This window comes from Xanthobacter pseudotagetidis, from assembly GCF_043194795.2.
In the GTDB taxonomy this organism is placed as follows: Bacteria; Pseudomonadota; Alphaproteobacteria; order Rhizobiales; family Xanthobacteraceae; genus Xanthobacter; species Xanthobacter tagetidis_A.
The window spans coordinates 3242159-3299829 of sequence record NZ_CM195534.1 but is presented as its reverse complement, the minus strand read 5'-3'; the positions used below and the strand labels follow the sequence as shown (position 1 = coordinate 3299829).

Annotated in this window: 44 protein-coding genes (2 of these 44 running past the window's edge); 20 read left to right on the top strand and 24 right to left on the bottom strand. The window is 70.4% G+C overall.

What is annotated here, in order from left to right:
- Both V5F67_RS15095 and V5F67_RS15090 read left to right on the top strand, forming a co-directional pair.
- A protein-coding gene (locus V5F67_RS15095; protein WP_394016984.1) for a M48 family metalloprotease crosses the window boundary here: on the top strand, nt 1-1307 show its 3' portion. 121 nt of this gene lie to the left of the window's left edge; only the last 1307 of its 1428 coding nucleotides appear in the window; its start codon lies off the left edge, out of view; the stop codon is at nt 1305-1307.
- 29 nt (nt 1308-1336) lie between these two features.
- Complete coding sequence (locus V5F67_RS15090) at nt 1337-2104, top strand: DsbA family protein (protein WP_394016985.1); 768 nt, start codon at nt 1337-1339, stop codon at nt 2102-2104.
- A 37-nt stretch (nt 2105-2141) separates the two neighbouring features.
- Here the strand turns inward: V5F67_RS15090 and V5F67_RS15085 are convergent, their stop codons facing one another.
- Complete coding sequence (locus V5F67_RS15085; RefSeq protein WP_394016986.1) at nt 2142-2420, bottom strand: hypothetical protein; 279 nt, start codon at nt 2418-2420, stop codon at nt 2142-2144.
- A 172-nt stretch (nt 2421-2592) separates the two neighbouring features.
- On the opposite strand from V5F67_RS15085, the gene V5F67_RS15080 reads away from it, so the two are divergent.
- A complete protein-coding gene (locus V5F67_RS15080) occupies nt 2593-3105 on the top strand; it encodes a hypothetical protein (protein WP_394016987.1) in 513 nt (170 codons plus the stop codon).
- 312 nt (nt 3106-3417) lie between these two features.
- On the opposite strand, the gene V5F67_RS15075 is transcribed toward V5F67_RS15080, so the two are convergent.
- From V5F67_RS15075 to V5F67_RS15040, 8 genes are all read right to left on the bottom strand, one after another.
- Nucleotides 3418-4248, bottom strand: coding sequence for an MBL fold metallo-hydrolase (locus tag V5F67_RS15075; protein WP_394016988.1), 831 nt, complete (start codon nt 4246-4248; stop codon nt 3418-3420).
- A gap of 60 nt (nt 4249-4308) precedes the next feature.
- On the bottom strand, nt 4309-4557 hold the full coding sequence (locus V5F67_RS15070; RefSeq protein WP_394016989.1) for a hypothetical protein: 249 nt from the start codon (nt 4555-4557) through the stop codon (nt 4309-4311).
- Between the two features lie 361 nt (nt 4558-4918).
- On the bottom strand, nt 4919-7075 hold the full coding sequence (gene scpA / locus V5F67_RS15065; protein ID WP_394016990.1) for a methylmalonyl-CoA mutase: 2157 nt from the start codon (nt 7073-7075) through the stop codon (nt 4919-4921).
- A gap of 125 nt (nt 7076-7200) precedes the next feature.
- Complete coding sequence (locus V5F67_RS15060) at nt 7201-7611, bottom strand: hypothetical protein (protein WP_394016991.1); 411 nt, start codon at nt 7609-7611, stop codon at nt 7201-7203.
- 1 nt (nt 7612) lies between these two features.
- On the bottom strand, nt 7613-9442 hold the full coding sequence (locus tag V5F67_RS15055) for a methylmalonyl-CoA mutase subunit beta (RefSeq protein WP_394016992.1): 1830 nt from the start codon (nt 9440-9442) through the stop codon (nt 7613-7615).
- 169 nt (nt 9443-9611) lie between these two features.
- Complete coding sequence (locus V5F67_RS15050) at nt 9612-10838, bottom strand: class I SAM-dependent methyltransferase (RefSeq protein WP_394016993.1); 1227 nt, start codon at nt 10836-10838, stop codon at nt 9612-9614.
- Between the two features lie 435 nt (nt 10839-11273).
- Entirely contained in the window at nt 11274-13304 is a 2031-nt protein-coding gene (locus V5F67_RS15045; RefSeq protein ID WP_394016994.1) for an acetyl-CoA carboxylase biotin carboxylase subunit, read from the bottom strand.
- Between the two features lie 199 nt (nt 13305-13503).
- The gene (locus V5F67_RS15040) at nt 13504-15036 is read right to left on the bottom strand and encodes an acyl-CoA carboxylase subunit beta (RefSeq protein WP_394016995.1); all 1533 of its coding nucleotides are present in this window, start codon (nt 15034-15036) and stop codon (nt 13504-13506) included.
- Nucleotides 15037-15327: 291 nt separating this feature from the next.
- On the opposite strand from V5F67_RS15040, the gene V5F67_RS15035 reads away from it, so the two are divergent.
- From V5F67_RS15035 to prfB, 5 genes are all read left to right on the top strand, one after another.
- Nucleotides 15328-16749, top strand: coding sequence for a helix-turn-helix domain-containing protein (locus tag V5F67_RS15035; protein WP_394016996.1), 1422 nt, complete (start codon nt 15328-15330; stop codon nt 16747-16749).
- Nucleotides 16750-16863: 114 nt separating this feature from the next.
- Nucleotides 16864-18465: an SH3 domain-containing protein gene (locus V5F67_RS15030; RefSeq protein ID WP_394016997.1), complete on the top strand. Its 1602-nt coding sequence runs from the start codon at nt 16864-16866 to the stop codon at nt 18463-18465.
- A gap of 114 nt (nt 18466-18579) precedes the next feature.
- A complete protein-coding gene (locus V5F67_RS15025) occupies nt 18580-19947 on the top strand; it encodes a glutamate--tRNA ligase (RefSeq protein ID WP_394016998.1) in 1368 nt (455 codons plus the stop codon).
- A 372-nt stretch (nt 19948-20319) separates the two neighbouring features.
- A complete protein-coding gene (locus tag V5F67_RS15020) occupies nt 20320-22869 on the top strand; it encodes an EAL domain-containing protein (RefSeq protein WP_394016999.1) in 2550 nt (849 codons plus the stop codon).
- 77 nt (nt 22870-22946) lie between these two features.
- Nucleotides 22947-24077, top strand: coding sequence for a peptide chain release factor 2 (prfB, locus tag V5F67_RS15015; RefSeq protein ID WP_394017000.1), 1131 nt, complete (start codon nt 22947-22949; stop codon nt 24075-24077).
- Nucleotides 24078-24119: 42 nt separating this feature from the next.
- Here the strand turns inward: prfB and V5F67_RS15010 are convergent, their stop codons facing one another.
- The gene (locus V5F67_RS15010; RefSeq protein WP_394017001.1) at nt 24120-24896 is read right to left on the bottom strand and encodes a MarR family winged helix-turn-helix transcriptional regulator; all 777 of its coding nucleotides are present in this window, start codon (nt 24894-24896) and stop codon (nt 24120-24122) included.
- A gap of 402 nt (nt 24897-25298) precedes the next feature.
- Between V5F67_RS15010 and V5F67_RS15005 the strand changes: the two genes are divergently transcribed.
- From V5F67_RS15005 to V5F67_RS14990, 4 genes are all read left to right on the top strand, one after another.
- Nucleotides 25299-25844, top strand: a complete 546-nt coding sequence (locus V5F67_RS15005) for a flavin reductase family protein (RefSeq protein WP_394017002.1) — start codon at nt 25299-25301, stop codon at nt 25842-25844.
- 11 nt (nt 25845-25855) lie between these two features.
- Nucleotides 25856-27343 (top strand): 4-hydroxyphenylacetate 3-hydroxylase family protein, encoded by a 1488-nt coding sequence (locus V5F67_RS15000; protein WP_394017003.1) that lies wholly within the window; start codon nt 25856-25858, stop codon nt 27341-27343.
- A gap of 206 nt (nt 27344-27549) precedes the next feature.
- On the top strand, nt 27550-27930 hold the full coding sequence (locus tag V5F67_RS14995) for a cupin (protein ID WP_394017004.1): 381 nt from the start codon (nt 27550-27552) through the stop codon (nt 27928-27930).
- Nucleotides 27931-28002: 72 nt separating this feature from the next.
- Complete coding sequence (locus V5F67_RS14990; protein WP_394017005.1) at nt 28003-29388, top strand: amidase; 1386 nt, start codon at nt 28003-28005, stop codon at nt 29386-29388.
- Between the two features lie 3 nt (nt 29389-29391).
- On the opposite strand, the gene V5F67_RS14985 is transcribed toward V5F67_RS14990, so the two are convergent.
- On the bottom strand, nt 29392-30081 hold the full coding sequence (locus V5F67_RS14985) for a FadR/GntR family transcriptional regulator (protein WP_394017006.1): 690 nt from the start codon (nt 30079-30081) through the stop codon (nt 29392-29394).
- 142 nt (nt 30082-30223) lie between these two features.
- Here V5F67_RS14985 and V5F67_RS14980 point away from each other — a divergent pair, with 142 nt between their 5' ends.
- From V5F67_RS14980 to V5F67_RS14955, 6 genes are all read left to right on the top strand, one after another.
- Nucleotides 30224-31165, top strand: a complete 942-nt coding sequence (locus tag V5F67_RS14980; RefSeq protein WP_394017007.1) for a fumarylacetoacetate hydrolase family protein — start codon at nt 30224-30226, stop codon at nt 31163-31165.
- Between the two features lie 45 nt (nt 31166-31210).
- Entirely contained in the window at nt 31211-31612 is a 402-nt protein-coding gene (locus tag V5F67_RS14975) for a RidA family protein (protein ID WP_394017008.1), read from the top strand.
- Between the two features lie 29 nt (nt 31613-31641).
- Nucleotides 31642-32622 carry a Bug family tripartite tricarboxylate transporter substrate binding protein gene (locus V5F67_RS14970; RefSeq protein WP_394017009.1) on the top strand — a complete coding sequence of 327 codons (981 nt, stop codon included), beginning with the start codon at nt 31642-31644 and terminating at the stop codon, nt 32620-32622.
- Between the two features lie 460 nt (nt 32623-33082).
- Nucleotides 33083-33922 carry an ImuA family protein gene (locus tag V5F67_RS14965; RefSeq protein WP_394017010.1) on the top strand — a complete coding sequence of 280 codons (840 nt, stop codon included), beginning with the start codon at nt 33083-33085 and terminating at the stop codon, nt 33920-33922.
- Nucleotides 33804-35465, top strand: a complete 1662-nt coding sequence (locus V5F67_RS14960; RefSeq protein WP_394017011.1) for a DinB/UmuC family translesion DNA polymerase — start codon at nt 33804-33806, stop codon at nt 35463-35465. The genes V5F67_RS14965 and V5F67_RS14960 overlap by 119 nt, the downstream gene beginning before the upstream one ends.
- 10 nt (nt 35466-35475) lie before the next feature.
- A complete protein-coding gene (locus V5F67_RS14955; protein ID WP_394017012.1) occupies nt 35476-39135 on the top strand; it encodes an error-prone DNA polymerase in 3660 nt (1219 codons plus the stop codon).
- Nucleotides 39136-39269: 134 nt separating this feature from the next.
- On the opposite strand, the gene V5F67_RS14950 is transcribed toward V5F67_RS14955, so the two are convergent.
- From V5F67_RS14950 to V5F67_RS14935, 4 genes are all read right to left on the bottom strand, one after another.
- Nucleotides 39270-40838 (bottom strand): class I adenylate-forming enzyme family protein, encoded by a 1569-nt coding sequence (locus V5F67_RS14950; RefSeq protein WP_394017013.1) that lies wholly within the window; start codon nt 40836-40838, stop codon nt 39270-39272.
- A 357-nt stretch (nt 40839-41195) separates the two neighbouring features.
- Nucleotides 41196-43664, bottom strand: coding sequence for an ATP-dependent Clp protease ATP-binding subunit ClpA (gene clpA, locus V5F67_RS14945; RefSeq protein WP_394017014.1), 2469 nt, complete (start codon nt 43662-43664; stop codon nt 41196-41198).
- A gap of 219 nt (nt 43665-43883) precedes the next feature.
- Nucleotides 43884-44240, bottom strand: a complete 357-nt coding sequence (gene clpS / locus V5F67_RS14940; protein ID WP_394017797.1) for an ATP-dependent Clp protease adapter ClpS — start codon at nt 44238-44240, stop codon at nt 43884-43886.
- A gap of 372 nt (nt 44241-44612) precedes the next feature.
- Nucleotides 44613-44945 (bottom strand): phasin family protein, encoded by a 333-nt coding sequence (locus V5F67_RS14935; RefSeq protein WP_394017015.1) that lies wholly within the window; start codon nt 44943-44945, stop codon nt 44613-44615.
- Between the two features lie 345 nt (nt 44946-45290).
- On the opposite strand from V5F67_RS14935, the gene V5F67_RS14930 reads away from it, so the two are divergent.
- Entirely contained in the window at nt 45291-47294 is a 2004-nt protein-coding gene (locus V5F67_RS14930) for a D-alanyl-D-alanine carboxypeptidase family protein (protein WP_394017798.1), read from the top strand.
- 15 nt (nt 47295-47309) lie between these two features.
- Here V5F67_RS14930 and V5F67_RS14925 read toward each other — a convergent pair whose 3' ends face one another.
- From V5F67_RS14925 to V5F67_RS14905, 5 genes are all read right to left on the bottom strand, one after another.
- On the bottom strand, nt 47310-48053 hold the full coding sequence (locus tag V5F67_RS14925) for a DnaJ domain-containing protein (RefSeq protein ID WP_394017016.1): 744 nt from the start codon (nt 48051-48053) through the stop codon (nt 47310-47312).
- Between the two features lie 10 nt (nt 48054-48063).
- On the bottom strand, nt 48064-48777 hold the full coding sequence (locus tag V5F67_RS14920) for a VWA domain-containing protein (RefSeq protein WP_394017017.1): 714 nt from the start codon (nt 48775-48777) through the stop codon (nt 48064-48066).
- 74 nt (nt 48778-48851) lie between these two features.
- A complete protein-coding gene (locus V5F67_RS14915) occupies nt 48852-50081 on the bottom strand; it encodes a cytochrome-c peroxidase (protein WP_394017018.1) in 1230 nt (409 codons plus the stop codon).
- Nucleotides 50082-50195: 114 nt separating this feature from the next.
- Complete coding sequence (locus tag V5F67_RS14910; RefSeq protein WP_394017019.1) at nt 50196-50837, bottom strand: TMEM175 family protein; 642 nt, start codon at nt 50835-50837, stop codon at nt 50196-50198.
- Between the two features lie 74 nt (nt 50838-50911).
- Nucleotides 50912-52258: an aminotransferase-like domain-containing protein gene (locus V5F67_RS14905; protein ID WP_394017799.1), complete on the bottom strand. Its 1347-nt coding sequence runs from the start codon at nt 52256-52258 to the stop codon at nt 50912-50914.
- 160 nt (nt 52259-52418) lie between these two features.
- On the opposite strand from V5F67_RS14905, the gene V5F67_RS14900 reads away from it, so the two are divergent.
- The gene (locus V5F67_RS14900) at nt 52419-53279 is read left to right on the top strand and encodes a DMT family transporter (RefSeq protein WP_394017020.1); all 861 of its coding nucleotides are present in this window, start codon (nt 52419-52421) and stop codon (nt 53277-53279) included.
- Nucleotides 53280-53333: 54 nt separating this feature from the next.
- Here the strand turns inward: V5F67_RS14900 and V5F67_RS14895 are convergent, their stop codons facing one another.
- The 4 genes from V5F67_RS14895 to V5F67_RS14880 all read right to left on the bottom strand — a co-directional run.
- Complete coding sequence (locus tag V5F67_RS14895) at nt 53334-54134, bottom strand: FAD binding domain-containing protein (protein WP_394017021.1); 801 nt, start codon at nt 54132-54134, stop codon at nt 53334-53336.
- A gap of 11 nt (nt 54135-54145) precedes the next feature.
- Nucleotides 54146-56515, bottom strand: a complete 2370-nt coding sequence (locus V5F67_RS14890) for a xanthine dehydrogenase family protein molybdopterin-binding subunit (protein ID WP_394017022.1) — start codon at nt 56513-56515, stop codon at nt 54146-54148.
- Nucleotides 56516-56620: 105 nt separating this feature from the next.
- The gene (locus V5F67_RS14885) at nt 56621-57142 is read right to left on the bottom strand and encodes a (2Fe-2S)-binding protein (RefSeq protein ID WP_394017023.1); all 522 of its coding nucleotides are present in this window, start codon (nt 57140-57142) and stop codon (nt 56621-56623) included.
- A gap of 204 nt (nt 57143-57346) precedes the next feature.
- Nucleotides 57347-57671: the 3' end of a TolC family protein gene (locus V5F67_RS14880; RefSeq protein WP_394017024.1), read on the bottom strand. It continues 1232 nt past the right edge of the window; 325 of the gene's 1557 nt are visible here — the last part of the coding sequence; its start codon lies beyond the right edge, outside the window — the gene reads right to left on this strand; it ends in the stop codon at nt 57347-57349.

Below are 57671 nucleotides of genomic sequence, written 5' to 3'. Positions count from 1 at the left end.
CGCAGAAAAATCCGTCGACGATCCAGGACACCGAGATCGAGGCGCTGATGCGCGACTACACCCGCCCGATCCTCAAGGCGGCGGGCCTCGCGCAGCAGAACGTGGAGGTGGTGCTGATCGCCGACCGCTCGTTCAACGCCTTCGTCGCCGACGGCAAGCGCATCTTCGTCAATACCGGCGCGCTGATGGATTCCAAGACCCCGAACCAGATCATCGGGGTGCTGGCGCACGAGACCGGCCACATCGCCGGCGGCCATCTGGCCCGCATGCGCCAGCAGGTTGAAGGCATGCAGACCATGGCCATCGTCGCCATGCTGCTGGCGGGCGCCGGCGTCGCCGCGGGCGCGGCCGCGGGCGCGGGCCGTGACATGGGCAGCATCGCCGCCGCGGGCGTGACCGCGCCGCAGGAGATGCTCCGCCGCTCGCTGCTCACCTACCAGCGCGGCGAGGAGCAGGCGGCCGACCGCTCCGCAGTGTCCTATCTCAACGCCACGCAGCAATCGGCGCGCGGCATGATCGAGACGTTCCAGCGCTTCCAGGACGACCAACTGTTCATCAGCCAGCGCGTCGATCCCTATCTCCTGAGCCATCCCATGGCGCGCGAGCGCATCGCGGCGCTGGAGACCCTCGCCAAGGCGAGCCCCTATTTCAACGCCAAGGACTCGCCGGCGCTCCAGGAGCGGCACGACATGATGCGCGCCAAGCTGGTGGGCTTCATGGAGCGGCCCGACGCGGTGGCGCGCAAGTATCCGCTCTCGGACACCTCGCTCCCCGCCCAGTATGCCCGCGCCATTTCGGCCTACCGCTACGGCAGTGTGAACGGGGCCATCAGCCAGATCGACGCGCTCATCGCGCGGCAGCCCAACAACCCCTATTTCTATGAGCTGAAGGGCCAGGCTCTGCTGGAGAGCGCCCGCCCGGTGGAATCGGTGGCGCCGCTGCGCAAGGCGGTGGCCATGACGAACGGGGCGCCGCTGATCCGCGCCATGCTCGGGCAGGCGCTGGTGCAGTCGGGCAACCCCTCCTACAACGAGGAGGCGCTGCGCGAGCTGATCCTCGCCACCCAGCGCGATCCCAACTCCCCCGGCGCCTGGCGCTCGCTCGCCATGGCCTACGGGCGCAAGGGCGACGTGGCCAATGCGGATCTCGCCGCGGCGCAAGGCTATTTCGCCTCGGGCGAGTTCCAGATCGGGCGCGAGATCGCCGCCCGCGCGCGCCAGCGCTTCGCCCCCGGCACCCCGGGCTGGCTCAAGGCCGACGACCTCGTGAACTTCAAGCCGCCCAAATCGGCGCGCAACAACCGCTAATCACCCTTCTCAAGCCGATGGAGAGTTTCATGCTAGCCCGCCTGGGCCGTCTGTCCCGCAACGCCGTCCTGGTCGCGGCCACCGCGTGCGTCCTCGTTTCGCCCGCGAGCGCCTTCACCGACGTGGAGAAGGACCAGATCGGCACCATCGTGCGCGAATACCTGCTCAAGCACCCCGAGGTGCTGGAGGAGGTGGTCGGGGTGCTGGAGGCCCGCAACCAGGCGGCCCAGGCCGAGCAGGCCTCCAAGGCCCTCAAGGAGCTGAAGCCGGTGCTGGTGGACGGCCAGCGTGGCGTCGTGGTGGCGAACCCCAAGGGCGACGTCACGCTGGTGGAGTTCTTCGACTACAATTGCGGCTACTGCAAGCGCGCGCTCGCCGACCTCCAGGAACTGGTGAAGGCGGACCCGAACCTGCGCGTTGTGCTGCGCGAGCTGCCGATGCTCGGCCAGGGCTCGGTCGAGGCTGCCCAGGTGGGTGTTGCGGTGCGCATGGTGGCGCCGGAGAAGTACATGGCGTTCCACCAGGCGCTGATGGGCATGCGCGGCCAGGCCGACCGCGCCAAGGCCTTCGCCGCCGCCAAGCAGGCGGGCATCGACGTGGCGGCGCTGGAGAAGCAGGCGACCTCGCCCGAGCTCAACGCAACCCTGGACGAGAGCATGCAGCTTGCCCGCGCCCTCGGCCAGGGCGGCACGCCCTTCTACGTGATCGGCGACCAGGTGGTGATGGGCGCCCAGGGCCTCGACGTGCTGAAGGCGGCGGTCGCCGACGCGCGCAAGCAGGCCAAGGCCGGGAAGTAGGACGCGCGCCCGGCCGACGCGGGCGCGCCGGCCGGGCTCAGATCAGGCCGTGGTCCATCAGGAAGCGGGCTTTGCCGCGCAGATGGGTGGGGCGGCCACGGTTGATGAGCTCGCGCAGCACCGTGGCGCGCTCCTCCTTCGGCAGGCCCGCGAGGATCGCCACCATCTGGTGCTCGGTGAAGATGTCGCGCTGGAGCAGGTCCTTCTTCACCAGCGGGCAATCGAACAGCCGGTGGAGCAGCCCGAACCCCTCGTGGATCTGGCTGTGTGTGCTGACGGCGCGCATGATGGCGTCGATCAGCGTCGCCTTCACCAAGGCGGCCTCGGGTCGATCGTCTGCGCCGAGCGGAAGACGGAGCGGCGGGGCCGGCCGGCCGTTGTCGGCCCCGCGCTTCTTCCTCATCCGCGAACAGGCCGGCGAGCGAGGCGGCCGACCCGAATGCGGGCACCATGCCCGCGATCTGGAAGTGGCGCGGCAGATAGCGCATGTGATCGACGGTCTCGACGAGGCGCATGGCGGCCAGCCGGTCGGCCAGCTTCCCCGCGCCGTAGACGGTGTCGAACCGGTAGCTGCAGCGCTGCAGCGTATTGCTGAGCCGAAGCTCGCCCTTCTTGATGACGTAGGGTCGCAGGTCGTACAGCCGGTAGCGCTGCCAGAAGCGCACGATCTCAGGTTCGGCGAACGCCGCGCCCGAGAGCGACAGGGCGTAGGAGCCGAGATGGTGGCTGTGGGCGTGGTTCTCCAGCGCGCCCACCACGTCGTAGCTGCTCGCGGCGAGCCGGCGCGTCAGGTCGTCCAGGGCGGGACCAGCCAGGTAATAGACGCTGTCATTGAGGTAGATGACGCGCGCCGGCTCGCCGCGAGCAGCGCCTTCATCTGCGGGTCGGGCTCGCCGTTGCACACCACGATGGCATTCACAGAGGCCGCGGCGAGGCTGTCGAGGAGCGCGAGGAAGTCGGGGCTGAGTCCGAACTTCACATACTTGACGGCGATCGCGTAGACGCCCCCATCGGCCGGGCGGCAGATCTCGTCGGAGATGATCCGGGGGGCGCTCTTTCAGGATCTTCGGAAGTTGAGACAGCTTCTTCGTCGCCACGTATCAGGCAAGGCGCGGACGATCCAGTTTGATCTTCACGTATTCGTGCCGCTGGCTACAGGAACTGACCGGGAAATCTCCCTCCCTGGAGTGCCGGTCATGTCTATCGGGCCGATCCTTATGTTTTCAAGTAAGGAAAAGCAAGAGATCGCGCGCCGCGCCCCTCGCGTCCGGCGGGCGATGGAGCCGCCGCGGTGACGTCTGCGCCGCCGCCTCTCAATCCTGCCGCAGCACCGCCGCGACGTTGCGCCGGTGCACCGCCTCATACGGCGCGAACGGGCGGACCGCGCCGGTGGCGAACGCCGCCGCGGCGAAGGCGGAAAGGTTGAGCAGAGCCAGCTCCGGCGCGCGCCGCAGCCGCAGCAGCCGCTCCACATAGAGCACGGTGGCGTCGATGAGCGCCGGCGGATAGCCGCCGGCCGCGATGACGTCCGGCGCGCCGTGGTTCGGCAGGATGCGCGTGGGCCTGAGCGCGGCGAGGCGCTTCAGTCCCTCGAGGTGCGCCTCCAGCCGGTCCGGCTCGTCCACATAGGTGATGGGGTCCTCCAGCGTGTCGCCGGCGAGCAGCAGCCCGCCCGGCAGCAGCGCCACCGTGCCGTCGCGGCTGTGGATGTCCATCTGGATCAGCTCCACCGGGATGGCTCCCACCTTCAGCGCGAGGCGATCCTCGAACAGGCGGTTGGGCAGCACGAGGGGAGTGATGGGCGGATCGCCGCCTTCGAGCCGCGCGCGGTTGGCGCGCAGCAAAGCGTCGGTCTCGCGGTTGGCGATGATCTCGCAGTCGGCGAACACTTCGTTGCCGGCCACATGGTCGTCGTGCCAGTGGCTCAGCGCCACGCGGATGCGCCGGACGCCCGTCTCCTCCAGCGTGCGGCGGATGAGGCGGGCGTGGGCGAGGGTGATGTGGGTGTCGTAGACGAGAGCGTCTTCGCCATCGACCACCGCATAGGAGGCGATGCCGAGGGAGAAGGCGCCGTCGTCGAGCCAGTTCTCGGCCGGCGAATGCAGCCGCACGCCGGCGACGCGCCCGTCATAGAAGGCCAGCACGCCCGGCGCCGGCTCCAGCACCCGGAGGGTGGTGGGTCTAGAGGTCAGGGATATCTCCCGTCATCGTATCCGAGGCGGTTGCGGGACCAGCCCGAGAAAATGTGCGCAGTCTTCAATTTCGCCGATGCCGCAGAGGTCCATGATGTCGGCCTCGACAAAGCTGATATGGGCCCGAATGCGATCGACCCCCGCCCAACTAAGAGCCTCTTCGATTGCCTTCCGTAATTTCATTGGTTTGCCATGAGGAATCAGATCGTTGACCCTCTCGGCATGATAAAGGCAAACCAGTTCGTTGCCGGTAACCAGCATATTGCACCTCTAAATTTTGAGAGTGCGCCGGCAATCCAGCCCGTCCGCTTCAATCGAAGATTGGCGCTCTTTGAAAGTGCTCCTAAAAAGGAGCTATTGCAAGGGCAGTCACTTCGGTAGCGGGTCAGTTCAAAATCCCGGTTCGGAGCCGGGCGTAGCGTGGAACCCTCTCCCGCTTGCGGGGGAGGGCAGGGAGGGGGAAGGCCACTCCGGCTGCCGATCTCGTTGGCCCAAAGGGGAGTGCAGGCCCCCTCCCCAACCCTCCCCCGCAAGCGGGAGAGGGAGTTGCGATGCCGAGGTATCGTCAATCTGACCCATTACCGGCAGACCAAGCGCATGTCGTGTGTTTGGTCTTAGTCCCTCACTCCGCCGCTTCGAGGTTATGCCCGAGCCGGTGGGAGAGGGTGTGCAGCAACTCCTTCGCGGCGTCGGCGATCACCGTGCCGGGCGGGAAGATGGCCTCGGCGCCGAACGCCTTCAGCGCGTCGTAGTCCTGCGGCGGCACCACGCCGCCCACCACCACCATGATGTCGGGCCGGCCCTCCGCCTCCAGCGCCTTCTTCAGCGCCGGCACGAGCGTGAGGTGGCCGGCGGCGAGCGAGGAGATGCCCACCACGTGCACGTCGTTCTCCACCGCCTGCCGGGCGGCCTCCTCGGGGGTGGCGAAGAGCGGGCCGATGTCCACGTCGAAGCCGAGGTCGGCGAAGGCGGAGGCGATCACCTTCTGGCCGCGGTCGTGGCCGTCCTGGCCCACCTTGGCGACCAGGATGCGCGGGCGCCGGCCCTCGGCATGCTCGAACGCCTCGACGAGCTTCTGCACCTTGCCCACCTTGTCGGTCATGGCGGAAGCCTCCCGCTTGTAGACGCCGGAGATGGCGCGGATCTCGGCGCGGTGGCGGCCGAACACCGTCTCCAGCGCATCGGAGATCTCGCCCACGGTGGCCTTGGCGCGCGCGGCGTCGATGGCGAGCGCCAGGAGATTGCCGTTGCCGGCGGCGCCGTTGGTGAGCGCCTCCAGCTTCGCCGCCACCTCGGCCGGGTTGCGCTCGGCCTTGAGGCGGTTCAGCTTGTCGATCTGGGCGGCGCGCACGGCGGAATTGTCCACCCGGAGCACGTCGATCAGCTTGTCCTTCACCGGCTTGAACTTGTTGACGCCGACCACGGTCTGCGCGCCGCCGTCGATGCGGGCCTGGGTGGTGGCGGCGGCCTCCTCGATGCGCAGCTTGGGGATGCCGGCCTCGATGGCCTTGGCCATGCCGCCCAGCGCCTCGACTTCCTGGATATGCGCCCACGCCTTGGCGGCGAGGTCGGCGGTGAGCTTCTCCACGAAATAGGAGCCGCCCCACAGGTCGATCTGGCGCGTGGTGCCGCTCTCCTGCTGGAGCATGATCTGGGTGTTGCGGGCGATGCGGGCCGAGAAGTCCGTGGGCAGCGCCAGCGCCTCGTCGAGGGCGTTGGTGTGGAGCGACTGGGTCTGGCCTTGCGTCGCCGCCATGGCCTCGATGGCGGTGCGCATGACGTTGTTGAACACGTCCTGGGCGGTCAGCGACCAGCCCGACGTCTGGCAATGGGTGCGCAGGGGAAGAGACTTGGGGTTCTTGGCGCCCAGGTCGGTCATCAGCCGCGTCCACAGGAGGCGGGCGGCGCGCAGCTTCGCCACCTCCATGAAGAAGTTCATGCCGATGGCCCAGAAGAAGGAGAGGCGCGGCGCGAACACGTCGATGGGCAGGCCGGCGGCGGCGCCGGCGCGGCCGTATTCCACGCCGTCGGCGAGCGTGTAGGCCAGCTCCAGGTCCTGCGTCGCCCCGGCCTCCTGCATGTGGTAGCCGGAGATGGAGATCGAGTTGAAGCGCGGCATCTCCTTGGACGTGAAGGCGAAGATGTCGGAGATGATGCGCATGGAGGGGGCGGGCGGATAGATGTAGGTGTTCCGCACCATGAATTCTTTGAGGATGTCGTTCTGGATCGTGCCGGAGAGCTTGGAGGCGGGCACGCCCTGCTCCTCGGCCGCCACCACGAACAGCGCCAGGATCGGCAGCACCGCGCCGTTCATGGTCATGGACACGCTCATCTGGTCCAGCGGGATGCCGGAGAACAGGGTGCGCATGTCGTAGATGCTGTCGATGGCGACGCCCGCCATGCCCACGTCGCCGGAAACGCGGGGGTGGTCCGAGTCATAGCCGCGGTGGGTGGCGAGGTCGAAGGCGACCGAGAGGCCCTTCTGCCCGGCGGCGAGGTTGCGCCGGTAGAAGGCGTTGCTGTCCTCCGCCGTGGAGAAGCCGGCATATTGGCGGATGGTCCAGGGCTGGGTGGCGTACATGGCCGCATAGGGCCCGCGCAGGAACGGCGCGATGCCGGGCCAGGTGTCAATGAAGGAGAGGCCCTCGATGTCAGCCGGGCCGTAGAGCGGCTTCACCGGAATGCCCTCGGGCGTCATCCAGGCCGGCGCGGCCGCGGCCGGCGCGGCGGTCTCCGGCGCGCGCCAGTCGATCTCGGCGAAGTTGGGGATCCGGCTCATCTTCTGTTCCCTCGACATCGCGCCTGCGCGCGGCCCGCGCCCCGGGGGCGCCTCGCCCTCAAGCGCCCTTGGCGCCTCGATCTTCGGAAGCGGTCCTTGGACCGCCTCATTGCATCAAAGCGGGCTCACGCCCGTTTCGCGAACCAGGACCCCGAGCAGTTCGGATCGGGCGAGGACCAGTCGCCCGAAGCCTGGTCTCCTTCGGCGAGGCCGGTGGCCACCACCTTCCCGCCGTTGTGCGAGAGCGTCATCTTGACGATGCCGACCTTGTTGATGCCGCCTGCGGCATTCACCGGCCAGTATCCCGCATAGGTTACTTTGCCACCCTTCACGTTCAGCTTGAAGTCGTAATTCTTGCCGCAGGTGCCGGTCTCGGCCGATGTGCGAACGGCCCAGGTGCCGTCGAAGCGCATGGCGTTGTCCGCCAGCGCCGTGGCGGGGGCCGCCAGAAGCGCCGCCAGCGCAAGGGCCGCCGTCGCCAGCCCGAGGATGCGCATCCGTTGCGTCCCGCCTTCCATGGCCCGTTCCCCTGTCATCTCAAACTCCCGCCGCCGCCTGCGCCCGCTCCAGCGTCTCCAGCGCGTCGCAGCCGGCGAAGATGAAGCCCGCCACGCCCGCCGCCTCCAGCTCCGCCACGAGGTCCGCTGGCTTGCCGGCGAGCCAGACCGCCGAAGCGCCCGCGGCCTTGAGCGCCTCCGCCGCCGCGGCGGCCTCGGCGCCGTAGACGTCGTCCGACGAGACCAGGCACGCAAAAGCCGTGCCGGATGCCTTGAAGGCGGCGACCAGCGCGTCCTGGTCCGCGAAGCCGTCGGGCACGTCCGCCCTGAGGCCGCCGGCCTCGAAGAAGTTCTTGGCGAAGGTCGCCCGCGCGGTGAAGGCGGAGACCGGGCCGAGCGTGGCGAGGAACACCGCCGGCGGCGTCGGCGCGGCTTCCGCCTTGTCGCGCAGCGCCTCGAAGGCTTCGGAGATGCGCGCGGGGGCGAGCGCGCCGTCCGCCACCGGGGCCGGTTCGGGCGCCAGCGGCGCCAGCACTTCAGGCATCTCCTGGGCGAGGATGGGGAATTCCGAGGTGCCGGTGACGGGCACCCTGCGGGTCGCCACGTCCTTGTCGCGGCGCGCCTTCACCTCGGCGATCTCGGCCTTGAGCCAGCGGTCCTCCAGCACGTCGGCCATGCCGCCGCGCTTCTCGATGGTGCGGAACAGGTCCCACGCGGCGGCGGCGAGGCCGTCCGTGTGCGCCTCCACCGCGCCGGCGCCGGCGCCGGGGTCGGCGACGCGGTGGACGTTGCTCTCCTCCAGCAGCATCACCTGGGTGTTGCGGGCGAGGCGCCGGGCGAAGGCGTCCGGCAGCCCCAGCGCCTGGGTGAAGGGCAGCACGGTGACGCTGTCCGCTCCGCCGACGCCGGCCGCGAACGCCGCGACCGTTCCGCGCAGCAGGTTCACGTAAGGATCGCGCCGGGTCATGGAGCGCCAGGCGGTGGTGGCGTGCAGCTTGAGCGGGGCGGCCTTGAGGCCGCATTCGCGCAGCGCGGCGGCCCACAGCAGGCGGATGGCGCGGAACTTGGCGATGGTGGCGGTCTGGTTCACGTCCGCCACCAGCGCCGCCTCGATGCGCGCGGCGGCCTCGCTGAGCGGCACGTCCGCCTCGGCGTAGGCCTTCAGGTACGCCACCATGGTGGCGAGCACGGCGGCGAGCTCCTGCGCGTCCGAGGCGCCGGCGGCGTGGTAGATCGCCCCGTCCGCCCGCGCGAGGGGACCGGCGAAGCCGCGCGCCGCGAGGACGGCCGAGGTCTCGGCGAAGCGCTTGGCAAGCAGCGGCCAGGCCATGGGCAGGGAGCCCTTGGCCGCGAAGTCGCCCAGCGGGTCGAGGCCGAACGACAGGGCGAGCCCCTTGGGGTCGAAGCCTCGGCTCTCCGTGAAGTCGGCGAAGGCGAGGGCATCCTCGCGCCCGGTGAAGGCGCCGCTCTCGATGCGGGTCTCGATCAGGTCGACGAGCACGTCCTTCAGCACCACGGCGAGGTCGGCGCCGTCCGGCAGGCCGAAGCCGTGGGCGTGGGGCGAGGACTGGTAGACGAGGGTCAGGCCCGAGGCGCCGCCGTCGAGGTCCTCCAGCGCCTGGGCGTTGGCATCGGCGAGGTCGCCCTGGTCCACCCGCATGGAGACGACCCACGGCGCGCCGGCCGGCCGGCCGGCCACCACCGGCGCGTGGGGCTTGCGGGCGGGCAGCGCGTCGAGCGACAGGCCCTCATAGGTGCGGGTGACGAGACGCTTGTCGTAGGGCGCGCCCTTCAGCACGCCTTCCACCAGCTTCAGCCAGTCCGCGCGGGTGGCGGCAGGCAGGTCGGTCGAGAAGGGGAGGGCGGTCATGATCGGACCTCTGGGTGGAAGGGGCTGCGCGCCAACGCGGTCGACGCGATGGGTGCTCCGGTCAAGCCGGAGCACGACGACGTCTCGGGTTCCCGCCGTCGCCCTCCGGCTTGACCGGAGGGCCCACGGCTCCCCGTGTCCGAGGCGAGCATGGCGGCGGGCGTGCCCATCACAGATGCTCCCGCGCGAGCAAGGCGCGCTCCTCGTCGACGATGAAGTCGCGGATCACCGGCACGTCGTCGCGCTGCTGCGAGAGCAGGAGCTGGAACACCATGTTGGAGCCGTGCAGGAAGCCGAGCTCCACCGCCGCGAGGTAGAATTCCCACATGCGGCCGAAGCGCTCGCCCATCATGGCGTCCACCTCGGCGCGCTTCGCCATGAAGTTCCGCCGCCAGGCGCGGATGGTCCAGTAATAATGCAGCCGCAGGACCTCGCAGTCGTCCACCCACAGGCCGACGCGCTCGGTGGAGGCGAACACCTCGGACAGCGCCGGCACGTAGCCGCCGGGGAAGATGTACTTGCGGATGAAGGGCCCCGTGGTTCCGGGCGGCGACATGCGGCCGATGGCGTGGATCATGGCATAGCCGCCGGGCGCCAGCAGGTTGCGCACGGTGGTGAAATAGTCGTCGAAGTGCGAGACGCCCACATGCTCCATCATGCCGATGGAGACCACCCGGTCGAACTTGCCCTGAAGGTGGCGGTAGTCGATCTCCTTGAAGTCGATCCGGTCCGCGACCCCCGCGGCTTGCGCGATGCGCCGGCTCTCCGCCAGCTGCTCCGGCGAGACGTTGATGGCGGTGACATGGGCGCCGCACTTCGCCAGATAGATGGCAAGCCCGCCCCACCCGGAGCCGATCTCGGCCACGGTCATGCCGGGCGTGATCTTCAGCTTGGCGGCGATATGGCGGAACTTGTTGCGCTGCGCGTCCGCGAGCGGCTCGTCGGGCTCGCGGAAATAGGCGCAGGAATAGGCCATGGTCTCGTCCAGCCACAGCCGGTAGAAGGCGGCCGGGTGGTCGTAGTGGGAGGAGACGTTCTCCTTCGCCTTGCCCACCGGGTTCGCCTGCTGGAACCGGCGCACCGAGCGCCACGCCCGGCGCAGCGCCTGCTGCACCGGATGGGCGGCGAGCCCCTTGCGGTTGACCGAGAACAGGTGGAGCAGCTCGAACGCGCCGGCGCCGTCCTCGAAGGTGAGGCGCCCGTCCATATAGGCTTCGGCCGCCACCAGCTCCGGATTGAAGAACAGCTCCTTCTCCAGCTTCTTGTCGTGCATGCGCACGGTGACGGACGGCCCGTCCACCCCCGAGCCGAACACGTGGCGCTGGCCCGACGCGTCGATGACGGTGAGCTGGCCCTTCTCCACGAAGCGCTTCAGGAGGTTGGAGAGAAGACGCATCAACAGGCTCCGGTGATCGCCGCCGGACAGGCGGCACGGGAAGGAGCCCCTCTCTTAGCCGAAATGACGCCAAGGCTCACCCCGGACCGGGCGGGATGCGCGCCGCCGTCACGCGCCCCCGTCCCAGGGCCCTCCATCCCACCATTGTTGCCGTCCGGCTTGACCAGAGGGCCCGGGCGGCGCGGGGCACCATGGCCGGCGCCGTGGATGCTCCGGTCAAGCCGGAGCATGACGGAGGGAGGGCTGATGCGCGCGAGGTCGACCCCGTGGGGTGCGCCCGGCCGTGCCCCCTCCCCAGCCCTCCCCCGCAAGCGGGGGAGAGGGCGGGCCTGGTGCCGGCGATCAAAGCCCTCTCCCGCTTGCGGGGGAGGGTTGGGAGGGGGAAAGCCCGGCAGAGGGGTGGCGGGAGGGGGCAAAGCCGGCATCGCGAAGGCCTTACGCGAACTCCATGATCACCGCATCGACGGCGAGGCTGTCGCCGGGCTTGGCGTGCAGCGCCTTCACCACGCCGTCGCGCTCGGCGCGCAGCACGTTCTCCATCTTCATGGCCTCGACGATGGCGAGCACGTCGCCGCTCTTCACCGCCTGGCCGGCGGTGACCGCGATGGAGACCACGAGGCCCGGCATGGGGCAGAGCAGCTCCTTGCCGCCGCCCGCATTCTCCTTCTTGGGCATGAGGGCGGCGAGCGCCGCCGAGCGCTCGGTGTAGGTGCGCGCCAGGGTGGCGACGCCGCGATGGGCGAGCGCCACGCCGTTGGTGATGGGGCGCACCTGCATCGCCACCTGGTCGGCGTCGATGGTGCCGGTCCACACCGGCTCGCCCGGCTTCCAGGTGGAGCGCACCAGGTGCGCGTGCCCCGGCGTGCCGTCCTTCTCGAACATCTGCACCCGGAAGCCGCCGTCCACCGGCTCCACCTCGCACGGGGTGGAGATGATGTCGTGCTCGCCCGCCGTGAGGTTGACGATGCGGCGCTTGGCGATGTTCCAGGTGATGCCGGAGGTCTGGCCGGTGATCTTGCGCTTGCGCACGTTCTGGATGTGGTCGATCACCGCCGCCACGGCGGAGAGGAAGTGCACCAGCTCGCCCTCGGGCGCGCGGGCCTGGAAGCCCTCCGGATATTCCTCGGCGATGAAGCCGGTGGACAGCCGCCCCTCCTGCCAGCGCGGATGGGACATGAGCGCCGAGAGGAACGGGATGTTGTGGCCGATGCCGTCGATGCCGAAGGCGTCGAGCGCGTCCGCTTGCGCCTCGATGGCCATGGCGCGGGTGGGCGCATGGGTCACGAGCTTGGCGATCATGGGGTCGTAGAAGATGGAGATTTCCCCGCCCTCATAGACGCCAGTGTCGTTGCGCACCGTGATCGGGCCGATCTTGCCCTCCTTGGGCGGGCGGTAGCGCACGAGGCGGCCGGTGGAGGGCAGGAAGTTGCGGTAGGGGTCCTCCGCATAGATGCGGCTCTCCACCGCCCAGCCGGTGAGCTTCACGTCGTCCTGGGTGATCTTCAGCTTTTCGCCGGCGGCGACGCGGATCATCTGCTCCACGAGGTCGATGCCGGTGATGAGCTCCGTCACTGGATGCTCCACCTGGAGGCGGGTGTTCATCTCCAGGAAGTAGAAGCTCTTGTCCTGCCCGGCGACGAACTCCACCGTGCCGGCGCTGTCGTAGCCGACCGCCTTGGCGAGCGCGACCGCCTGCTCGCCCATCTTCCTGCGGGTGGCCTCGTCGAGCAGCGGGGAGGGGGCCTCCTCGACCACCTTCTGGTTGCGGCGCTGGATCGAGCATTCGCGCTCGCCCAGATAGATGACGTTGCCGTGCTTGTCGCCCAGCACCTGGATCTCGATGTGGCGCGGGTCGACGATGAACTTCTCCACGAACACGCGGTCGTCGCCGAAGGAGGACTTCGCCTCGGAGCGGGCACGGTCGAAGCCGTCCTGCACCTCGTCGCGGGAATAGGCGATGCGCATGCCCTTGCCGCCGCCGCCGGCGGAGGCCTTGATCATCACCGGATAGCCGATCTCGTCGGCGATCTTCGCCGCCTCTTCCCCGCTTGCGATCTCGCCGAGATAGCCCGGCACCGTGGAGACGTTGGCCGCCGCCGCCGCCTTCTTGGACTCGATCTTGTCGCCCATGGCCTCGATCGCGTGCGGGTTCGGGCCGATGAAGACGATGCCGTGCTCGGCGAGGAGCTTCGGGAACGAGGCGCGCTCGGACAGGAAGCCGTAGCCGGGGTGCACCGCCTCGGCGCCGGTCTTCAAGCAGGCGTCCACGATCTTCTCGGCGATGAGGTAGGACTGGGCGGCCTGGGGCGGGCCGATATAGACCGCCTCGTCCGCCATCTCCACATGGAGCGCGTCCTTGTCGGCCTCGGAATAGACGGCGACCGTCTTGATGCCCATCTTGCGCGCCGTCTTGATGACGCGGCAGGCGATCTCACCCCGGTTCGCGATCAGGATCTTGGTGAACATGGCGTTCGTTCCTTTGCGCCCGCGGCGCTGAAATCTGCTGAAGTCGCTGTTCCCCCTCCCCAGCCCTCCCCCGCAAGCGGGAGAGGGAGCCGTGTGGCGCCGGGAGGAGAAGCCCTCTCCCGCTTGCGGGGGAGGGGTGGGAGGGGGCGCCGCCCGGCAGGGCAGCGGGGGCTGCGGGTTGAGCCCGAACGGCCCCGCCTCACACCGGCATGTTGTCGTGCTTCCTGTGCGGCTGCTCGAGCTTCTTGGTGCGCAGCATGGCGAGCGCGCGGGCGAGGCGCCGGCGCGTCGAGTGGGGCATGATGACCTCGTCGATGAAGCCGCGCTCGGCGGCGACGAAGGGCGAGAGGAAGCGCTCCTCGTAATTCTTGGTGTGGGCGGCGATCTTCTCGGGATCGTTCATGTCCTGGCGGAAGATGATCTCCACCGCGCCCTTGGCGCCCATCACCGCGATCTGGGCGGTGGGCCAGGCATAGTTCACGTCCGCGCCCACATGCTTGGAGGCCATGACGTCATAGGCGCCGCCGAACGCCTTGCGGGTGATGACCGTGACCAGCGGCACGGTCGCCTGCGAGTAGGCGAACAGGAGCTTGGCGCCGTGCTTGATGAGGCCGCCATATTCCTGCGCGGTGCCGGGCAGGAAGCCGGGCACGTCGACGAAGGTGACGATCGGGATCTCGAAGGCGTCGCAGAAGCGCACGAAGCGCGCCGCCTTGCGGGAGGCGTCGCTGTCGAGCACGCCCGCCATCACCATGGGCTGGTTGGCGACGAAGCCCACCGTGCGCCCCTCGATGCGGCCGAAGCCGGTGACGATGTTCTTGGCGTAGGCCGCCTGGATCTCGAAGAAGTCGCTTTCGTCCACGACCTTCAGGATCAGCTCCTTGATGTCGTAGGGCTTGTTCGGGTTGTCGGGGATCAGCGTGTCGAGGCTCTCGTCCACCCGGCCCGGATCGTCGAAGGAGGGCCACTCGGGCACGCCCTCGAAATTGTTCGACGGCAGGAAGTCGATGAGGCGGCGGGCCTCCAGCAGCATCTCCACGTCGTTGTCATAGGCGCCGTCGGCGACCGACGACTTCGAGGTGTGGACCTTGGCGCCGCCCAGCTCCTCGGAGGTGACGGTCTCGTTGGTCACCGTCTTCACCACCTCGGGGCCGGTGACGAACATGTAGGAGGTGTCGCGCACCATGAAGATGAAGTCGGTCATGGCGGGCGAATAGACGTCGCCGCCGGCGCAGGGGCCCATGATGAGCGAGATCTGCGGGATCACGCCCGAGGAGGCGACGTTGCGCTTGAACACCTCGCCATAGCCGCCGAGCGCCGCGACGCCCTCCTGGATGCGGGCGCCGCCGGCATCGAACAGGCCGATGATCGGGGCGCGGGTCTTCAGCGCCATGTCCTGGATCTTGGTGATCTTGCGCGCGTGCTCCTCCGAGAGCGAGCCGCCGAACACCGTGAAGTCCTTTGCGAACACGAACACCTTGCGGCCGTTCACGGTGCCCCAGCCGGTGACCACGCCGTCGCCGGGGATCTTCTGGTCCTCCATGCCGAAATCGACGCAGCGGTGCTGCACGAAGGTGTCGTATTCCTCGAAGGTGCCGCGGTCGAGCAGGAGGTCGATGCGCTCGCGGGCCGTGAGCTTGCCGCGCTGGTGCTGCGCCGCGATGCGCTTCTCGCCGCCGCCGAGCCGGGCGACGCCGCGCCGGCTGTCGAGCTCCTCGAGCACTTCCTTCATGACGCCCACTCCCTTGGTGCGCGCGACCGGGATCGCGAATGTAGCCTGTTGCGCCGCCAGGGAAGGATGCTGCGTCGCAGCATGATCGAAACGCTGGCGGAAGCTGGCTCTCTGTGTCGCTAACAAGAAGCGGGGGCTGCTTGAATATGTAAAAGTTCTGTGTTGTTGATTGTGAAGTTTTTACAAATCGTGGTCCCAGGCCGGATCGGGCTACTGACCTTGCGGCATGTTTCGTCCGGCGTGCCGGGATCAGGAGCGAGAGGCCGGAAGCGAAAGTGAAGGAGGCCGGCCATGCGTCAGAAGGTCTATGCCGGCCACGCGGTGCGGCGGCTGCGGGAAAAGCTCGGGCTCAAGCAGAGCGAGCTGGCGCAGCGGCTCGCCGTCTCGGCCTCCTACATCAACCAGATCGAGAGCAACCAGCGCCCGCTCACCGCCTCGGTGCTGATCGCCATCTCCCGCACCTTCGACGTCGACATCACCTCCTTCGGCGCCGAGGACCTCGACCGCCTGGTCGCCGACCTGCGGGAGGCGGCGGCCGATCCCCTGTTCCGCGACCTCGATCTCGGCCTCCAGGACGTGAAGGCGGTGGCGAACCTCTCGCCCGCCTTCGCCCATGCCTTCCTGCGCATGCACGTGGCGCTCCGGCGCACCGCCGAATGGCGCGCCTCGCTCGACGACATGCTGAGCGCCGGCATCGCCCCCGGCGACGAGGCCAAGCTCGTGCCCTACGAGGAGGTGCGGGACTATTTCCACTACGTGGACAATTACGTCGACAGCCTCGACCGCGCCGCCGAGGCGGCGGCGCTCACCCTCGGCATCCTGGAAGGGGTGCCGCCCGAGGCGGCATTCACCGCCCACCTCGCGGCGCGCCACAAGGTGAGCGTGGAGACCGGCCACGCCGATCCCGCCGAACCCATGTCGAGCTTCGATCCCAGGACCCGGCGCCTGGTGCTGTCCGGCACGCTGACGCCGCCCTCGCGCGCGTTCCGCCTCGCCGCCACCATCGCCCAGCTGGAGCATGCCGAGCTGGTGGCCTCCACCGTCGCCTCGGCGCGCTTCCGCGGCCAGACCGCGGCGGAGATCTGCAAGCTCGCGCTCTACAATTATTTCGCCGGGGCGCTGATGCTGCCCTATCGCCGCTTCCTGGACCTTGCCCGCGCGCGCCGGCACGATCTCGACCGGCTGGTGCTGGAGAGCGGGGCGAGCCTGGAGCAGGTGTTCCACCGCCTCTCCACATTGCAGCGGCCGGGGGCGAAGGGGGTGCCCTTCTATTTCGCCAAGGTGGACCGGGCCGGCAACATCACCAAGCGCCACTCGGCGACGCGCTTCCAGTTCGCGCGCCACGGCGGCGCCTGCGCCGCCTGGAACGTGCACGAGGCCTTCGAGATGGCGGGCCGCACCCTGGTGCAAGTGGGCGAGATGCCGGACGGGGTGCGCTACATCTGCCTCGCCCGCTCGGTGTCGGCGCCGGCGGCGCGGCACGGCCAGCCGGCGCGCGCCTATGCGCTGGGGCTCGGCTGCGAGGCCTCCTTCGCCCACGACATCGTCTATGCGGACGGGCTCGACCTGAAGGCGGCGCCGGTGGCCAAGCTCGGCGTCTCCTGCCGCATCTGCCCGCGCCGCGACTGCGACCTGCGCGCCTTCCCGCCGCTCGACCGGGACATCCGCATCGACGAAAATGTGCGGGACGTGGTCCCGTTCACGTTCTCATGACGCAATTAGGTCAATCTCCCGCTCGGTAAAAGCCGCGCTTGCGCATAGGAAACGCCACGAGGTGCTTGCTACACTTCGTTTTATCGGCTCGGGCGGAGTCGAAGGGAGCAGTCCATGAGGATATGGAGCACGGTCGGCCTCGTTGCCGGCCTGTTGGCGGCGGCCTCCAGCATCGCCGTAGCGGCGCCGGGGTTCACGACGGCCAACGTCAACATGAGGACCGGGCCTGACACCGAGTTCCAGAGCATCGGCGTGATCCCGGAAGGGACGCCCGTCGACATCGAGGGCTGCCTCGACGACCAGTCCTGGTGCGACGTGCTCTGGGGCGATTACCGCGGCTGGGTGTTCGCGGAATATCTCGGCTTCCAGCAGCAGGTGCAGAACGAGGTGGTGACCTCGCTCCTGCCCGACGTGGCGCTGGCGGCGGTGGGCATTCCGGTGGTGGCGTTCGCGGTGAACGACTACTGGAACCGCTATTATGTCGGCCTGCCCTGGTATGCCGACCGCTATCGCTGGAACAACTATGTCTGGCGGCCGCGTCCCGGCTGGCCGGTGCCGCCTCCCGGCGTGCGCCCGCCCGGCTGGTGGCGTCCCGGCTATGCGCCCCCGCCCGGCATGCGCCCGCCGCCGGCTCCCGGCTGGCGTCCCGGTCCCGGCTGGGGATATCCCGGCGGTCCGGGCCGGCCCGGCGGTCCTGGTGGTCCCGGCTGGGGCCCTGGCGGTCCTGGCGGTCCCGGGGGTCCGGGAATGCCCGGCGGACCGGGTCGTCCCGGTGGTCCCGGTGGTCCTGGTGGTCCCGGCTGGGGACCCGGTGGCCCTGGCGGTCCCGGCGGACCGGGTGGTCCTGGCGGACCGGGTGGTCCCGGCATGCCTGGTGGTCCTGGCGGTCCCGGCCGTCCCGGTGGACCTGGCGCGCCCGGGGTGACGCCTGGTGGTCCTGGCGGACCCGGTGGTCCCGGCATGCCTGGTGGTCCTGGTGGTCCCGGCCGTCCCGGTGGCCCTGGCGCGCCCGGCGTGACGCCCGGTGGTCCTGGCGGACCGGGTGGTCCCGGCATGCCTGGTGGTCCTGGGGGTCCCGGCCGTCCCGGTGGCCCTGGCGCGCCCGGCGTGACGCCCGGTGGTCCTGGCGGACCGGGTGGTCCCGGCATGCCTGGTGGTCCTGGCGGTCCCGGTCGTCCCGGCGGCCCTGGCGCGCCCGGCGTGACGCCCGGTGGCCCTGGCGGTCCCGGCGGACCGGGCACGCCCGGTGGTCCTGGCGGCGCCGGTCGTCCCGGTGGTCCCGGCGCGCCGGGCGCGATACCCGGTGGTCCTGGTGGTGGCGGTCTCACCCCGCAGCAGCAGTACCAGCGCCAGATCCAGCAGCAGCGCCAGCAACTGCAGCAGCAGCAATTCCAGCAGCGGCAGCAGCTCCAGCAACAGCAGCAACAGCGGTTGCCGCAGCAACGGTTGCCGCAGCAGCAGAACCCGCAGGTTCAGCAGAACCATCAGCGTCTGCAGCAGCAACAGAACCAGCAGCGTCAGCAACTGCAGCAACAACAGCGCCAGCAGCTGCAGCAACAGCAACAGCAGCAGCGGCAGAACCAGCAGAACCAGCAGTTGCGTCAGCAGCAGATGCAGCAGCAGCGCCAGCAGCCGCAGCGCCAGCAGCAGCCGCAGAACCAGCAGCGCCAGCGCCAGAACTGCCAGGGGCCGAACTGCCCGCCGCAGCGGCCCTGACGCCGGCTTCACCCCCTCCGGCGGACGGGCTTGCCCGCCCGCCGGGGCTTCCGAAGGCCGGCCCTGCGCCGGCGGCCATCGACGAACGGCGCGCGCCGGTTTATGGCGGACGCCATGTCTGACGCCTCCCCGCCGGTCCTGCGCTTCGCGCCGTCCCCCACCGGCCTGCTCCATGTGGGCAATGCCCGCACCGCGCTCCTGAACGCGCTCATCGCCCGGCGCCGCGGCGGCACCTTCATCCTGCGCCTCGACGACACCGACGCCGCGCGCTCGCGCGCCGAATTCGCCGACGCCATCGCCGCGGATCTGGCGTGGCTCGGCATCCCGCCCGACCTCCGCGTGCGCCAGTCCGACCGTCTCGCGCTTTATGCCGACGCCGCCGGCCGCCTGACGGCGGCGGGGCGCCTCTATGCCTGCTACGAGAGCGAGGAGGAGCTGGACCTCAAGCGCAAGCTCCAGCGCGCGCGCGGCCTACCGCCGGTCTATGACCGCGCCGCTTTGCGCCTCACCGAGGCCGAGCGCGCGCGCTATGCCGCCGAGGGACGGGCGCCGCACTGGCGCTTCCTGCTGAGCCAGCGCGAGGTGGCCTGGAACGACGGCGTGCGCGGGCCGCAACAGGTGGACACAGCGAGCCTGTCCGATCCGGTTCTCGTGCGCGCCGACGGCTCCTTCCTCTACACGCTGCCCTCGGTGGTGGACGACATGGCGCTCGGCGTCACCCAGGTGGTGCGCGGCGAGGACCACGTCACCAACACCGCGGTGCAGATCGAGATCATCGAAGCGCTGGGCGGCACGCCGCCTCTGTTCGCGCACCACAATCTGCTGACGCTGCCGAGCGGGGAGGGGCTCTCAAAGCGCCTCGGTCACCTGTCGCTTTCGGCGCTGCGCGCGGAGGGGATCGAGGCGCTCGCGGTCGCGGCGGCGGCGGTGCTGGTGGGCACCGCCCGCCCGGTGCAGCCCGTGGCGAGCCTCGACGACCTCGCTGCCTTGGTGGACCTGTCCGATATCTCGCGTGCGCCGGCCCGCTTCGATCCGCAGGATCTGGCGAGCCTCAGCGCCCGCACGCTCCATCTGATGCCGTTTGCGGTAGCGCGGCGGCGCCTCCTCGCGCAGGGCATCGACGCCGGCGAGGCCTTCTGGCTGGCGGTTCGCGGCAACCTGTTGCGGTTCGAGGATGCGGCGCACTGGTGGCGCGTGTGCTGCGCGCCGCTCGCGGCCACGGCCGCCGCCGCGCCAGAGGACGTGGCCTTTCTCGCCGCCGCCGCCGCCGCGCTGCCGGCAGAGCCATGGGATGGCTCAACCTATGGTTCATGGATCGCCGCCATCAAGGCCACGAGCGGGCGCAGCGGCAAGGCTCTGTTCCACCCGTTGCGGCGGGCGCTCACCGGCGAGGACAGGGGGCCGGAACTGGCGGGATTGCTGCCGCTGATGGGGCGGGCCCGGGTGGATGCGCGGTTGCGAGGTATGCAAGAACCGCTATAGAAAGCCGGAGTGGAGGGGGTTGTCCTCAGCAGGTTACCGCGCCAGGATGTCGCGCGTCTCTTGGTAGATCATGTTGCGTTGATAAAACTAGAAGTTGCTCGATCTGGCCGTGCCGTTTGCGGTGCTGGGCGCGCGCGGACCCCATAAAGGGTGCGCAGGCACTCCGGTAGCTTGAGTATCCGGACTTTGCCGGCTGCCAATGCTTGACCCGACCAAGCGTGAGCGCAACCATTCCTTGACTTTCACCGGCGATAAGGAAGGATCAACGGTAATATCCAATGCTGGAGCGCGGGAGGATTTCGTGCTTCCTGGGGCTCCGGAACTCTGGGCTCTGGCGCAGTGAGAGGCCTGGGGACATTGGAGTGGGTGGGCATGGTTGAGCAGACCGGCGATCTCTCCTGGGCGGCGCTCAACCAGGCCATCGATGCCGTGATCTTTATCGACCAGGCGAACTGTATCACTTATTTCAACCCGGCCGCGGAACGCTTGTTCGGCTACGCGCGCGCCGAGGTTCTCGGCCGCAACGTGCGTTGCCTCGTGCCGCTCGAGCTGCGCGAGCCCCACGACGACTTCATCGATGCGCACCGCGTGACCGGGCAGGACAAGATCGTCGGCACGAGCCGCGAAGTGGCGATCGAGCACAAGGATGGCTCGCGCCTGTGGGGCATGCTCTCGCTCAGCCGCGCCCAGGTGGGCGATGCCGTGAACTATGCCGCCTTCATCCGCAACGTGACCGACGAGGTGGCGCGCCGCGCCGAGCTCTATATCCTGTCGCTGGTGGCCAACGAGACCGACCGGGTGGTGCTGGTCACCGATGGCCAGTTGCGCATCATCTACGTCAACCGCGCCTTCACCCAGCTGTTCGGCTACAGCCGAGACGAGATCGCCGGGCAGAGCCCGCTGGCGTTCCTCGTCGGCAAGTATGGCGACGCAGCGATCGAGAACCGCCTGCGCCAGAAAGTGCGCGAGCGGGTCCCGTTCTCGGAGGAACTGCTCTGCCGCAGCAAGGCGGACCGGCAGGTCTGGGTATCCGCCGCCATCAGCCCGGTCTACGATCGCGAGCGCAACGAACTCGGGAATATCGTCGCCGTGCTCACGGACATCACCGAGAGCAAGCAAATCGATACGCTGCAGCGGGAGGTGCTCGCGGCGGTGACGGCCGACGTGCCCCTGACCCATGTGGCCGAGCTGATCTGCCGGAAGGTGGAGGCGATCCTGCCGGGCGTCATCTGCTCGATCATCGCGGTGAGCAAGGACGGCCGCCTGCATCCGCTCGCCGCGCCCAGCCTGCCCGAGGACTATGCGGAGGCCCTTGAAGGCCTGCCCATCGGCCCGGGCGTGGGCTCGTGCGGCACCGCCGCCTTCCGTGGCGAGCCGGTGGTGGTCACCGACATCGCCACCAGCCCGCTCTGGGCGCCCTTCCGTCATCTTCCGCTACCGCCCGATCTGGTGGCGTGCTGGTCGATCCCGGTGAAGAATCGCACCGGGCAGGTGGCGGGCACCTTCGCCCTCTATTTCCGCGAGCGCCGCGCCCCCGGCCCCTGGCACGAGCACATCATGGAGCGCTGCGTGCCCCTGTGCGCGCTGGCGCTGGAGCGCAGCGAGGCCGAGGACCAGATCGCCCGCCTGTCCTCGCTCGACGCGCTGACCGGCCTGCCGAACCGCAGCCGCCTGCTGGAGACCCTCGCCTCCACCATGGCCGAGGTCGGCGAGACCGGCGAGACGGTGGTGTGCCTGATCCTCGACGTGGACCACTTCAAGGACGTCAACGACACGCTCGGCCACTCCACCGGCGACCAGATCCTGCTGGAGTTCGCGCGCCGCCTCACGGTGCAGCTGCGCGGGGCGGACATGGTGGCGCGCATCGGCGGCGACGAGTTCGCGGTGCTGCTGCGCGGCTGCGCGGCGGAGGAGGCGGCCCTTATCGCCGAGCGGCTCCTGGAGGTGCTGTCGATGGCGCCGGTGGCGGTGCAGGGCCTGCACCTCACCATGAGCGCCAGCATCGGCATCGCCATCTACCCGCTCCACGCCACCGACGCCGAGACCGTGCTCAAGCATGCGGATGCCGCGCTCTACGAGGCCAAGCGCGACGGGCGGGGCAAGTTCCACTTCTTCACCGAGGACCTCAACCTCAAGGCGCAGAGCCGGCTCGTGCTCGGCGTGGCGCTGCGCGAGGCGATCATCCACCGCCAGCTGCGCCTCGTGTTCCAGCCCCAGGTGTCGATCAAGAGCGGCGCGCTCCACGGCGTCGAGGCGCTGACGCGGTGGAGCGATCCGGTGCACGGGGAGGTGCCGGCGCCGCGCTTCATCGCGCTGGCGGAGGAGTACGGACTGATCGAGAGCATCGACCACTGGGCCATCGAGGAGGCGTGCCGCCTGATCCCCCGGTGGCGCGCTCTCGGCCTGGACGTGCCCCACGTGTCGGTGAACGTGTCGCCGGTGAGCTTCCGTTCCAACGCGGTGCTGGAGGTGATCGCCAAGGCGCTGGAGGTCAACGGCCTTCAGCCCGCCGATCTGCGGGTGGAGATCACCGAGCGGGTGATGATGGACCAGCATCCCAACTCGCTGAACACCGCACGCGCCATCGAGGCCATGGGCGTGCACCTCGCCATGGACGATTTCGGCACCGGCTATTCGAGCCTCTCCTCGCTGGCCCAGCTGCCCATCGCCGAACTGAAGATCGACCGCTCCTTCATGCTGTCGCTGGAGGAGGACGCCAACGCCCAGGCGCTCGCCACGGCGGTGATCCGCATCGGCCACAGCCTCGGCATGACGGTGGTGGCCGAGGGCGTGGAGACGAAGGCCCAGCTCGATCTTCTGGGACAGCTGAACTGCCACGCCGCCCAGGGCTTCCTGTTCGCGCGCCCGCTGGAGGTGCCCGAATTCGAGGCGTGGCTGCGCCAGTGGCCTGCCCCCCACTGAGCCGACCCGCGCCCGGCGTTTACACCCGCGCCCCCCGCCGCTATTTTCCGCGGCCCTCAGCCGGAGAATGATTTGCCATGCGCGCGGAACTCGCCGCGAAGGTCGACGAGATCAAAGCCTCTTTGGACCTGCTGCGGTCCCACCTGGACGTGGACCGCGCGCGCCGGCGCCTGGCCGAGCTCAACGCCATGGTCGAGGACCCCACCCTGTGGGACGATCCCGAGCGCGCCCAGAAGATCATGCAGGAGCGCACCACGCTGGAGGACGGGCTCGGCGCGGTGGACCGCATCGCCCGCGAGCTCGGCGACCATGTGGAGCTGATCGAGCTTGGCGAGGCGGAAGGCGACGAGGGCGTCATCGCCGAGGCGGCTTCGGCGCTCGATGCCATGAAGGCCGAGCTGGCGCGGCGCGAGCTCGAATCGCTGCTCTCCGGCGAGGCCGACTCGAACGACACCTACCTGGAGGTGCATGCGGGCGCCGGCGGCACCGACAGCCAGGACTGGGCCGAGATGCTGCTGCGCATGTACACGCGCTGGGCCGAGCGCCACGGCTTCAAGGTGGAACTGGTGGATGAGAGCCAGGGCGAGCAGGCGGGCCTGAAGTCCGCCACCGTGCTGGTGAAGGGCCACAACGCCTATGGCTGGCTGAAGACGGAAGCCGGCGTGCACCGCCTGGTGCGCATCTCGCCGTTCGATTCCAACGCCCGGCGCCAGACCTCGTTCGCCTCGGTGGACGTCTATCCGGTGATCGACGACCGCATCGTGGTGGAGATCAACGAAAGCGACGTGCGGGTGGACACCATGCGCTCCGGCGGCGCCGGCGGCCAGCACGTGAACAAGACGGAATCGGCGGTGCGCCTCACCCACATCCCCACCGGCATCGCCGTGGTGAGCCAGGGCGACCGCTCCCAGCACAAGAACCGCGCCACCGCCTGGAACATGCTGCGCGCCAAGCTCTACGAGATGGAGCTGAAGAAGCGCGAGGCGGAGGCCGCTGCCGAGCAGGCGGCGCGCACCGACATCGGCTGGGGCCATCAGATCCGCTCCTACGTGCTCCAGCCCTACCAGCTGGTGAAGGACCTGCGCACCGGCGTCACCTCGGGCACCCCGCAGGAGGTGCTGGACGGCGATCTCGATCCCTTCATGCAGGCGGCGCTGGCCCAGCGTGCCTATGGCGGCGGGCCGGAGAGCGTCGACGACGTGGACTGAGGACGGCGCCAGGAGACGCGCCGCGCCCTCTCCCCGCTGGCCTCAGTCGCCGGAGCGCAGGCGCCCCTCGGGCGGGCGGGGCGCGGCGGCGAGGCGCTTGGCGCTGTCCAGCGTGCCGTCGGGCGCCAACGCCTCGATGATGCGCAAGGTGGGATCGCCGGTCCGCGAGAGCTTGGCGATGATCGCGCGCAGGCTCTTGAATTCCTTGGCGGAGAGCGGCTCGAACAGGGCGTCGTTGGCCGGGCACTGAACCAGCACCAGCTCGGCGAGCAGCCGCTCCGCCTGCGGCGTCGCCACCAGCACCACCCGCCGGCGGTCGTCCGGATTGGTGGTCTTCGCCACCAGGCCCGCTGCCACCAGCTTGTTCACCTCGATGGTCACGAACGCGCCCGACAGGTGCAGGTGCTCGGCCAGCTGGTTGACGCCCAGCTCCGGAGTCTCCCGGCTGAGCCGGGTGATGGAGGTGAGGATGGTGTACTGGGTGCCGGAGAGGCCGATCAGCCCGCCGAGCCGGTTGCGCACCTCGACGATGGCCGAGGCGAAGGCCAGCATGTCGTGCACCAGGCCGCGGAACTCGGTGTCGGACCCGTCCACCAGCAGCGAGGGCCGCGAGGCCGTCAGCGGCAAGATCGGCTGCGCGGGCGCCGGCGGCACGGGCGCGCGCGGCGGCCGGGCATCGGTGGGCAGCGGCATGGGCGGCAGCGAGGCCGATGCCATCGGGCGCCGCGGAGCGGCGGCATCCGGCCCCTCGGGCGGCTGGTGCGACCGCCTTTCCGTCGGCGCGGGGGTGGGCGGCTTGGGCGGCAGGTTGGGCGGCATGAACTCGGCTCCGTCGGCGGCGCGATGATGCGAACGCCCGCCGGGTTCGCGCTTTCTTCAACAAGGGGCAGGGGGGAGTCGGCCTGATTCCCCCTCCTGTCCCAAGATCAAATTTTGAGCCGCGAGCGGGCGTCGGCCCGATCGGTCCGCGTGCGCGAGCCGATCGGTGCTTGCCCCGGCGGGCCGGAATCAGGTCCCGGCGCCCTGAGGGCGCGACCCCGGCAAACTGGATCGATCCGAGCCGTCGATCGCCCTCCGGCACCAGCAGAGAGAACGCGTTGCCCGCCCGTTTTGCGGCGCGGGCAGAGCGGCGCGAGCCCTGAAGTCATAAGGAAAGGTCCGGCTTGACGTCCATCGATTTCCGAAATATCTTTGTCACAAAGCTAATTTTGGTTCACGACCATGAAACGCCAAACCGCAGCGGAAATCGATCCTCCCTTCGACCCATTGGCGCTACGCCGGGTGCTCGGCCACTTCGCCACCGGCGTCGCCGTGGTCACCGCCGACGGCGGGGCGGCCGGCATGGTCGGCATGACCATGAGCTCCTTCAACTCGGTCTCCCTCGACCCGCCGCTGGTCCTGTTCTCGGTGGCGCGATCGGCCCTGTCGCTCCCCGCGCTGCGCGGAGCCGAGGGCTACGGCATCTCCATCCTCGGCCGCCACCAGGAGCACCTGTCCAACCGCTTCGCCCGTCCGCTTCAGGACAAGTGGGGCGGGGTGGAGGTGCGCCGGGGCGAGGGCCGGGTGCCGCTCATCGCGGGGGCGCTCGCCCACCTCGAATGCGTCCCCTACGCCTGCCACGAGGGCGGCGACCACGAGGTGTTCATCGCCCGCGTTCTGCGTTTCTCCGCCGCCGAAGGCGGCGACCCCCTGATCTTCTTCGGCGGCCGCTACCATGCCCTCGCTTCCGGCGAGGCCGAGCGCGGCCAGGCCTCCCCCACCTCCTAGGGACTGCTCCCATGATCAAGACCGGTGCCGAGCACATCGCCAGCCTCAAGGACGGGCGCGAGATCTTCCTCGACGGGGAGATCGTCAAGGATGCCACAACCCACCCCGCCTACCGCCGCGCGGTGGCCTCGGTGGGGCAGATGTTCGACTTCCACAGCGCCCCGGAGAACCGGGAGCTGATGACCTTCGAGACCGACACCGGCACGCGGGCGAACCGCATCTGGCAGCTGCCGGCCTCCTATGAGGAGCTGGTGACGCGCCGCAAGGGCCTGGAGGCCTGGACCGAGCTGCATGCCGGCTTCCTCGGCCGCGCCCCGGACCACGTCGCCTCCTGCATCGCCGGCATGTATATGGGCCTGCCGGCGTTCGAGGCCTACGATCCGGCCCGCGCCAAGGCGCTCGCGGACTATTACCGCTACGCCCGCGACAACGACCTCTATCTCACCTACGTCATCATCAACCCGCAGGCGGACCGCTCCAAGAGCGCGGCGCAGCAGCAGGACCCGTTCCTCTCCGCCGCCATCGTCGACCGCGACGCCGAGGGCATCACGGTGCGGGGCGCCAAGATGCTGGCCACCGGCGGCATCATGGCCAACGAGGTGTTCGTCACCTGCATCCAGCCGCTGCAGCCCGGTGACGAGGCGCACGCGCTCTCCTTCGCCATCCCCATGAACGCGAAGGGGCTGAAGATCCTCTCGCGCAAGTCCTACGAGGCGGGCGCGCCGTCCGTGTTCGACAACCCGCTGTCGAGCCGCTACGACGAGAACGACGCGGTGCTCTATTTCGACGACGTGAAGGTGCCGTGGGACCGGGTATTCATCGTCGACAGCATCGCGATGACGGCCGGGCAGTTCCACGCCACGCCGGCGCACGTCTACCAGAACTACCAGGCGCAGATCCGCCTCAAGGTGAAGATCAAGTTCCTGCTCGCCATCGCCAAGCGCACCTGCGAGATCAACGGCACCACCAACTTCCCCCAGGTGCGCGAGACGCTCGGCCAGCTCGCCGCCGAGGCGGCCATGGTGGACGCCTTCGTCGCCGCCATGGAGGCGAAGGGCTCCATGGTCGGCCCCTATTTCATCCCCGACCGCCACACCCTCTATGCGGCGCAGACCCTGGCCCAGCAGCTTTATCCGCGCTTCATCACCGCGCTGCGGGACCTGGCCGGCGGCGGCATGATCATGCTGCCCTCCTCGGTGCACGACTACGAGAATGCCGAGCTCGCCGGCCTGATCGGCAAGACCCAGCAGTCGCCCGCGGCCAACGCCGAGGAGAAGGTGAAGTTCTACAAGCTCGCCTGGGACGCGGTGGGCTCCGAGTTCGCCTCGCGCCACACCCAGTACGAGATGTTCTATGCCGGGGCGGGCTTCGTGGTGAAGGGCCACTCCTTCCGCACCTATGACTGGGACGGGGCGGGCGCGCTGCTCGACCGCATGCTCGGCTCCTATTCGCTCGCCGACGAGGTCAAGGCGCCGAGCCCCGCCCGCGCCGCCGAGTGAGAGAATGGCGCGCCGGCGATGGGATGATGCCGGTCGCCAAATGTGAAACCACCGTCATCCCCCAGCTTGTCCGGGGGATCCGCGTCAGGCCGGGATGGCGCCCGCTTTTCCGGGCGCAGGGCGAACATCGGAGTGGATGCCCCGGACAAGCCGGGGCATGACGGCCTTGAAACAATTCGACAGCCTTCAGAGAGGACGACCACCAGATGGCCATCAACAAGCTTCACGACGAGTTCCGCGCGGTCGACTTCTCCACCGGCTGGGAGGTGCCTCCCGGCTATCCCGAGGGCATCAAGCAGAAGATCCTCTCCGGCGCCCTCGACGAGGTGAACAAGAAGGGCTCGCGCACGCGCATTCTCAAGTTCGATCCCGGCGTGTGGACCACCAAGCCGTTCGTGCACGAATACTGGGAAGAGGTGTTCCTGTTCTCCGGCGACCTCACGGTCGGCAATGACGAGAACGGCAATGGCGGCGAGGCCTTCAAGCCCTACACCTACGCCGTGCGCCCGCCGGGCGTCTATCACGGGCCGTTCAAGTCCGAGACCGGCGCCATGATGCTCGAGATCCATTACTTCGATCCGGCCTGACGGGGCTCGCCCCGCCCATCGTCCTCCTTCAGCCCGCCCGGACCTCCGGGCGGGCGCAGCCGTTCCGGTCCCATGCCCGCTTCCGCCTCCTCATCCTCCTCCCTTCCTGCCCGTCCTACCCTCGCCGAGATCGCCGCCGCCCTGGAAACGGGCCGTGTGACATCGCGCCAGCTGGTCGAGGACTGCCTCGCGCGCATCGACGACCCGCAGGGGGAAGGCCCGCGCGCCTTCAGCCTCGTGGATCGCGAAGGGGCGCTTCAGGCGGCGGATGCCCAGGACGCCCTGCGCCGGGCCGGGGCCGCGCTTTCGCCCTTCGCCGGCATCCCCATCGGCGTGAAGGACCTGTTCGACATCAAGGGCCAGGTGACCACCGCCGGCTCGAAGGTGCTGGCCGGCAACGCGCCGGCGAGGGCGGACGCGATCACGGTGGCGCGCCTGCGCCGGGCCGGCTTCGTGGTCATCGGCCGCAACACCATGACCGAGTTCGCCTATTCCGGCCTCGGCATGAACCCGCACACGGGCGATCCCAAGGCGCCGTTCGAGCGCGCCGTCGGGCGCGTCTCCGGCGGCTCCACCTCGGGCGGCGCGGTGGCGGTGGCGGACGGCATGGTCCACGCCGCGCTCGGCACCGACACCGGCGGCTCGTGCCGCATCCCGGCCGCCTTCTGCGGCCTCACCGGCTACAAGCCCACCGCCGACCGCATCTCCAAGGACGGGGCGTTCCCGCTCTCCGGCACGCTCGATTCCATCGGCTCCATCGCCCGCTCGGTGGCCTGCTGCGCGGCGCTCGACGCCATCCTCGCCGGCGCGGAGCCGGAAGCCCTCGCGCCGCGGCCGGTGGCGGGGCTGCGGCTGCTCGTGCCGCAGACCGTGGCCTTCGACGAGATCGAGGACGCGGTCGCCGCGGCTTTCGAGGCGGCCCTGGCGCGGCTTGAAGCGGCGGGCGCGCGCATCACGCGGGCGCCGTTCCCGGAGTTCGGCGAGATCGCCGGCCTGAACGCCAAGGGCGGCTTCACGGCGGCGGAGAGCTTCGCCGTCCACCGCGCGCTCCTGGCGGAAAAGGAAGCCGAATACGATCCGCGTGTCTCGGTGCGCATCAAGCGCGGCGCCGGCCAGAGCGCGGCCGACTATCTCGACCTTGTCGCTGCCCGCCGCGATCTCGTGGACCGCGCCCGCGCGCGCCTTGCGCCCTACGACGCGCTGGCGCTGCCCACGACGCCGATCCTGCCGCCGCGCATCGCCGACCTCGCCAGCGACGACGACGCCTATGGCCGCGTGAACCTGCTGGCGCTGCGCAACCCGACCCTCATCAACATGATCGACGGCTGCGCCATCTCGCTGCCGCTGAACGGCCCGGGCGGCGCCCCGGCGGGCCTGATGCTGGCCGGCGTTCCCGGCGGGGACGCGGCGCTGCTTGCGCTTGCCGCCGGTGTCGAGGCGCGTGCTCTAGCGGATTGAGCCTCACACCGGGAACAGGTTTCGCCGCACGCCCGTCATGTGGCGTAGCATGGCCTCGCGGGCTGCCGCCTGGTCGTGGTCGCGGATCGCCTCGAACACGTCGCGGTGCTCCACCAGCACGTCCGCCTTGCGGCCCGGCGCGTCGAGATTGCGGCGCAGCTTCAGCGCGCGCCATTCGCCGCTGGCCCTTAGCCCGCAGATGAGGTCGTAAGCGGCGATCAGCAGGCCGTTATGGGTGGCGGAGGCGATGGCCGCATGGAAGCCGTGGTCCGCCTCCTCGAAGGCGTCCACGTCGCTCGCCGCCGCGCACTTTGCCAACCAGCCCTCGATCTGCTGGAGATCGGCCGGCGTCGCATTGGCCACCGCCACCGCCGCGAGCTGCGGCTCCATGACGATCCGTGCCTCCAACAGCTGGTGCAGGCTTACGCCGGTGAGGAGCGCCGAGGCGCCTGCGCGTTCCGCCACATAGGTGCCGGAACCCACCTTGCGCGTCACGTGGCCCTCCACCTCCAGAGCGGCCAGCTCCTTGCGCACCGCCGCGCGGGACAGGCCGAGCTGGGCCGCGAGCGTGCGCTCGGTGGGCAGCTTCGCGCCCTTGGGCAGCGTGCCATCGGAGATCGCGGCGAGGATGAGATCACGGATCGGCCTCGATCCGCGGGGAGGGTGGATGGCGTCGAGCATTTGGGCGACCATTTTCCGCCGGGTGCCGCAACTTATCCAGGGGACTGATTTGACGCAAGCGACTTGACAAGTGGTCCAGGCGGAGGGTTCGATTGGGCGATCAAATATGGCTATTTTTGTCAAAATGGTCGCCCAATAATCCGAGGAGATGTTCATGAGGCTCGCCACCTTCCGCCCGCCCGGCGCAGACGGCTCTCCGGGGGAGACCGCCTGGGGCCTCGTTCTGGGCGAGGAGGTGGTGGACGTGTCGCGCGCCACCGCCGGAACTGCGGACGCGGACCGGTTCGCGCCCACGCTGAAGGCGCAGATCGCCCGCTTCGGCACCGATACCGGCGCGCTCGCCGATCTCGCCGCCGCGCTCGTGCGCGATTCCGGCCTCGCGCCGGAGGCGCGGCACAGGCTCGATGCCGTCGCCTTGCTGCCGCCGCTGCTCGATCCCGGGAAGGTCATCTGCGTCGGCAAGAACAATCGCACGCACCTGGAAGAGCTGAAGCGCAACCAGCTCATCACCGAGATGCCCGACGAGCCCACCGGCTTCGTGAAGCTCAATGCCTGCCTTGTGGGCCAGGACGCCAATGTGGAGCGCCCCGAGGGCATCGTCGAGTTCGACTACGAGCCGGAGCTCGCCTTCGTCATCGCCCGCCGCGCCCACAAGGTGCGCAAGGAGAAGGCGATGGACTACGTGTTCGCCATCAGCCTCCTCAACGATCTCACCGCGCGCGAGGTCCAGCGCCGCGAGGTGCGCTCCGGCACCCGCTTCTGGACCGCCAAGAACATGCCCGGCTTCGGGCCGTTCGGGCCGTTCCTGGTGACGCTCGACGAGAGCGGCGACCCGGAAGACATGTGGATCAGCTGCGCGGTGAACGGTCGCGCGCGGCTGCGCTTCCACACCGGCGACCAGATCTTCCAGATCCCCGACATCATCGCCCACTTCTCGCGCCATGTGGTGCTGGAGCCGGGCGACGTGTTCACCACCGGCTCGCCCCACGGCGTCGCGGTCGGCCAGCCCAATGCCAGCGAGCTGTTCCTGCGCCCCGGCGACCGCGTCGAGGTCGTTGCCGAAGGGCTCATGACGTTGCGCACGTCCATCGTGTGAGCTCACGCCCCGGATTCAAGACTTAAAGGCATGCAGGAGAAGAAGATGGCCAGCAAGATCACCCGCGGAAACCCAAAAAACCTCGCCAATGTGAGGTCGACCATCTACCACCATTATATCCGCATCGATAATCCGCAGTCCCTCATCTTCCTGTCGGGCCAGCTCTCGCGTGACGCGGAGGGCAGGCTGGTGGGGCCGGGCGACATGGCGGAGCAGACTCGCCAGGCGATCCGCAACATGGACCTCATCATGCGCGAGGCCGGCGGCACGCTGGAGGATATCGTCTCCATTGTCGTCTACACGACCGATATCCGCCAGTTCAAGGAAATCGTCGCCGCGCGGATGGAGTTCTTCAAGGACAAGCTGCCGACGAGCACCATTGTCGAGGTCAATCATCTGGCAGATCCGGGCCTCTTGATCGAGTTCCAGGCCACCGCCGTGCTGTGAATGCTTCCATGAAGAAGGGGAACGATAAGATGATTCTAAGCCGACAATCCATATTGACCCTGGCGTGCGCCGGGGCTCTTCTCGCGCCGCTGGCGGCGCCCGCCGCCGCGGCGGACTACCCGACCCAGACCGTGACCGTGGTGGTGCCGTTCTCGCCCGGCGGCGGCACCGACCTGCTCGGCCGGCTGATCGCCCAGGACCTGCAGAAGCGCCTCGGTCAGACCTTCGTGGTGGAGAACAGGCCCGGCGCCGCCGGCACCACCGGAGCCGCCGCCGTCAGCCGCTCGGCGCCGGACGGCTACCGCCTGCTGATGGCGGCCACCGGAGCGCTGGCGCCGTCCCCCACCGCCGCCTCCGCCTCCTATGACGTGAAGGCGCAGTTCTCGCCCGTCGCGCTGGCTGCGGCGCCGCCTTACCTGCTGGTGGTGAATGCCGACTTCCCGGCCAATTCCGTGGAGGAGCTGATCGTGCGCGCCAAGGACAAGCCGGAGAGCGTCGCCTTCGCCTCGTCCGGCACCGGGGCGGCGTCCCATCTCGCGGCTTTGCTGTTCGAGGCGAAGACCGGCACCAAGCTGCTGCACGTGCCCTACAAGGGCGTGGGGCCGGCCATCACCGACGTGGTGAGCGGGCAGGTGACGGCCATGTTCGCGCCACCGCCGGCGGCGCTGCCGCACGTGAAGGCGGGCAGGCTCAAGGTGCTGGGCGTCACCTCCGCCGCGCGCTCGGAGCTGTTCCCGGACTATCCCACCGTGGCCGAGGCGGGGGTGCCGGGCTACGAGGCGGTCGGCTGGTTCGGCCTGTTCGGCCCCGCCGGAATGGACCCGGCCATCGTCGACCGGCTCAACAAGGAGGTGATCGCGCTTTTGGGAACGCCGGAGATGAAGACCCAGCTCGCCAATATGGGGGCGGTGCCCAACACCATGTCGCCCGCGGCCTTCGCCACCTTCATCGACGAGGACACCACCAAGTGGGCGCAGCTGATGCGCGCCGCCGGCATCGAGCTGAAGTAGCTCGGCGGCCGGGCCCCGCCGGCTGCTGTCGGCGGGGTCTCGCGCGCGCCCGCCTGCGCAGCGGCAATCTCCCCAAGGGAGAGCGGGCCGCCGTATTCTTTGGCCTGCAAACGCACCCCGCCCCCACCGCGCGCTGCCCCCGTTGACTCCGGTCCGGAAAGCGCTTTTCATAAGAACAAAATAGGAACATAAAATGTCTGCGCAGCCCGAGAGGGCGTTCGCGCCGCGGCGGAGCCTTGCTGCGGCGCCGGGCGCGCTCGCTTTTCCATCGGCCGGCAACCCGCCGGACGGAGCGCTTCGGCGGACGCCTCCGGCGGCCAGCGCGGCGCCCGTGCGGGAGGGTTTGGCCCGTGCCATCGGGACGCCGAGCTCGCCAGTCGGCGCCCCGCCGCTCGCGGCCGGCGCGCCCGACGCCGCCCTGGCCCCGCCTGGAGACCTGCCGCCGGCCGTTTCGGAGGCCGTGCCGTCTTCTTCCCTCCGGGAGCGGACCGGGAGCGGGGCGAGCGTCCGGCCCGCGCGCGACCCTGCGACCCTCGATGCCCTGCGCGCCTTGGTGCGCGGTCCTGCCCGCATGCGGGCGCCGGCCGGCCGCCTTCCCCTCGGCGCGCCTCTGGATGCGGCGCTGGGCGGCGGGCTGGCGCGCGGCGCGCTGCATGAGATGCATTGTGGCGCGCCGGGCGCCCACGGGGTCCTGCTCGGCCTTGCCGCCGCCATCGCCGCCGGCGCGCGCGGGCCGGTGCTGTGGGTGCGCCAGGACCTGAGCGTGCGCGAAGGCGGGCGGCTCCATGCCCTGGGCTGCGCCGAGCTCGGGCTCGATCCCGGCCGCCTGGTGCTGGTGGAGGCGGCGGACGCGGCCGGCGTGCTGCGCGCCGCCGAGGACGGGCTGCGCCATGGGGGGGCGGGCGTGGTGATCGCCGAGCCCTGGGGCGCGGCGCGGGTGCTCGATCTCACCGCCACCCGCCGCCTGGCGCTGCGCGCCGCCGAGCGCGGGGCGCTGGCGCTGCTGCTGCGGCCGGGGGCGGAGCCCGAGCCCTCGGCGGCGGCGACGCGCTGGCTGGCGGCGGCGGCGGCGGGCTCGGCCGCGCCGCTGACTTTCGGCCTCGGCGCGCCCGCCTTCGCCCTGGAGCTGGCGCGCAACCGTTTCGGTCCCACCGGGCGGTGGATTGTGGAGTTCGATGCCCATGCCCGACGTTTCGATACCCTCGCGCCCGGCGCGGCGCCTGCTCGCCGTGTTCCTGCCGCGCCTTGCCACCGACCGGCTGGCGATCACGGCGCGCCGGCGCGGCGCGCGGCCTCCTGATGCGCCGCTGGTGGTGGTGCGTCCCATCGCCAACGCGCCGCGCCTCGTGGCCATGGACGAGACCGCCGAGCGGCTCGGCCTGACGGCCGGCCTGCCGCTCGCCGACGCGCGCGCCCGCGTGCCCCATCTCGCGGTGGCCGAGGACGATCCGGCGGCGGACGCGGCGCTGCTCGCCGCGCTCGCCTCCTGGTGCGAGCGCTGGACGCCCTTCGTCGCCCTCTGCGGACCAAGCGAGGCGGAGCCGGGCGGTCCGGGATCGCGTGATCTGGTGTTGGACATCACCGGCTGCGCCCATCTGTTCGGCGGCGAGGCGGCGATGCTTCAGGAGGTCCTGGAGCGCATCCATGGCCTGGGCCTCGCCGCCGCCGGGGCGGTGGCGGCGACCGCGCGCGCGGCCCGCACGCTCGCCCGCTGGCGGCCCGGCGCGCGGCCGGCGGCGGGGGAGGCGCAGGCGCTCACCGACCCGCTCTCCGTCGCCGCCCTGGAACTGCCGGAGGCGACGGCGCGTGCCCTGGTGGGCCTCGGGCTGACGACGCTCAAGGCGGTGCGGGCACAGCCCCGCGCGGCGCTCGCGGCCCGCTTCGGGGAGGCGCTGACGGGGCGGCTCGACGAACTGGCGGAGCTTGCCGACCCACCCGTCTCGCCGCTCAGGCCGGTGCCGCTCTCCCTCGCGGAGCGCCGCTTCGCCGAGCCCATGGCCGACATGGAGGCGGCGCTGAAGGTGCTGGGAGACCTTGCCCGCGAGCTGTGCCTTCTCCTGGAGAAGCGGGGCCGCGGCGCCCGGCGCCTGGAGGCCGCCTTCTTCCGCAGCGACGGCGTGGTGCGCCGCATTCCTGCCGCCACCGCCCGGCCGGTCCGCGATCCCGCGCGCCTGGCGGGCCTGTTCCGGGAGAAGCTGGCGGCGCTCGCCGATCCGCTCGATCCCGGCTTCGGCTTCGACGTGCTGCGCCTCGCGCTGCTCGACAGCGAGCCGCTGGCCGCGCGCCAAGAGGGCTTCGACGCCGGCGGGGAAGCGCAGGACGCCGTCTGGCTGGCCGCGCAGATGGACGCCCTGGTGGACATTCTCTCCGCCCGCCTCGGGGCGCACCGGGTGATGCGCTTTGCCGCCCACGACACCCACATTCCCGAGGCCGCCGCGCGCCTGCGCCCGGCGCTCGCCGGTGCCGCTACGGGACTGGCGGAGCCGGACTGGCCCGCGCCGCTGCCGCCGGGGTTGCCGGCGGCGCGCCCGCTCACCTTGTTCGAGCGGCCCGAGCCGGTGGAGGCGCTGGCCGAGGTGCCGGACGGCCCGCCCTTGCGCTTCCGCTGGCGCCGGGCGCTGCACGAGGTGGCGCGCGCCGAGGGGCCGGAGCGCATCGCCCCCGAATGGTGGCAGAAAGACGAGCAGAGGGACGGGCAGGGGGAGGCAGGAGAGCGCGCCCTCACGCGCGATTATTTCCGGGTGGAGGACACCGGCGGCCGGCGCTTCTGGCTCTATCGCGAAGGCCTCTACGGGCGCGAGGCGGCGCGGCCGCGCTGGTTCCTCCACGGCCTGTTCGCGTGAGCGCGCCCGCATGAGCGAAAACCCCGGCTACGCGGAGCTTTGCGCCGCCTCGCACTTCTCCTTCCTGCGCGGCGCCTCGGCCCCCGCCGAGCTCGTGGCGACGGCGCTGGCGCTCGGGCATTGCGGCCTCGGCATCGCCGACCGCAATTCGGTGGCGGGCGTGGTGCGCGCCTTCGCGGCGCTGCGGGCCTTGCGCGAGGGCGCGGCGCCGGTGCGCAAGGTGCGCCACGGCTCCTCGCCCGGCGAGGTGGAGGCCGAGCCGGCCTTGCCCGAGGGGCCGTCCCATGCGGAGCTGTGCCGGCGGGCGCAGGGCTTCAGGCTCGCCGTGGGCGCGCGCCTCGCCTTTGGCGACGGCACGCCGGATATCGTCGCCTATCCCCGGCACCGGGCGGGCTGGGGGGCGCTCTGCCGCCTCCTCACCACCGGCAACCGGCGGGCGCCGAAGGGGGAGTGCGCTCTCGCCCTCGACGACCTTCTCGGCGCGGGAGAGGGCCTGCTCCTCACCGTGCTGCCGGAGCGCGACCTCGCGCCGCTCGCCGGCCTCCTGCCGCGTCTCGCCGCGGCGGCGCCGGGCGCGGTCTGGCTCGGCGCCGCCCTTCACCTGCGGGGCGACGACCGGCGCCGGCTCGCCGCGCTGAAGACGGTGGCGGAAGCCGCCCGGGTGCCGCTGCTGGCGGTCAACGACGTGCTTTATGCAGCCCCCGAGGAGCGCGATCTGCAGGATGTCGTCACCTGCGTGCGCGAGGGCGTCGCCATCGCCCAGGCCGGCCGGCGCCTCCAGGCGAACGCCGAGCGCCACCTGAAATCGGCGGCCGAGATGGCGCGCCTGTTCCGCGACGCGCCGCAGGCGCTGGCGGAGACCGGCCGCCTGCTGGCGCAGGTGGAGTTCTGCCTCGGCGAGCTGAAGTACGACTATCCCGACGAGCCGGTGCCCGAGGGCTGGAGCGCGCAGGACTGGCTCGCCGCCGAGGCGTGGCGGGGGGCGGCGAAGCGCTACCCGAAAGGGGTGCCGGGCCATGTGGCGAGCCTCGTCACGGCCGAGCTCGCGCTCATCGCCAAGCTCGATTACGCGCGCTATTTCCTCACCATCCTCGATATCGTGCGGTTCGCGGAAGGGGCGGGCATCCTGTGCCAGGGGCGCGGCTCGGCGGCCAATTCCGCCGTCTGCTTCGTGCTCGGCATCACCGCGGTCGACCCGGCCGAGAACGACGTGCTGTTCGCACGCTTCATCTCCGAGGAGCGGCGCGAGCCGCCCGACATCGACGTCGACTTCGAGCACGAGCGGCGCGAGGAGGTGATCCAGTACATCTACGGCAAATACGGCCGCCACCGCGCCGGCATCGCCGCGACCGTGATCTCCTACCGGCCGCGGAGTGCCATCCGCGACGTGGGCAAGGCCCTGGGCCTCACCGAGGACATCACCGCCCGCATCGCCTCCACCCAGTGGGGCAGCTATGGCGACGCCATCCCCGACAGCCACATCGTCGAGGCCGGGCTCGACCCTTCCAACCCTCTGATCCGCCGCGCGGTGCATTTCGCCACCCGCCTGCTGGGCGCGCCGCGTCACCTCTCCCAGCACGTGGGCGGCTTCATCCTCACCCGCGGTCGGCTCGACGAGACCGTGCCCATCGGCAACGCCGCCATGGCGGAGCGCACCTTCATCGAATGGGACAAGGACGACATCGACACGCTCGGCCTGCTCAAGGTGGACGTGCTGGCGCTCGGCATGCTCACCTGCATCCGCAAGGCGTTCGACCTCATGAAGGAACATGAGGGCATCGCCTATGGCCTCGCCGACGTCCCGCAGAACGATGCTGCGGTCTACGACATGCTGTGCCGGGGCGATTCCATCGGCGTGTTCCAGGTGGAGAGCCGGGCGCAGATGAACATGCTGCCGCGCCTGAAGCCCCGCACCTTCTACGACCTCGTGATCCAGGTGGCGATCGTGCGCCCCGGCCCGATCCAGGGCGACATGGTGCATCCCTATCTGCGGCGCCGGGCGGGCAGGGAGCAGGTGGACTATCCCGCCCCGTCGCCGGAGCACGGGCCGCCGGACGAGCTTCATCAGGTGCTGCACAAGACCATGGGCGTGCCGCTGTTCCAGGAGCAGGCCATGCGCCTCGCCATGGTGGCGGCGCGGTTCTCGGACGTGGAGGCGAACGCGCTCCGGCGCGCCATGGCCACGTTCCGCAACCTCGGCACCATCCATGAGTTCGAAAGCCTGATGGTGGGGCGCATGGTGGCGCGCGGCTACACCGAGGACTTCGCGCGGCGCTGCTTCGAGCAGATCAAGGGCTTCGGCAGCTACGGCTTCCCGGAGAGCCACGCCGCCTCGTTCGCCAAGCTGGTCTACGTCTCGGCCTACATCAAGTGCCACCACCCGGCGGTGTTCGCCTGTGCGCTGCTGAACAGCCAGCCCATGGGCTTCTACGCCCCGGCGCAGATCGTGCGCGATGCGCGCGAGCACGGGGTGAAGGTGCTCCCGATCGATGTCGCGCGCAGCCGATGGGACAATATCCTGGAGCGGGGCGCGGACGGCGCGCCGGCGCTGCGCCTGGGGTTGCGCCAGATCGACGGCTTCCAGGAGGCCTGGGCCGACCGTATCGCCGCCGTCCGGGCAGAGGCAGCGGGAGCGGGAGGAGGAAACGAGGGAGCGGGAGCCGACCCTTCCTCCAATGCCTCCCCTCCTTTCGTGGCCTCCCCTCCCCCTTGTGGGGAGGGGCAGGGGAGGGGGGGGCCGGACGCCAGCGGCCCGTCCGCCGCCGCCGCGCCGCTTTTCCCCCTTGCGCGCGACCCCCACCGCTCGCGCGACCCCCACCCCCTCGCCCCTCCCCACAAGGGGGAGGGGAGCCGCGCCGCTCGGACGGGGGAGGAGAGCCTCGCCGCTCAGGCGGAGGGGGGAAGGCATGGGGAGCACAAGGATGCGCGGCGTGACGGCCCGGCACGCCTGGAGCGCTTCGCCCGCCGCGCGGCGCTGCCGGCGCGCGCGCTGGCGCTGCTCGCCGAGGCCGATGCCTTCCGCTCGCTCGGCCTCGACCGCCGTGCCGCCGCCTGGGTGGTGCGGGGCCTACCGGACGACGCGCCGCTGCCGCTGTTCGCCGCGGCGGACGCGCGCGAGACCGGGACGGAGGGGCCGCCGACGCTCCCCGCCATGTCGCTCGGCGAGCACGTGGTGGAGGACTATCGCAGTGCCCGCCTGTCGCTGAAGGCCCATCCCATGGCGCTGCTGCGCCCGCTCCATGACCGCGACAAGGTGCTGACCTGCGCCGGGACCTCGGCGCTGCGCGACGGCGCCTTCGCGCGCACGGCTGGGGTGGTGCTGGTGCGCCAGCGGCCGGGCAACGGCAAGGCGATCTTCATCACGCTCGAGGACGAGACCGGGATCACCAACGTGGTGCTGTGGGCGCGCACCTTCGAGCGCTTCCGCCGCGAGGTGATGGGCGCGCGCCTCCTCCTGGTGGAAGGGCTGGTGCAGAAGAGCGAGGAGGGGGTGGTCCACCTCATGGCGCGACGCCTCTTCGACCGCAGCGCCGACCTTGCGCATCTGGGCGCGCCCCCCCCGCCGGTGATGGAGACTGCCCGCGCCGACGAGGCGCGGCGCCCGCCCGCCGCCCGCGCCGGTCACCCGCGCGCGGTGCGCATCCTGCCCAAGTCGCGGGATTTCCACTAGAGCACGCGCCGATCAGCCTGCATCGCAGGCTGATCGGATCACGCGTTCTCTATCAACAGGTTAGAGGGCGATTCACCGATCAAATTGGTTCAATTTGATCGGATCGCGCTCTGACGCCGGCGGCGCCAGACGCTTCAGCCCGCCGGAACCGCGAAGCGCCGCGCCATCGCCTTGCGGCTCACCTTGCCGTTGGCCGTGCGCTCCACCTGGTCGACGACGATCACCCGGCGCGGGCATTTGTAGGCGGCCAGGTGCCGTCCGCAGTGGTCGAGCACCGCCGCCTCGTCGAGGGTGGCGCCGGGACGCGGCACCACGAAGGCGGTGATGACGCTCACGTCCGCGCGCACCCGCGTCTCCGCCACCGCCGCCTCCAGCACGCCCGGGCAGTCGGCGAGCGCCTTCTCCACCTCCAGCGGCGAGACGCGGTAGCCGAGCGCATTCATCACGTCGTCGTTGCGGCCGTGGAACCAGAGCCAGCCGTCGGCGTCGAACTGGGCGAGGTCGCCCCCCACGAACCAGTCGCCGCGCATCACCGCCGCCTCCTCCTCCGGCCGCTGCCAGTAGCCGAGCATGAGGCCGGGGTCGGAGCGGTGCACGGCGAGCAGGCCGGTCTCGCCCGCGGGCAAAGGCTCGGTCCCGTCCTCCACCGGCAGCACCGCCACGCGCCGACCGCGCTGCGGACGGCCGGGCGAGCCGGGGCGGATGTCTTCGCCCGGCCGGCAGGAGATGAAGGTGGAGACCTCGCTCATGCCGAGCGACTCGTAGATCCAGGTGCCGGTGGCCGCATGCCACTCCCCGATCAGGCGCGGCGCGAGCGCCTCGCCCGCCGCCACCCCGTGGCGCAGGCGCGAGAGGTCGAAACGCGCCATGTCGCAGGACTTGAGGATCTGGCGGAACACGGTCGGGACGGCGGCGAAGATCGTGGCGCCGTGGGCCTCGATCAGGCGCGGCCACACGGCGGGATCGCGCGGACCGTTATAGAGCACCGCCGTCGCGCCCTGCGCCCAGGGATCGGTGAGGCCGACGCCCAGCGTGTAGGTCCAGTTCACCGCGCCCGCATGGAGCAGCACGTCGGCTTCGGTCAGGCCGAGCCAGTCGGCATACATGGGCCGGCGCCCGAGGATGGCGCGCTGGGCGTGCAGCACGCCCTTGGGGCGGCTGGTGGTGCCGGAGGTGTAGACCAGATAGGCGGGATCGTCCGCCCGCGTCGGCGCATAGGCGGCAAGGGGCGCGGTGGCGGCGAGCGCCGTCATCTCGTCCGGATCGATGACGCGCAGATGGCTGAGGCCGGCGCGCTCGCCAAGGTGGTCCTGCCCGAGCACCACGGCGCGGGCGCCGGAATCGGCGGCGAGGCCGCGCACTTCCTCCAGGGTGAGCTGCGAGGAGGTCGGTTGCGCTACATGGCCCGCGGCGATGGCGGCGAGGAAGGCGATCACGAAGCCGGCGTCGTTGCCGGCGCGGATGAGGATGCGCGCGCCCGGCTCCAGGCCGAGGCCGGCGAAGCCGGCGGCGAGGCGGCGCACCTTCTCGTCCAGCGCGCCATAGGTCCAGCGCTCCGCGCCGTCCGCGCCCACCAGGATCAGGGCCGGCTTGCCGGGCGCGCGCGCGGCATGAGCGAGGCAGTGGGCGGCAAGGTTGAAGCGGGCCTCGGGGGCGATGCCGTGCGGGGCTGGTGCGTCGGGTGCGTGCGGGGAGGGGGCCATGGTCGCGGTTCGGTGCGGCTTTCGGATCGTGTCGCGCGCAGCTTAGGCGAGATGGCGGCGCGCCGCACCGGGTCGGTGGCGGAACCCCTCACCCCGCCCTCTCCCACAAGGGGAGAGGGGGCGCGAACGGGGAGGGCGGCGCGAGATGGCAACGGTCCGCTGCGGGTCGCAGGCGTGGCCAAAATCCGGGCGCTCCTCCTCCCCTTGCGGGAGAGGGGCCGGGGGTGAGGGGGGCGCGGAGCGTTTCGGCGCGGCTTCGGTGCGGGATCGGCCCGGCGGCAGGCAAAAGAAGATGCCCGGCGCGGGGCCGGGCATCGTCTTTGCTCCGGTACCGGGACGCGAGCGTCCCGGCCCAGGTCACACCTTGACCAGCGGCAGCTTGGGCACCGGGCTGCCGGAGCGGCCGGGCCCCCCGGTCGCCCCGCCCTTCGGGCCCGGCTTGCCGGGCTTGGCCTTCGCCGCGCGCGCCTTGCCGGGGGCGGAGGCCTTGCGCCGCGCCGGGCGCTTGGCGGCGGGCGGGGCGATCTTGTCGGGCTTGGGCGTCACTGGCCCTTCCGGGAACTCGAAGCTGAGCTTCGAGTCCTTGCCCTCGCCCTCCACCACCACCCGGACGTGGCCGCCGTTCTTCAGGCGCCCGAACAGCACCTGGTCGGCGAGCGGGGTCTTGATGTGCTCCTGGATCACGCGGGCCATGGGCCGCGCGCCCATCTGCTCGTCATAGCCGCGCTCCACCAGCCAGTGGCTCGCCTCGTCGGAGAGCTCGATGGTGACGTTGCGGTCGGCGAGCTGCGCCTCCAGCTGGAGCACGAACTTCTCCACCACCTGGGTGATGACCTCGGCCGGCAGGTGGCCGAACGGGATCACCGCGTCGAGGCGGTTGCGGAACTCCGGCGCGAAGGTCCGGTTGATGGCCTCCGAATCGTCGCCCTCGCGCTTCTGGCGGGTGAAGCCGTAGGCCGGCTTGGCGAGGTCCGCCGCGCCCGCATTGGTGGTCATGATCAGGATCACGTTGCGGAAGTCGATCTGCTTGCCGTTGTGGTCGGTCAGCTTCCCGTGGTCCATCACCTGCAGGAGGATGTTGAACAGGTCCGGATGGGCCTTCTCGATCTCGTCCAGCAGCAGCACGCAGTGCGGGGTCTGGTCGACGCCGTCGGTGAGCAGGCCGCCCTGGTCGAAGCCCACATAGCCGGGAGGCGCGCCGATGAGGCGGGAAACCGTGTGGCGCTCCATGTACTCCGACATGTCGAAGCGCAGGAGGTTCACGCCCAGCACCGAGGCGAGCTGCTTGGCCACCTCGGTCTTGCCGACGCCTGTGGGGCCGGAGAACAGGTAGCAGCCGATGGGCTTCTCCGGCTCGCGCAGGCCGGCCCGGGCGAGCTTGATGGACGCCGCGAGCGACTCGATGGCCTTGTCCTGCCCGTAGACCACCCGCTTCAGCGTCGTCTCCAGGTTCGCCAGCACCTCGGCGTCGTCCTTGGAGACGGTCTTGGGCGGAATCCGCGCCATGGTGGCGATGGTCGCCTCGATCTCCTTCAGGCCGATGGTCTTCTTGCGCTTGGTCTCGGGCAGCAGCATCTGCGCCGCGCCGCTCTCGTCGATCACGTCGATCGCCTTGTCGGGCAGCTTGCGGTCGTGGATGTAGCGGGCCGACAGCTCCACCGCCGCCTTGATGGCGTCGTTGGTGTAGCGCAGCTTGTGGTAGTCCTCAAAATAGGGCTTGAGGCCCTTCAGGATCTCGATCGCATCCGGCACGGTGGGCTCGGCCACGTCGATCTTCTGGAACCGGCGGACGAGCGCGCGGTCCTTCTCGAAATACTGGCGGTATTCCTTGTAGGTGGTCGAGCCCATGCAGCGCAGGGTGCCGGAGGCGAGCGCCGGCTTCAGCAGGTTGGACGCGTCCATGGCCCCGCCCGAGGTCGCTCCCGCGCCGATCACCGTGTGGATCTCGTCGATGAACATGATCGCGTTCGGATAGGCCTCGATCTCCTTCACCACCTGCTTGAGGCGCTCCTCGAAGTCGCCGCGATAGCGGGTGCCGGCGAGCAGCGCGCCCATGTCGAGGGCGAACACGGTGGCGGTGGCGAGCACGTCCGGCACGTCGCCGTCATTGATGCGCTTGGCGAGGCCCTCGGCGATGGCGGTCTTGCCGACGCCGGGATCGCCCACGAACAGGGGGTTGTTCTTCTGCCGGCGGCACAGCACCTGGATGGTGCGGCTGATCTCGGTGTCGCGGCCGATGAGGGGGTCGATCTTGCCCTCGTGGGCCTTCTTGTTGAGGTTGATGCAGTAAGCGTCGAGCGCGTCGGCCTTCTTCTTGCTGTCCTCGCCCGACTTGGTCTCGGTTTCCTCCTCGGCGCCGCGCACGGGGCGGCTCTCGGACATGCCGGCGCGCTTGGCGATGCCGTGGGAGATGTAGTTGACCGCGTCATAGCGCGTCATGTCCTGCTCCTGCAGGAAGTACGCGGCATGGCTCTCGCGCTCGGCGAAAATGGCGACCAGCACGTTCGCGCCCGTCACCTCCTCGCGGCCCGAGGACTGGACATGGATCACCGCGCGCTGGATCACGCGCTGGAATCCCGCGGTGGGCTTGCTGTCGTCCGAGCCGGACTGGACGAGGTTCTCGAGTTCGGTGTCGACGTACTCGATGAGATTGCGGCGAAGCTTCTCCATGTCGACATTGCAGGCGCGCATCACGGCGGCGGCATCCTGGTCGTCGACAAGGGAGAGCAGCAGGTGCTCGAGGGTCGCGTATTCGTGGTGGCGCTCGTTGGCGAGCGCCAGAGCCCGATGGAGCGACTGCTCAAGGCTGCGAGAGAATGTGGGCATCTACACCTCTTTCGCACGTGCCGCCGGACCGGCGAGCTGCGCCGGGGCGCGGAGCACGCGCCGTCCCGATAAACTTCGTACCGGTTGCGGCAGTGCGCAAGCCCTTCGATGCGCCGAGGGCGTTCACCGTTCCGAAATTGTCACATGGATGGTGTTCGGGCGCGGCCTCGCCTCAGGCTCGCGCCAGCGCCGATGCCGCAGCGGCGCGTGGGCCGGGGCCTACTTCTTCTCCATCACGCACTGGAGCGGATGCTGGTGCTTGCGCGCGAAGTCCATCACCTGCGTCACCTTGGTCTCGGCGACCTCGTAGGTGAACACGCCGCACTCGCCCACGCCGTGATGATGGACGTGGAGCATGATGCGGTTGGCCTCGTCGGTGGTCTTGTTGAAGAAGCGCTGGAGCACGTGCACGACGAACTCCATGGGGGTGTAGTCGTCGTTCAGCAGCAGCACGCGGTAGAGGCTCGGGCGCTTGGTCTGCGGCTTGGTGCGGGTGATGACCGCAGTCCCGGGCCCTTCGCCGTTGCGCCGAGGGGTGTCCGGCCCAGCCAGGCGCGGCGCAGCCGCGAACGGCACGTCCACGAGCGCCGCAGTCACGAGCGCCGCAGTCACGAGCGCCGCAGTCGCGATCGCGCCGGGGCGCGGGAGCCCGGCACCGGGGCACGCGACGGGCAGGCTCGCCGCGTGAGCCGCATTCGCCATATGAGCGATGTCTGTCATGTCAGTCGCGCCCCGTACCGGTGCTCCGTCCATGGACCACGGAGCCTCGGCGCTCGCGCCAGATAATAGGAAACCGCCCGGCGCTTTGCCAGGGTCGCGACGGGGGCCTGTTCGATGCGGCCCCCTTTTGCCCATGAAAAAGGCCCGGCGCAAGACCGGGCCCTCACCAGCGCGCACGATACGCCGCGCGCGAGCGCAGATACGCTGCGCACCACCTCGTTCGAGAATTCAGCGCGGGAACTTGCCGAACGCGCTCTCGAAGGGCTTGTAGGTCTCCTTCGCCAGCTCGGTATAGAGCTCGCCGATCTTGGTCGCCTGGGCGACGGCGCCCTCGTAGGCCGACTTCAGGTAGGTCTGCTGGATCTCGATGGCCTGCTCGAGGCTCTTGGCGCCGAGCAGCTTCTCCAGGGCGGCGGTGCCCTGCTCGAAGGAGGTCTTGGTGTAGTCGGCCACCTCGACCGCGATCGCCTGGGCGCTCTTGGAGAGCGTGCCGAAGCTCTTCATCGCGGCGTCGATGTTGTCCTTGCTCAGCTTCTGGAATTCTTCCGGGCTCTGCACCATGGGAGTATCCTCGTTCCTCAGGACGGCGCGCAGCGCCGTGCCAGACGTTTCCGGTGAGTGGATTTCTCTCCGCTCGGTTGTGGATATTATGCAGTGCAGCATGGATGTCAAGGGCTATTGTGCACTGCACAATATGGCTGATTGCCCTGTTTACGCCTTGGTAACTCCCCGTTCTTAACGTTCCCCTCGTCGCTCCCCCACGCCGCTCCCGCACTGCGGTCGGTCCTTCGTTCGCGGGGACCTCTGCCAGGGCCGGGGCGGATCGCGTTTTGTTCACTCAGGGGCCGTTTCATGCGTATTGCGTCCGCGAACGCCGCCAGGGGCTTGAAAGTCCTTGCGGTTGCAGTGTTGGCAAGCTTCGCCTTCACCAGCACCCTGGCGGAGGCGAAGCCGCGGAAACGCAACCAGGTGGAGCGGTCGGCCCAGCGCAAGAGCACGCCCAAGCCGGTCACGGACGCGGACGGGGCGCGCTGGCGCTACGGGTCGTCCGCCATCATGGTGGACGCCAAGACCGGGCGGGTGCTGTACGAGGATAACGCCGACGCCCTGCGGCATCCCGCCTCGGTCACGAAGGTCATGACGCTCTATCTGCTGTTCGAGCAACTGGAGGCCGGGCGCCTGAAGCTCAACAGCGACCTGCCGGTGTCCTCCAAGGCGGCGTCGCAGTCGCCCTCCAAGCTCGGCATGCGGCCGGGCTCCACCATCGAGGTGGAAGACGCCATCAAGGCACTGGTCACGCGCTCGGCCAACGACGTGGCGGTGGTGATCGCCGAGGCGATCGGCGGCACCGAGGCCGACTTCGCCCAGATGATGACCGCCAAGGCGCGCGCGCTCGGCATGAGCCGCAGCACCTTCCGCAACGCCTCCGGCCTGCCCAATCCCGGCCAGGTGACCACCGCACGCGATCTGTCGATCCTGGGACGTGCGATCCAGGACCGCTTCCCGCGCCAGTACCGCTATTTCGCGACCCGCACGTTCTATTATCGCGGCGAGGCCATCGGCAACCACAACCGCCTGCTCGGGCGGGTCGAGGGCGTGGACGGGATCAAGACCGGCTACACCCGCGCCTCGGGCTTCAATCTCCTGACCTCGGTGAAGACCGACGACCGCTACCTCGTCGGCGTCGTCCTGGGGGGCTCCTCCGGCCGCGCTCGCGACAACCGCATGGCCGATCTCATCGAGGCCCATCTGCCGCGTGCCTATGCCGGCGCGCGCACCGCTCCGCGGGTGATCGAGAACGCCGCCGCGACGCCGGAGGAGCGCCCCGTCGGGCTCGCCTTCGCCGCCCCCCTGCCGCAGCCGGCGCCACGAGAGGACGACCGCGTCGCGCTCGCCGCGCCGCCGCCGGCACCTGCGCGCTGGGAGCGCGGGGCCGAGCCGGCGCCGAAGCCCGCGCCTGTGGCGGCCCCCGCCAAGCCGGCGCCTGTCCCGCTGCCGGTCGCCGCGCCGCGTCCCAAGACCCTGCCGGAGCCGGTTCAGGCTCTCGCCCAGGCGGCTCTGCCGCCGCCCGCGGCGGTCCAGGTCGCTGCCGCTGCCCCGAAGCCGCCTGAGGCGCGCGCCGCCGATCCTGCCGTGACCGCTTCCATCGGCCGTGTTGCCTCGGTTGCGCCCGCGCCAGCCACGCCTGAGCCGGCCGAGGCGGTCCAGGCCGCTTCCATCGGCAGCGACGCGCCCATCAAGCCGACCGGTGTGAAGACCATCGCCGTGAAGCGCGTCTCGGCCGCCACCGCCTCCGCCGCCGGCTTCGTTCCGTCGGTCGGCGCGCTGGGCTATGCCGGGCCGACCCAGCTCTCCCAGTTCTCGCCCTCCACGGCCGCCTTCACCGCCGACGGCCGGCCGAACACGCGGGCCGGCGCCAAGTCCAATGCCAGGCTGACGCCCAAGGCGGTGCCCGCGCCCGTGCAGCTCTCGACCGCGCTCGATCCTTCGCCGGAAGAGCTGGAGCGCTACGAGGCGAGCGTGTGGCCGGTGCTCGACGAGGGTGACGCCGCGAAGGTGGCGCGACAGGCGGAGAAGCCGGCTCTGGTGCGCACCGCCTCCCTCGCGCCGACCCCGCTTCCGCCCTCGAGCTCTGCCACGGGAAATGCCACCCCGGCCAGCGCCCGTTCGGGCTGGATCATCCAGGTCGGCGCCTTCGACGGCGAGCGGCAGGCCCGCGCCCGGCTCGATGCCGCGCGCGCCAAGGCGAAGACGCTGCTCGGCAAGGCGGATGCCTATACGGAGAAGGTCGCGAAGGGCTCGGCCCAACTCTACCGGGCGCGCTTCTCCGGGCTGGACGAGAAAGGCGCTCGCGAGGCGTGCCGTTTACTCTCGCGTAACGATTTTGGCTGCATGACTCTCAAGAATTGAAGTCTTGAGGGAGAATCAGCCATGTTTGCGCAGGATCACTTCCTTGGCTTGATTGATCCGGGCCGCAAGATAGCTGGATCCGCCATGATCGGGGTGGAGCTTCTTCATGAGGGAGCGATGGGCCGCGCGGATGCTGGCCGTGTCCGCGCCCGGCTCAAGCCCAAGAATCTGATAGGCCTCCTGCTCGGTCATCGTCCCGCCGCCGAGCGTCGCCCCGCCGCTTCCGCCGACGCCCCCCGCACCCTGATCGCCCTCAACGTGCTCACGCCAAGCGGGCGCCCGGCGGTCGAGATAAGCTTCGAGTAAAGCGAGCGACTGCGGATCGCAGACCCGCCTGAGCTCCAGGAGCTCGGGCACCGAGAAACTCTCGAGCGCGCGCCCCGCATGGGGGCCGGCGGTCACCTGGCCCGACAGAGTTCCGCTCCCGTGGTCCAGTTCCATTTCCAGGATCGGCGAGCGCACCCGCGAAACCTGCGGCGGCTGCGGCCTGGTCCGGAACATGCCCCCGAACATCCCGCCCAGCGCGCCGCCCACCCCGCCGGGATCGAGCCGGCCCAGCAGCATGATCCCGACCGCCGCCAGCGGCACCACGGCGGCGTAGCGCCCGGTTGCCAGCGCGCCGGCGGCGCCGAGCAGGGCGGCATAGGCGAGCGAGCGGAACAGGATCGGCACCAGCACCTTCGGATCGGCCTTGGTCCAGAGCTTTAGGCCGTAGAGGCCGAGCGCCAGCAGGGCGACGCCGGCGATAAGACTGATCACCTTGAGGCTCCTATCCGCCGAGGGCTGCGATGAGCTTGACCGCGCCGGCGTCGCGCCGCGCGGTGAGGGCGGCGCGTCCGCCGGCCGCGTAGGCCGCCACCGCCTCAAGCAGTTGGCGCAGCTGGGCCGCGGCGCGCGCATCGAAGCGGCAATAGGCGCCGCCGGTGACGGACGCGAGGGCGCGAAAGCAGCGCTCCACCCGCGGCTCGTCGCCTTCCTGGAACAGGAACAGGCGCACGCCGCGCAGCGCCAGCTGGCCGGCCAGCGCATGCAGGCGGTCCTCGTTCTCCTCCAGTGCGTCGCCGACGAACACGGCCGCGCGCAGGCCGGAACGTTCGGCCTCGTTGAGGAGATGGGAGAGCACGCGGTTGATCTGCGTCAGGCCGCCCTCGCAGGCGATGCGGCTCATGAGGCGGCCCAGCGTCGCCGCATCGCCGACGAAGGGCGAGGCGCGGCATTCGCCCTGCCCGCGATAATAGACGATCTGCATGTCCAGCCCGCCGTGCCGCGCGGCGGCGGCGAACATGCCGGACTGGATCTCGCAGGCGAGGTTCCAGGTGGGCTGGCGCGAGGCGGTGGCGTCGAGCGCGAAGGCGAGCCGACCGCGTCCTGCCGCCGTTCCGGGCGCGCGCTTCACCGCTTGCAGGAAGCGCGCCGTGTCGTCGGCGCTGGACAGGCTCCCCTCGGGAGCCGATGTGACGTCGTTGCCCTTTTTCTCGACCATGTATCGCGCCGTTCCTTCGCCCCCACACATAGGGGCAAGGGCGCGCCGACGGAAGGGCGGGCCGGCCGGGACGCCTATCGGCCCGCCGCGGCCTGGGGCGCGACCGGCCGTGCGGTGGCGGCCTTCGCGGCGGCGCGCGCCGCACGCCGTTCCTCCATCATTGGCTCGTAGCGCTTGTCGGTGAGCGTTTCCAGGAACGCGACCAGCGCGTCGATGCGGCGGTCGTCCAGCGCCGGGCCGGTCTCCAGTTCCTTCAGCGAGAGCGTGCCCGGCACCTCGGGCGACGCGAAGGGAACGCCGGTCTCGGGATTCACCTTGCGCTTGGGATTGGCGGTGTTGAACGTGTTGTAGAACAGGATCACCGTCCGCAGATCCTTGAACACGCCGTTGTGCATATAGGGGCCGGTGACGGCGACGTTGCGCAGGCCCGGTACCTTGAAGCGCCCGGCCTGGGCCTTCTTGTCCTTCACCTTGGGATTGCGGGCGAGGCCGAGGTCCGGTGCCTTCACCGCGCCGGCTGCGGCGAGGTCAGGGTTCGCTGGCACGCCGATATTGTGGAACTCGTAATTGCTGAAGGTCTCGCCCGCCGTGCCGCCCTGCGCATTGAGCTGATGGCATAGCGCGCAATTGGTGAACTGCTTGGAGAAGAACAGCACCCGGCCGAGCTCCTCCTGGTCCGTGAGCTTCTCCTCGCCCTTGAGATAGCGGTCATACTTGGAATCGAAGGGGGCGAAGGCGTCCGTGCGCTCGAACGCGGCGATCGCCTTGGTCATGGCCTCATAGGCGCGCGCGGCCGACCTGAACACGGACCGGCCATAGAGCGCCTCGAAGGCGCTGACATAGGCGGGGTTCTCCTTCAGGCGCGCGACCACCTCGGCCTTCGAGGCCATGCCCATCTCGGCCGGATTGAGCGGCGGTCCTCCGGCTTGCTCCTCCAGGCTTCCGGCGCGCCCGTCATGGAACTGGCCGCCACGATAGAAGCCGGGCTTGCGCGACTTGCCGAAGGCCGGGCTGAAGCGGGCATAGCCGGCGCTCGGCGCGTTGCGGTCGCCGAGCGAGCGGCCGTCGTCGCCCACCGAGACCGCCTGGCCGGCGGCACCCTCGCGCGGATCGGTGAAGGCGGCGTCCGGCGCGTGGCAGGATGCGCAGGCCTGGGTGCGGTTTTTCGAGAGGTTGGTGTCGAAGAACAGCGCCTCGCCCAACGCTTCGGGCGTCGCGATCTCGCCCGCCTGCGCCCATCCGCCGACAAGCAGCGCGCCAGCGATGAAGGCGGCCCATCCGACAGGGCGAAGAGCAGACGCCATGACCCGAACTCCCGGCCCCGCCAAGCGGGAGCCTCGCAAGGTGCCGGAAAGGTGGGCGCCACGCTGCAGTTCGGCAATCCGTTGAACTACGGACGGCAAAAGATTGGAATATCTCTAGCTTCTGTCGGCCTCGGCCGGCGTTTTCGGCCAGAAGGGCAGGCGGCTCAGGATGTTGAGAAGGTAGGCGTACATCGCGGCATGGGGCGCCACGAGGCCGAGCAGGGCCGAGAGCAGGGCGCTCGCGAGGAACAGCGGCAGGCGGTCGCCGAAGGCGGCAACCAGGCTGCGCCGCTCCGGGGCCACGTCCAGATAGCGCAGGGCCACCACCAGCAGCGCCAGCGCGCCCATGTTGGCGGCATAGACGAGGATGGCGGGCGAGAATGCGCCGTAGCGGCTGACGAGGCCGGACGAGAACGGCACCACGGTGACGAGGAACAGCAGCCACAGGGACACGCCGACCACATTGTGCCCGACCTGCTCCTCGCTCCTGCGCGTCTCGATGGTGCCGCGCCAGAACGCGCCCAAGACAAGGAAGCTGATGAGGTAGGTCAGGGTCTCGTGGCCGAGCGACAGCAGGTGCGCGGTGAGCGCGGCCGCATCGTCGATCTTCAGGTCGTCGGGCAGGCGGATGTCGAGCACCAGCAGCGTCATGGCGAAGGCGAACACGCCGTCGGTGAGCGCATCCACCCGCGACTTCGGGAAGCGGGCGTGGTGCTCTGCACGCCCGGCGTGTCGGCTCTCGGCGTTCTGGCTCATCTGGGCGGCCCCGGCGCGCGATGGTTCGGCGGCATCCTATCGGCTGCGGCGGCGATTGCGAGCTCTCTTGCGCTTCATCCCAAGGCGCGCGCGATCACGCGCAGCGCCTCGTGGTCTATTTGCGCGACGTTGAAGCGCATGAAGTCCGGGGCCGACTGGCTGGGGCTGAAAACGTTGCCCGGCGCCAGCACCACCCCTTCGGCGAGCGCGGCCCGCGCCACCTCGGCCGCGTCGCGGCCGCCCGGCAGCCGGCACCAGAGATAGAAGCCGCCACGTGGCTCGATCCAGGGGATGATCCCGAGGCCGGCGAGGTCGATCGCCGCCTCGCAGCGTCGCTGGGCGAGCCGCCCATGCAAGGCGGCGAGGTGCTTGCGGTAGCTCCCATCGCTGAGCGTGCGCAGCACGAGCTCGGCGGCCATCGGGCTCGGGCCGCCGAAATTGGTGGCGACCTGGAGGTCCCTCAGGCCCTCGACCCAGTCCGGCCGGGGGACGATGTAGCCGCAGCGGATGGACGCCGACAGCGTCTTCGAGAAGCTGCCGATGCGCACCACCCGCGCCAGCCCATCCAGCGCGGCGAGGCGAGGGGAGGGCTCGGGCTCGAAATCGGCGAAGATCTCGTCCTCGACGATGGTGAGGTCGTGCGCGGCGGCGGCGGTGAGCACCTGGTGCGCGGTGCGCGGCGACAGCGTCGCGCCGGTGGGGTTGTGGAGCGCCGAATTGGTCACGTAGAGACGCGGACGGTGCACGGCCAGCGCCTCGGCGAAGCGGTCGGGGTCGGGCCCCGTGGCCGTGAAGGGCACGCCGACGACCTTCGCCCGGTGGGCGCGCAGCAGAGCCTGGAAATTGAAGTAGCAGGGATCGTCCACCAGCACCGTGTCGCCGGGATTGAGCAGGAACCGGCAGACCAGGTCGATGGCCTGCGTGCCCGAGGGCGTGAGGACGATCTGCTCCGGCCCCGCCTCGATGCCGTCGGCCGCGCACTGGCGCGCCAGAAGGCGGCGCAGAGCGGGCGAGCCCTGTGTCGCGCCATAGTCGGTGAGCACCGCGGCGTCCGCCTTGGAGAGGGCGCGGACGGCGCGGCGCAGCGCGGCTTCCGGCATCCAGTCCGGCGGCAGCCATCCGCAGCCGGGCCGGCGCGCGCCGGCCGCCGCATCGAGCGACTGGCGCGAGACCCAGAACGGATCGATGGCGCGGTCGAGCGCCGGACCGTCCTCCGCCAGCGCCAGGGGCGCCGGCACGCCGACCGCATAGAAGCCGGCGCCGGGGCGCGAGCGGATCAGGCCTTCCGCCGCGAGGCGGTCATAGGCCTCCACCACGGTGGAGGGCGACACCGCGAGATCGCGCGCTAGCTTGCGGATGGAGGGCAGCCGCTCGCCGGGCGACAAGGCGCGGCGTGCGATGCGGCCGCGAATGGTGGCCATGATCCGCTCGGTGCGGGTCTCGCCCGTCCCGGTTTCGATGCCGGTGCTCGCCAACTGTATGGCTCCTGTAATCCATACTGTTTGGACAAATTGTATGGGTGTGTGCCTGTCGCCGCAACCGGCAGCGCGCTATCGCCGGGGCATCGTGGCGGAGGCCATCATGCAGCGCGGACTGGACGGCTGGGGCAGCGGGCTCCTCGGCGTCGTGATCTTCTCGGGTTCGCTCCCGGCGACACGGGTGGCGGTGGGCGGCTTCACGCCGCTGTTCCTCACATCGGCGCGCGCCGTGATCGCGGCGCTGCTCGGGGCGGCGCTGCTGCTCGCCTTGCGCCAGAGGCGGCCTGCGCGCGGCGACATCGGCCCGCTCGCCGTGGTGGCGCTCGGCGTGGTGGTCGGGTTCCCGCTTTTGACCGCGCTGGCGCTCCAGCACATCTCGGCGGCGCGCTCCATCATGTTCGTGGGCCTGCTGCCGTTCGCAACCGCGATGTTCGGCGTGATCCGGGCCGGGGAGCGGCCGAAGCCCGCCTTCTGGCTGTTCTCGGTGCTGGGCGCTGCAGCTGTGGCGGGCTTTGCCTTGGCGAACGGCGCCGCCGGCACGCGCGCGGGCGACCTGCTGATGGCGGCCGCCATCCTGGCGTGCGGGCTCGGCTATGCCGAGGGCGCGCGCCTCTCGCGCCGGCTCGGTGGATGGCAGGTGATCTCCTGGGCCCTGGTGCTGTCATTGCCGCCCATGGCGACGCTTGCCCTCGTCACGCTGCCGGGCGGCTTCGCGGGCATCGGCGGGCCGGCCTGGATCGGGCTCGCCTACGTCTCGGTGTTCAGCATGCTGGTGGGGTTCGTGTTCTGGTATCGCGGCCTCGCGCGCGGCGGCATCGCCGCCGTGGGCCAGCTCCAGCTGCTCCAGCCCTTCTTCGGCCTCGCGCTCGCAGCGGCGCTGCTGGGCGAGCCGGTGGCCTGGAGCATGGTGGCGGTGACGGGCCTCGTGGTGCTCTGCGTCGCCGGCGCCAAGCGCTTCGCGTGACGTGCTCCCGAGGCGGGGAGGGAAGGGGCCGCGCGCGGCGACCCCTCGCAATGGTCAGGCCAGCGCCTTCGCCACCGCGCGCTTCGCCATGGCCTTCACCAGCTGGGCGCGATACGCGGCGCTGCCGTGCAGGTCGCTCATGAGGTCGGCGGGGTCGAGTTCCAGGCTCGCGAGCGCGGACGGCGAGAAGTCCGACGCGAGGATGTCGCCGGCCTCCTCCCACAGGAACACGCCCGACTGCCCGGCCCCCGTCACCGCCACGCGCACCGCGTCGGCGGTCTTGGCGACGAACACGCCGGCCATGGCGTAGCGGGACGCCGGGTTCGGGAACTTGCAGTAGCCGGCCCGCTCGACCTTCGGGAAGTCGACGCGGGTGATGATCTCGCCTTCCTCCAGCGCCGTGGTGAACAGGCCCTGGAAATAGTCTCCGGCGGCGATGGAGCGCCGGTCGGTGACCACGGAGGCGTTCAGCGCCAGCACGGCGGCGGGATAGTCGGCAGTGGGGTCGTCATTGGCGAGCGAGCCGCCGAGCGTGCCGCGGTTGCGCACCGCCGGGTCGCCGATCAGGCCGGCGAGGTCGGCGAGCGCAGGGATCGCCGCGTGAACGACATCCGAGGTCGCCACCGCCACGTGCTTCACCAGCGCGCCGATCGCGACGCCCTCCGCCGTCTTCTCGATGGCGGAAAGGCCGGGCAGGCGGGCGAGGTCGACGAGGACGGTCGGCTGGGCGAGGCGCTGCTTGAGGGTGGGCAGCAAGGTCTGGCCGCCGGCGAGGATCTTGGCCTCGGGATCGGCCTTGAGCAAGGCCGATGCGTCGGCGAGGGCGGCGGGGCGCTGATAGTCGAAGGCATACATGAGGCGTTCTCCTATTCGGCGGCCTGGCGCACGGCGCGGGTCTTGGCGAGCGCCCACACCTTGGCGGGGGTGGTGGGCATGGGCACGTCCTGGGTGCCGAGCGCGTCGGCGAGGGCGTTGATGACGGCGGCGGGCGCGGCGATGGCGCCGGCCTCGCCGCACCCCTTGATGCCGAGCGGGTTGGAGGGGCAGCGCGTCTCGGTGAGGCCGACTTGGAACGAGGGCAGATCGTCGGCGCGCGGCATGGTGTAGTCCATGTAGGAGCCGGTCACGAGCTGGCCGTCGGCGTCGTAGGTGACGCCTTCCAGCAGCGCCTGGCCCACCCCCTGGGCGATGCCGCCATGCACCTGGCCCTCGACGATCATCGGGTTGATGACGACGCCGAAATCGTCCACCGCCGTGAAGCGCACGATGCGCGTCACCCCGGTCTCCGGATCCACCTCGACCTCGCAGACGTGGCATCCGGCCGGGAAGGTGAAGTTCGTCGGGTCGTAGAAGGCGCCTTCCTTCAGCCCCGGCTCGATCTCGGAGGTGGGGAATTTGTGCGCCACGTAGGCATTGAGCGCGACCTCGGCGAAGGCGAGGGAGCGGTCGGTGCCGGCGACGGTGAACTTGCCGTCCTTAAACTCGATATCGCCCTCGGCGGCTTCCAGGATATGGGCGGCGATCTTCTTCGCCTTGGCCTCGACCTTGTCGAGCGCCTTGGAGATGGCGCTCATGCCCACCGCGCCGGAGCGCGAGCCATAGGTGCCCATGCCGAACTGCACCTTGTCGGTGTCGCCGTGCACCACGCTCACCTGGTCGATGGGGATGCCGAGCCGTGCCGAGACCAGTTGCGCGAAGGTGGTCTCGTGGCCCTGGCCGTGGCTGTGGGAGCCGGTAAGGACCTCGACATTGCCGGTGGGGTTCACGCGCACCTCGGCGCTCTCCCACAGGCCGACGCCGGCCCCCAGCGAGCCCACCGCCGCGGAGGGGGCGAGGCCGCACGCCTCGATATAGTTGGACAGGCCGATGCCGCGCAGCATGCCGCGCGCCTCCGCCTCCGCCCTGCGGGCCGGGAAGCCCTTGTAGTCCGCCATCTCCAGCGCCTTGTCGAGGCAGGCGCCGTAGTCGCCAGCGTCGTAGCACACGATGACCGGCGTCTGGTGGGGGAAGGAGGTGACGAAGTTGATGCGGCGGAACTCGGCCGGGTCCATGCCCAGCTCACGCGCCGCCTTGTCCATGATCCGCTCCACCAGGAAGGTGGCCTCGGGGCGGCCCGCGCCGCGATAGGCGTCCACCGGCGCGGTGGTGGTGTAGAGCGCATCCACCTCCACATGGATCGCTGGCATGGCGTACTGCCCGGAGAGCAGCGGCGCGTAGAGATAGGTGGGGATGCACGAGGAGAAGGTGGACATGTAGGCGCCGAGATTGGCGCGGGTGTGCACCTTGAAGCCGAGGATTTTCCCTGCCGCGTCGGTGGCAAGCTCCGCATGGGAGATGTGGTCGCGCCCGTGCGCGTCGGAGAGGAAGGCTTCCGAGCGGTCGGCGGTCCACTTCACAGGCCGGCCGACCTTCTTCGCCGCCCAGGCGCAGACGGTCTCCTCCGCATAGATGAATATCTTCGAGCCGAAGCCGCCGCCCACGTCCGGCGCGATGACGCGCAGCTTGTGCTCGGGGGCGATGCCGACGAAGGCCGAGAGCACGAGGCGCGCCACGTGCGGGTTCTGGCTGGTGGTCCAGAGCGTGTAGGCCTCGTCGCCCGGATCGTACTCGCCGATGGCGGCGCGCGGCTCCATGGCGTTGGGGGCGAGGCGGTTGTTGACGAGGTCGATCTTCGTCACGTGCGCCGCCTTGGCGAAGCCGGCCTCGGTCGCGGCCCTGTCGCCCAGTTCCCACTCATAGGCGATGTTGCGCGGGGCATTTTCGTGGACCTGGGCGCCGGCATCGGCGGCGCCCAGGTCGGCGACCGCGGGCAGCACCTCGTAGTCGACCGCGATGGCGGCGGCGGCGTCCTTGGCGGTGTCGAGCGTCTCGGCGATCACCACGGCCACGTGGTCGCCCACATAGCGCACCTTGTCCTTGGCGAGGGCGGGGTGGGAGCCCATGCGCATGGGCGTGCCGTCCTTCGAGGTGACGAGCCAGCCGCAGATCAGGTCGCCGATCTTGTCGGCGGCGAGGTCCGCGCCGGTGAGGATGTCGACGACGCCGGGCATGGCCTTCGCCGCGCGCGCGTCGATGCCTCGAATGGTGGCGTGGGCATGGGGCGAGCGCAGGAAATAGGCGAAGGCCTGGCCGGGCCGTGAGAGGTCGTCGGTGTAGCGGCCCTTGCCGGTGATGAAGCGCTGGTCTTCCTTGCGCCGGACCGCGGCGCCGATGGGGGTGACGGTGCTGTCGTTCATGGCGAAGTCCTTGGCGTGTCCTCCCGGAGGACGGGACGTTCCCGGCGTGCTTGTGCTGGCGCGCCTGCTATTTCATCGAGTGGCGCCGCGGCGGAAGGCGGGCGCCTATTCGGCAGCCACCTTCGCGCCCGCGCCCATGGCCGCGGCGCCGGCGCCGATCGCCTTGACGATGTTGTGATAGCCCGTGCATCGGCAGAGATTGCCCTCCAGGTTCTCCCGGATGGTCGTCTCGTCGAGGTCGGGGCCGAGCCGCGCCACCATGTCGAGCGCGGTCATGATCATGCCCGGCGTGCAGAAGCCGCATTGCAGGCCATGATGCTCGCGGAAGGCCTCCTGCATGGGGTGCAGGCCCGAGGGGCCGGCGATGCCTTCGATGGTGGTCACGCTCGCGCCGTCCGCCTGGACCGCGAGCATGGTGCAGGACTTCATGGCCGCGCCGTCCACATGGACCACGCAGGCGCCGCACTGGCTGGTGTCGCACCCCACATGGGTGCCGGTGAGCAGCAGCTTCTCGCGCAGGAACTGCACCAGCAGCGTGCGCGGGTCGAGCTCCGCGGACACGGGCCGGCCGTTCACCGTCATCGAGACGGCGACCTTGCCGGCGGCAGCGTTGGTGATCTCGGGCATTCCTCTCCTCCACCGGGTGCCGAACGGGCGCGCGGGCTCTTGCGCCCGCGTCAGCAGGGCCGGTCGAGCCGGACCTTTTCATTATTCCAGTGTGAGACGGTCCCGCGCGCCCGGTCAAGCGAGGAGATGGGGGATCGCGGGGCGCGGCTTCACGTGGCGGAAGGCCTGCAGCGCGCCGCCTCCGGCAGGCTTCAGGCGATCCGCCTACCGCGCGATCAATTGTGCCGGCACGTCGCGCGAGGTCATGGCGCCGAGCACGAAGGCGAGGTTTGCGGCGGCCACCAGCGCCGCCGCGTGGGCGTCCGACTGGGCGATCCGCGCGCTCTGGAGCCCGCTGTCGGCGGCGACCGCCACCTGGATGTTGCCGAGCCCGTTGCGGTAGGCGTCGAGGGCCGCGTCATAGGTGGTCGCCGCCGCCTTGGCGAGTGCGCTCGCGGCGGTGTAGGCGGCGAGCGCCGAGCGCAGCGTGTCGGCGCTGACCACGATCTCCCGCGCCGCCGCATCGCGCGTCTTGTCGAACGTGGCCTCG

What these genes read in the sequence shown, in the direction of transcription:
- V5F67_RS15025 (WP_394016998.1), top strand. Translation starts at nt 18,580, where the DNA reads ATGTCTGACGCCTCCCCGCCGGTCCTGCGCTTCGCGCCGTCCCCCACC.
- V5F67_RS15020 (WP_394016999.1), top strand. Translation starts at nt 20,320, where the DNA reads ATGGTTGAGCAGACCGGCGATCTCTCCTGGGCGGCGCTCAACCAGGCC.
- V5F67_RS14960 (WP_394017011.1), top strand. Translation starts at nt 33,804, where the DNA reads ATGCCCGACGTTTCGATACCCTCGCGCCCGGCGCGGCGCCTGCTCGCC.
- V5F67_RS15010 (WP_394017001.1), bottom strand. Translation starts at nt 24,896, where the DNA reads ATGCCGCCCAACCTGCCGCCCAAGCCGCCCACCCCCGCGCCGACGGAA.
- prfB (WP_394017000.1), top strand. Translation starts at nt 22,947, where the DNA reads ATGCGCGCGGAACTCGCCGCGAAGGTCGACGAGATCAAAGCCTCTTTG.
- V5F67_RS15040 (WP_394016995.1), bottom strand. Translation starts at nt 15,036, where the DNA reads ATGAAGGAAGTGCTCGAGGAGCTCGACAGCCGGCGCGGCGTCGCCCGG.
- V5F67_RS14915 (WP_394017018.1), bottom strand. Translation starts at nt 50,081, where the DNA reads ATGGCGTCTGCTCTTCGCCCTGTCGGATGGGCCGCCTTCATCGCTGGC.
- V5F67_RS14905 (WP_394017799.1), bottom strand. Translation starts at nt 52,258, where the DNA reads ATGGCCACCATTCGCGGCCGCATCGCACGCCGCGCCTTGTCGCCCGGC.
- V5F67_RS14935 (WP_394017015.1), bottom strand. Translation starts at nt 44,945, where the DNA reads ATGGTGCAGAGCCCGGAAGAATTCCAGAAGCTGAGCAAGGACAACATC.
- V5F67_RS15060 (WP_394016991.1), bottom strand. Translation starts at nt 7,611, where the DNA reads ATGACAGGGGAACGGGCCATGGAAGGCGGGACGCAACGGATGCGCATC.
- V5F67_RS14985 (WP_394017006.1), bottom strand. Translation starts at nt 30,081, where the DNA reads ATGGTCGCCCAAATGCTCGACGCCATCCACCCTCCCCGCGGATCGAGG.
- V5F67_RS14990 (WP_394017005.1), top strand. Translation starts at nt 28,003, where the DNA reads ATGCCCGCTTCCGCCTCCTCATCCTCCTCCCTTCCTGCCCGTCCTACC.
- V5F67_RS15000 (WP_394017003.1), top strand. Translation starts at nt 25,856, where the DNA reads ATGATCAAGACCGGTGCCGAGCACATCGCCAGCCTCAAGGACGGGCGC.
- V5F67_RS14910 (WP_394017019.1), bottom strand. Translation starts at nt 50,837, where the DNA reads ATGAGCCAGAACGCCGAGAGCCGACACGCCGGGCGTGCAGAGCACCAC.
- V5F67_RS14995 (WP_394017004.1), top strand. Translation starts at nt 27,550, where the DNA reads ATGGCCATCAACAAGCTTCACGACGAGTTCCGCGCGGTCGACTTCTCC.
- V5F67_RS14890 (WP_394017022.1), bottom strand. Translation starts at nt 56,515, where the DNA reads ATGAACGACAGCACCGTCACCCCCATCGGCGCCGCGGTCCGGCGCAAG.
- V5F67_RS14975 (WP_394017008.1), top strand. Translation starts at nt 31,211, where the DNA reads ATGGCCAGCAAGATCACCCGCGGAAACCCAAAAAACCTCGCCAATGTG.
- V5F67_RS14920 (WP_394017017.1), bottom strand. Translation starts at nt 48,777, where the DNA reads ATGGTCGAGAAAAAGGGCAACGACGTCACATCGGCTCCCGAGGGGAGC.
- V5F67_RS15090 (WP_394016985.1), top strand. Translation starts at nt 1,337, where the DNA reads ATGCTAGCCCGCCTGGGCCGTCTGTCCCGCAACGCCGTCCTGGTCGCG.
- V5F67_RS15035 (WP_394016996.1), top strand. Translation starts at nt 15,328, where the DNA reads ATGCGTCAGAAGGTCTATGCCGGCCACGCGGTGCGGCGGCTGCGGGAA.
- V5F67_RS15050 (WP_394016993.1), bottom strand. Translation starts at nt 10,838, where the DNA reads ATGCGTCTTCTCTCCAACCTCCTGAAGCGCTTCGTGGAGAAGGGCCAG.
- V5F67_RS15030 (WP_394016997.1), top strand. Translation starts at nt 16,864, where the DNA reads ATGAGGATATGGAGCACGGTCGGCCTCGTTGCCGGCCTGTTGGCGGCG.
- V5F67_RS14970 (WP_394017009.1), top strand. Translation starts at nt 31,642, where the DNA reads ATGATTCTAAGCCGACAATCCATATTGACCCTGGCGTGCGCCGGGGCT.
- V5F67_RS15045 (WP_394016994.1), bottom strand. Translation starts at nt 13,304, where the DNA reads ATGTTCACCAAGATCCTGATCGCGAACCGGGGTGAGATCGCCTGCCGC.
- V5F67_RS15070 (WP_394016989.1), bottom strand. Translation starts at nt 4,557, where the DNA reads ATGCTGGTTACCGGCAACGAACTGGTTTGCCTTTATCATGCCGAGAGG.
- V5F67_RS14900 (WP_394017020.1), top strand. Translation starts at nt 52,419, where the DNA reads ATGCAGCGCGGACTGGACGGCTGGGGCAGCGGGCTCCTCGGCGTCGTG.
- V5F67_RS15005 (WP_394017002.1), top strand. Translation starts at nt 25,299, where the DNA reads ATGAAACGCCAAACCGCAGCGGAAATCGATCCTCCCTTCGACCCATTG.
- scpA (WP_394016990.1), bottom strand. Translation starts at nt 7,075, where the DNA reads ATGAGCCGGATCCCCAACTTCGCCGAGATCGACTGGCGCGCGCCGGAG.
- V5F67_RS15055 (WP_394016992.1), bottom strand. Translation starts at nt 9,442, where the DNA reads ATGACCGCCCTCCCCTTCTCGACCGACCTGCCTGCCGCCACCCGCGCG.
- V5F67_RS14980 (WP_394017007.1), top strand. Translation starts at nt 30,224, where the DNA reads ATGAGGCTCGCCACCTTCCGCCCGCCCGGCGCAGACGGCTCTCCGGGG.
- V5F67_RS14885 (WP_394017023.1), bottom strand. Translation starts at nt 57,142, where the DNA reads ATGCCCGAGATCACCAACGCTGCCGCCGGCAAGGTCGCCGTCTCGATG.
- clpA (WP_394017014.1), bottom strand. Translation starts at nt 43,664, where the DNA reads ATGCCCACATTCTCTCGCAGCCTTGAGCAGTCGCTCCATCGGGCTCTG.
- V5F67_RS14950 (WP_394017013.1), bottom strand. Translation starts at nt 40,838, where the DNA reads ATGGCCCCCTCCCCGCACGCACCCGACGCACCAGCCCCGCACGGCATC.
- V5F67_RS14955 (WP_394017012.1), top strand. Translation starts at nt 35,476, where the DNA reads ATGAGCGAAAACCCCGGCTACGCGGAGCTTTGCGCCGCCTCGCACTTC.
- V5F67_RS14895 (WP_394017021.1), bottom strand. Translation starts at nt 54,134, where the DNA reads ATGTATGCCTTCGACTATCAGCGCCCCGCCGCCCTCGCCGACGCATCG.